55 protein-coding genes (2 of these 55 cut by a window edge) are annotated in these 55,553 nt (G+C 62.4%); 31 read left to right on the top strand and 24 right to left on the bottom strand.

The window, feature by feature from the left end; genetic code table 11:
• On the bottom strand, nt 1-270 hold the 5' portion of the coding sequence (locus K5607_RS14945) for a methyl-accepting chemotaxis protein (RefSeq protein WP_221047485.1). Its footprint begins 1,305 nt before the window's first position; 270 of the gene's 1,575 nt are visible here — the first part of the coding sequence; the start codon lies at nt 268-270; the stop codon falls past the left edge of the window.
• A gap of 330 nt (nt 271-600) precedes the next feature.
• Here K5607_RS14945 and amoC (K5607_RS14940) point away from each other — a divergent pair, with 330 nt between their 5' ends.
• The 8 genes from amoC (K5607_RS14940) to K5607_RS14905 all read left to right on the top strand — a co-directional run bounded on the left by amoC (K5607_RS14940) (nt 601) and on the right by K5607_RS14905 (nt 9,056).
• Nucleotides 601-1,380 carry a bacterial ammonia monooxygenase, subunit AmoC gene (amoC, locus tag K5607_RS14940; RefSeq protein WP_221047484.1) on the top strand — a complete coding sequence of 260 codons (780 nt, stop codon included), beginning with the start codon at nt 601-603 and terminating at the stop codon, nt 1,378-1,380.
• Nucleotides 1,381-1,569: 189 nt separating this feature from the next.
• The gene (gene amoA, locus K5607_RS14935; protein WP_054774741.1) at nt 1,570-2,313 is read left to right on the top strand and encodes a bacterial ammonia monooxygenase, subunit AmoA; all 744 of its coding nucleotides are present in this window, start codon (nt 1,570-1,572) and stop codon (nt 2,311-2,313) included.
• Nucleotides 2,314-2,467: 154 nt separating this feature from the next.
• Nucleotides 2,468-3,697: a bacterial ammonia monooxygenase, subunit AmoB gene (amoB, locus tag K5607_RS14930; RefSeq protein WP_054774742.1), complete on the top strand. Its 1,230-nt coding sequence runs from the start codon at nt 2,468-2,470 to the stop codon at nt 3,695-3,697.
• 287 nt (nt 3,698-3,984) lie between these two features.
• Nucleotides 3,985-4,743 (top strand): bacterial ammonia monooxygenase, subunit AmoC, encoded by a 759-nt coding sequence (gene amoC / locus K5607_RS14925; RefSeq protein ID WP_221047483.1) that lies wholly within the window; start codon nt 3,985-3,987, stop codon nt 4,741-4,743.
• A 30-nt stretch (nt 4,744-4,773) separates the two neighbouring features.
• The gene (amoA, locus tag K5607_RS14920) at nt 4,774-5,517 is read left to right on the top strand and encodes a bacterial ammonia monooxygenase, subunit AmoA (protein WP_054774741.1); all 744 of its coding nucleotides are present in this window, start codon (nt 4,774-4,776) and stop codon (nt 5,515-5,517) included.
• Nucleotides 5,518-5,671: 154 nt separating this feature from the next.
• Entirely contained in the window at nt 5,672-6,901 is a 1,230-nt protein-coding gene (gene amoB / locus K5607_RS14915) for a bacterial ammonia monooxygenase, subunit AmoB (RefSeq protein ID WP_054774742.1), read from the top strand.
• Between the two features lie 502 nt (nt 6,902-7,403).
• Complete coding sequence (locus K5607_RS14910) at nt 7,404-8,279, top strand: MlaE family ABC transporter permease (protein ID WP_221047482.1); 876 nt, start codon at nt 7,404-7,406, stop codon at nt 8,277-8,279.
• Between the two features lie 3 nt (nt 8,280-8,282).
• Nucleotides 8,283-9,056 (top strand): ABC transporter ATP-binding protein, encoded by a 774-nt coding sequence (locus tag K5607_RS14905; protein ID WP_054773151.1) that lies wholly within the window; start codon nt 8,283-8,285, stop codon nt 9,054-9,056.
• Here the strand turns inward: K5607_RS14905 and K5607_RS14900 are convergent.
• From K5607_RS14900 to K5607_RS14885, 4 genes are read right to left on the bottom strand one after another with little or no spacing between them, the layout of a single operon-like run.
• Nucleotides 9,053-10,069, bottom strand: coding sequence for an HD-GYP domain-containing protein (locus tag K5607_RS14900; RefSeq protein ID WP_221047481.1), 1,017 nt, complete (start codon nt 10,067-10,069; stop codon nt 9,053-9,055). The genes K5607_RS14905 and K5607_RS14900 overlap by 4 nt on opposite strands.
• Nucleotides 10,070-10,080: 11 nt before the next feature.
• Nucleotides 10,081-12,054 (bottom strand): sensor histidine kinase, encoded by a 1,974-nt coding sequence (locus tag K5607_RS14895; RefSeq protein ID WP_221047480.1) that lies wholly within the window; start codon nt 12,052-12,054, stop codon nt 10,081-10,083.
• A complete protein-coding gene (locus K5607_RS14890) occupies nt 12,051-12,452 on the bottom strand; it encodes a type 2 periplasmic-binding domain-containing protein (RefSeq protein WP_054773147.1) in 402 nt (133 codons plus the stop codon). The genes K5607_RS14895 and K5607_RS14890 overlap by 4 nt, the downstream gene beginning before the upstream one ends.
• Before the next feature lie 28 nt (nt 12,453-12,480).
• Nucleotides 12,481-13,557, bottom strand: coding sequence for an OprO/OprP family phosphate-selective porin (locus tag K5607_RS14885; protein WP_221047479.1), 1,077 nt, complete (start codon nt 13,555-13,557; stop codon nt 12,481-12,483).
• Between the two features lie 132 nt (nt 13,558-13,689).
• On the opposite strand from K5607_RS14885, the gene K5607_RS14880 reads away from it, so the two are divergent.
• Nucleotides 13,690-14,667, top strand: coding sequence for an MlaD family protein (locus K5607_RS14880; RefSeq protein ID WP_054773144.1), 978 nt, complete (start codon nt 13,690-13,692; stop codon nt 14,665-14,667).
• Nucleotides 14,667-15,242 carry a PqiC family protein gene (locus K5607_RS14875; protein WP_082411423.1) on the top strand — a complete coding sequence of 192 codons (576 nt, stop codon included), beginning with the start codon at nt 14,667-14,669 and terminating at the stop codon, nt 15,240-15,242. Before K5607_RS14880 ends, K5607_RS14875 begins: the two co-directional genes overlap by 1 nt.
• Before the next feature lie 11 nt (nt 15,243-15,253).
• Here K5607_RS14875 and K5607_RS14870 read toward each other — a convergent pair whose 3' ends face one another.
• Nucleotides 15,254-16,363, bottom strand: a complete 1,110-nt coding sequence (locus tag K5607_RS14870) for an AI-2E family transporter (RefSeq protein ID WP_221047478.1) — start codon at nt 16,361-16,363, stop codon at nt 15,254-15,256.
• 226 nt (nt 16,364-16,589) lie between these two features.
• Here K5607_RS14870 and K5607_RS18195 point away from each other — a divergent pair, with 226 nt between their 5' ends.
• Nucleotides 16,590-16,721 (top strand): hypothetical protein, encoded by a 132-nt coding sequence (locus tag K5607_RS18195; RefSeq protein ID WP_255210669.1) that lies wholly within the window; start codon nt 16,590-16,592, stop codon nt 16,719-16,721.
• 272 nt (nt 16,722-16,993) lie between these two features.
• Here the strand turns inward: K5607_RS18195 and K5607_RS14865 are convergent, their stop codons facing one another.
• The 5 genes from K5607_RS14865 to K5607_RS14845 form a co-directional block, all read right to left on the bottom strand.
• A complete protein-coding gene (locus K5607_RS14865; protein ID WP_221047477.1) occupies nt 16,994-17,545 on the bottom strand; it encodes a hypothetical protein in 552 nt (183 codons plus the stop codon).
• 89 nt (nt 17,546-17,634) lie between these two features.
• On the bottom strand, nt 17,635-18,270 hold the full coding sequence (gene cheD, locus K5607_RS14860) for a chemoreceptor glutamine deamidase CheD (RefSeq protein ID WP_221047476.1): 636 nt from the start codon (nt 18,268-18,270) through the stop codon (nt 17,635-17,637).
• Nucleotides 18,271-18,300: 30 nt separating this feature from the next.
• The gene (locus tag K5607_RS14855) at nt 18,301-19,146 is read right to left on the bottom strand and encodes an HDOD domain-containing protein (protein WP_054773141.1); all 846 of its coding nucleotides are present in this window, start codon (nt 19,144-19,146) and stop codon (nt 18,301-18,303) included.
• 87 nt (nt 19,147-19,233) lie between these two features.
• Nucleotides 19,234-21,135 carry an ATP-binding cassette domain-containing protein gene (locus tag K5607_RS14850; protein ID WP_221047475.1) on the bottom strand — a complete coding sequence of 634 codons (1,902 nt, stop codon included), beginning with the start codon at nt 21,133-21,135 and terminating at the stop codon, nt 19,234-19,236.
• Between the two features lie 196 nt (nt 21,136-21,331).
• A complete protein-coding gene (locus K5607_RS14845; protein ID WP_221047474.1) occupies nt 21,332-21,856 on the bottom strand; it encodes a YcxB family protein in 525 nt (174 codons plus the stop codon).
• A gap of 138 nt (nt 21,857-21,994) precedes the next feature.
• Between K5607_RS14845 and bfr the strand changes: the two genes are divergently transcribed.
• Nucleotides 21,995-22,462 carry a bacterioferritin gene (bfr, locus tag K5607_RS14840; protein ID WP_054773697.1) on the top strand — a complete coding sequence of 156 codons (468 nt, stop codon included), beginning with the start codon at nt 21,995-21,997 and terminating at the stop codon, nt 22,460-22,462.
• 74 nt (nt 22,463-22,536) lie between these two features.
• The gene (locus tag K5607_RS14835) at nt 22,537-22,740 is read left to right on the top strand and encodes a (2Fe-2S)-binding protein (RefSeq protein ID WP_082411535.1); all 204 of its coding nucleotides are present in this window, start codon (nt 22,537-22,539) and stop codon (nt 22,738-22,740) included.
• Between the two features lie 16 nt (nt 22,741-22,756).
• Here the strand turns inward: K5607_RS14835 and K5607_RS14830 are convergent, their stop codons facing one another.
• The 8 genes from K5607_RS14830 to K5607_RS14795 all read right to left on the bottom strand — a co-directional run bounded on the left by K5607_RS14830 (nt 22,757) and on the right by K5607_RS14795 (nt 31,793).
• The gene (locus tag K5607_RS14830) at nt 22,757-24,145 is read right to left on the bottom strand and encodes an ATP-binding protein (RefSeq protein ID WP_221047473.1); all 1,389 of its coding nucleotides are present in this window, start codon (nt 24,143-24,145) and stop codon (nt 22,757-22,759) included.
• Nucleotides 24,142-24,813 (bottom strand): response regulator, encoded by a 672-nt coding sequence (locus K5607_RS14825; protein ID WP_054773700.1) that lies wholly within the window; start codon nt 24,811-24,813, stop codon nt 24,142-24,144. Before K5607_RS14825 ends, K5607_RS14830 begins: the two co-directional genes overlap by 4 nt.
• 12 nt (nt 24,814-24,825) lie before the next feature.
• Entirely contained in the window at nt 24,826-26,484 is a 1,659-nt protein-coding gene (locus K5607_RS14820) for an ArnT family glycosyltransferase (protein WP_156302488.1), read from the bottom strand.
• A gap of 37 nt (nt 26,485-26,521) precedes the next feature.
• Nucleotides 26,522-27,043 (bottom strand): Crp/Fnr family transcriptional regulator, encoded by a 522-nt coding sequence (locus K5607_RS14815; protein ID WP_054773702.1) that lies wholly within the window; start codon nt 27,041-27,043, stop codon nt 26,522-26,524.
• A 90-nt stretch (nt 27,044-27,133) separates the two neighbouring features.
• A complete protein-coding gene (locus K5607_RS14810; protein ID WP_221047472.1) occupies nt 27,134-27,952 on the bottom strand; it encodes a formylmethanofuran dehydrogenase subunit C in 819 nt (272 codons plus the stop codon).
• The gene (gene fhcD / locus K5607_RS14805) at nt 27,949-28,845 is read right to left on the bottom strand and encodes a formylmethanofuran--tetrahydromethanopterin N-formyltransferase (protein ID WP_221047471.1); all 897 of its coding nucleotides are present in this window, start codon (nt 28,843-28,845) and stop codon (nt 27,949-27,951) included. Before fhcD ends, K5607_RS14810 begins: the two co-directional genes overlap by 4 nt.
• Complete coding sequence (locus K5607_RS14800) at nt 28,842-30,509, bottom strand: formylmethanofuran dehydrogenase subunit A (RefSeq protein ID WP_221047470.1); 1,668 nt, start codon at nt 30,507-30,509, stop codon at nt 28,842-28,844. The genes fhcD and K5607_RS14800 overlap by 4 nt, the downstream gene beginning before the upstream one ends.
• 15 nt (nt 30,510-30,524) lie before the next feature.
• Nucleotides 30,525-31,793 carry a formylmethanofuran dehydrogenase subunit B gene (locus K5607_RS14795; RefSeq protein WP_221047469.1) on the bottom strand — a complete coding sequence of 423 codons (1,269 nt, stop codon included), beginning with the start codon at nt 31,791-31,793 and terminating at the stop codon, nt 30,525-30,527.
• Between the two features lie 151 nt (nt 31,794-31,944).
• Between K5607_RS14795 and K5607_RS14790 the strand changes: the two genes are divergently transcribed.
• The 12 genes from K5607_RS14790 to K5607_RS14735 all read left to right on the top strand — a co-directional run bounded on the left by K5607_RS14790 (nt 31,945) and on the right by K5607_RS14735 (nt 45,387).
• Entirely contained in the window at nt 31,945-33,021 is a 1,077-nt protein-coding gene (locus K5607_RS14790) for a beta-ribofuranosylaminobenzene 5'-phosphate synthase family protein (protein ID WP_246598881.1), read from the top strand.
• 336 nt (nt 33,022-33,357) lie between these two features.
• Complete coding sequence (locus tag K5607_RS14785; RefSeq protein WP_221047468.1) at nt 33,358-35,559, top strand: SLC26A/SulP transporter family protein; 2,202 nt, start codon at nt 33,358-33,360, stop codon at nt 35,557-35,559.
• A gap of 71 nt (nt 35,560-35,630) precedes the next feature.
• Nucleotides 35,631-36,188, top strand: coding sequence for a Uma2 family endonuclease (locus K5607_RS14780; RefSeq protein ID WP_221047467.1), 558 nt, complete (start codon nt 35,631-35,633; stop codon nt 36,186-36,188).
• A 24-nt stretch (nt 36,189-36,212) separates the two neighbouring features.
• Entirely contained in the window at nt 36,213-37,316 is a 1,104-nt protein-coding gene (locus K5607_RS14775) for an ATP-grasp domain-containing protein (RefSeq protein WP_221047466.1), read from the top strand.
• A 50-nt stretch (nt 37,317-37,366) separates the two neighbouring features.
• On the top strand, nt 37,367-38,365 hold the full coding sequence (gene mch, locus K5607_RS14770) for a methenyltetrahydromethanopterin cyclohydrolase (RefSeq protein ID WP_221047465.1): 999 nt from the start codon (nt 37,367-37,369) through the stop codon (nt 38,363-38,365).
• A complete protein-coding gene (locus K5607_RS14765) occupies nt 38,366-39,280 on the top strand; it encodes an ATP-grasp domain-containing protein (protein ID WP_221047464.1) in 915 nt (304 codons plus the stop codon).
• Nucleotides 39,277-40,137: a triphosphoribosyl-dephospho-CoA synthase gene (locus K5607_RS14760; RefSeq protein ID WP_246598880.1), complete on the top strand. Its 861-nt coding sequence runs from the start codon at nt 39,277-39,279 to the stop codon at nt 40,135-40,137. The genes K5607_RS14765 and K5607_RS14760 overlap by 4 nt, the downstream gene beginning before the upstream one ends.
• A 140-nt stretch (nt 40,138-40,277) precedes the next feature.
• Nucleotides 40,278-40,790: a formaldehyde-activating enzyme gene (fae, locus tag K5607_RS14755; RefSeq protein ID WP_221047463.1), complete on the top strand. Its 513-nt coding sequence runs from the start codon at nt 40,278-40,280 to the stop codon at nt 40,788-40,790.
• 242 nt (nt 40,791-41,032) lie between these two features.
• Nucleotides 41,033-43,234, top strand: a complete 2,202-nt coding sequence (gene rlmKL, locus K5607_RS14750; RefSeq protein WP_221047462.1) for a bifunctional 23S rRNA (guanine(2069)-N(7))-methyltransferase RlmK/23S rRNA (guanine(2445)-N(2))-methyltransferase RlmL — start codon at nt 41,033-41,035, stop codon at nt 43,232-43,234.
• Between the two features lie 60 nt (nt 43,235-43,294).
• Complete coding sequence (locus K5607_RS14745; protein WP_156302739.1) at nt 43,295-43,555, top strand: acylphosphatase; 261 nt, start codon at nt 43,295-43,297, stop codon at nt 43,553-43,555.
• Nucleotides 43,556-43,630: 75 nt separating this feature from the next.
• Nucleotides 43,631-44,500 (top strand): HDOD domain-containing protein, encoded by an 870-nt coding sequence (locus K5607_RS14740; protein ID WP_054774159.1) that lies wholly within the window; start codon nt 43,631-43,633, stop codon nt 44,498-44,500.
• Nucleotides 44,500-45,387: an MBL fold metallo-hydrolase gene (locus K5607_RS14735; protein ID WP_054774157.1), complete on the top strand. Its 888-nt coding sequence runs from the start codon at nt 44,500-44,502 to the stop codon at nt 45,385-45,387. Before K5607_RS14740 ends, K5607_RS14735 begins: the two co-directional genes overlap by 1 nt.
• Nucleotides 45,388-45,643: 256 nt before the next feature.
• Here K5607_RS14735 and K5607_RS14730 read toward each other — a convergent pair whose 3' ends face one another.
• The 3 genes from K5607_RS14730 to K5607_RS14720 are packed head-to-tail and all read right to left on the bottom strand — an operon-like array spanning nt 45,644 to nt 48,125.
• Complete coding sequence (locus K5607_RS14730) at nt 45,644-46,372, bottom strand: ABC transporter ATP-binding protein (protein WP_221047461.1); 729 nt, start codon at nt 46,370-46,372, stop codon at nt 45,644-45,646.
• Nucleotides 46,369-47,127 (bottom strand): ABC transporter permease, encoded by a 759-nt coding sequence (locus K5607_RS14725; protein ID WP_221047460.1) that lies wholly within the window; start codon nt 47,125-47,127, stop codon nt 46,369-46,371. Before K5607_RS14725 ends, K5607_RS14730 begins: the two co-directional genes overlap by 4 nt.
• Before the next feature lie 26 nt (nt 47,128-47,153).
• On the bottom strand, nt 47,154-48,125 hold the full coding sequence (locus K5607_RS14720) for an ABC transporter substrate-binding protein (RefSeq protein ID WP_221047459.1): 972 nt from the start codon (nt 48,123-48,125) through the stop codon (nt 47,154-47,156).
• A gap of 172 nt (nt 48,126-48,297) precedes the next feature.
• Between K5607_RS14720 and K5607_RS14715 the strand changes: the two genes are divergently transcribed.
• Together K5607_RS14715 and K5607_RS14710 are read left to right on the top strand one after the other, a co-directional pair.
• Nucleotides 48,298-48,642, top strand: a complete 345-nt coding sequence (locus K5607_RS14715; protein ID WP_054774204.1) for a histidine triad nucleotide-binding protein — start codon at nt 48,298-48,300, stop codon at nt 48,640-48,642.
• A 34-nt stretch (nt 48,643-48,676) separates the two neighbouring features.
• Nucleotides 48,677-50,749: a putative bifunctional diguanylate cyclase/phosphodiesterase gene (locus K5607_RS14710; RefSeq protein WP_221047458.1), complete on the top strand. Its 2,073-nt coding sequence runs from the start codon at nt 48,677-48,679 to the stop codon at nt 50,747-50,749.
• 69 nt (nt 50,750-50,818) lie between these two features.
• Here the strand turns inward: K5607_RS14710 and rsgA are convergent, their stop codons facing one another.
• Both rsgA and K5607_RS14700 read right to left on the bottom strand, forming a co-directional pair.
• The gene (rsgA, locus tag K5607_RS14705; RefSeq protein WP_221047457.1) at nt 50,819-51,724 is read right to left on the bottom strand and encodes a ribosome small subunit-dependent GTPase A; all 906 of its coding nucleotides are present in this window, start codon (nt 51,722-51,724) and stop codon (nt 50,819-50,821) included.
• A gap of 7 nt (nt 51,725-51,731) precedes the next feature.
• Nucleotides 51,732-52,973 carry a M48 family metallopeptidase gene (locus K5607_RS14700; RefSeq protein WP_221047456.1) on the bottom strand — a complete coding sequence of 414 codons (1,242 nt, stop codon included), beginning with the start codon at nt 52,971-52,973 and terminating at the stop codon, nt 51,732-51,734.
• 160 nt (nt 52,974-53,133) lie between these two features.
• On the opposite strand from K5607_RS14700, the gene orn reads away from it, so the two are divergent.
• The 4 genes from orn to K5607_RS14680 form a co-directional block, all read left to right on the top strand.
• Nucleotides 53,134-53,682 carry an oligoribonuclease gene (gene orn / locus K5607_RS14695; protein WP_054773951.1) on the top strand — a complete coding sequence of 183 codons (549 nt, stop codon included), beginning with the start codon at nt 53,134-53,136 and terminating at the stop codon, nt 53,680-53,682.
• 22 nt (nt 53,683-53,704) lie between these two features.
• A complete protein-coding gene (locus K5607_RS14690) occupies nt 53,705-54,079 on the top strand; it encodes a YajD family HNH nuclease (protein WP_221047455.1) in 375 nt (124 codons plus the stop codon).
• 100 nt (nt 54,080-54,179) lie between these two features.
• Nucleotides 54,180-54,449, top strand: a complete 270-nt coding sequence (locus tag K5607_RS14685; RefSeq protein ID WP_162232399.1) for a hypothetical protein — start codon at nt 54,180-54,182, stop codon at nt 54,447-54,449.
• A gap of 153 nt (nt 54,450-54,602) precedes the next feature.
• Nucleotides 54,603-55,553, top strand: partial view of a GspE/PulE family protein gene (locus tag K5607_RS14680; protein ID WP_221047454.1) — the 5' portion only. Its footprint extends 873 nt past the window's final position; 951 of the gene's 1,824 nt are visible here — the first part of the coding sequence; it begins with the start codon at nt 54,603-54,605; its stop codon lies off the right edge, out of view.

The following is a 55,553-nucleotide window of genomic DNA, read 5'->3' as shown; positions in this document are numbered from 1 at the left end:
GCCGTTTTTCGCGCGGTTTTTGACGATGCCCATCCAGGCGTGGTTGCTTTTTATGGTTGCCCACAGGTCGGCGAACGCCGCTTCGGGCATGTCGGGATGGCGGACGATGTTGTGATTTTTCCCGAGCAGCTCCTCTTTGCTGAACTGCGCGATTCTCACGAAGTCTTCATCGGCGTAGGTGATGATCCCCTTAAGATCGGTGGTCGAAATAATCTGTGTGTCGTCACTCAGTCTGATTTCGCGGTCTGTTACTGGGAGATTGATCTTCATCTGCCTGAATCTCTGTGAGTTTTTATTGTTGTCTTTGCTCTCGGCCAAACGGGGCCAATGGCCCCTAGTGTGGTGAAGAACCATCGGAAATACAAGCGTACGGGGCAAGACCGCCAAGCCGGGCCGCGCCGCTTTTTCGACCCACTAAAGCGCTATTGACAAGGGGAGGCGAAGTGATAGACTGCGGCCCTACCATAAAGGACGGGTCTCCTTGCTGTGTGCGCGTTGCGGGCAAAGCAGGAGTGGGAAAAGGGAAGAAAAAGTGAGATGGAGGCTCCCGATTTCGGGGGTCTAAGTCTCGATAAAGTCGTCATCTAAAGAGGTAATAACATGGCTGCAACGTCTCTTTCGGTTGCTGGCGCTCAGGACAAGCCCCTGTTGGACAAGGGCTGGCTGACGTTCGCATTTATGCTGTACACGGTGTTCTACTTTTGGGTTCGCTGGTACGAAGGTGTTTACGGCTGGTCCGCTGGCCTGGACGCATTCGCACCGGAATTCGAAACGTACTGGATGAACTTCCTGTACATCGAAATCGTGCTGGAAATCACCACGGCTTCCATCCTGTGGGGCTACCTGTGGAAGAGCCGCGACCGTAACCTGGCTGCTATCACCCCGCGTGAAGAGCTGCGCCGCAACATGACCCACCTGGTATGGCTGTTCGCCTACGCATGGGCCATCTACTGGGGTGCTTCCTACTTCACCGAACAGGACGGCACCTGGCACCAGACCGTGGTGCGCGACACCGACTTCACGCCGTCGCACATCATTGAGTTCTACCTGACCTACCCGATCTACATCATCACGGGTTTTGCTTCCTTCCTGTACGCGAAGACCCGTCTTCCGCACTGGAACAAGGGCATGTCCCTGCCGTACCTGATCACCGTGGTAGGTCCGTTCATGATTCTGCCGAACGTAGGTCTGAACGAATGGGGTCACACCTTCTGGTTCATGGAAGAGCTGTTCGTAGCTCCGCTGCACTACGGCTTCGTGATCTTCGGCTGGCTGGCTCTGGCTGTGATGGGCGTTGTGCTGCAGATCATGGACAGCCTGAACCCGCTGATCGGCCGCGAAGTTTGCTCCGCTATCGATTCCGGCGCTTGCAAGGTCTAATAGCGGACTCCTTCTCTGACCTGGCCTCCTCGGTTTTTATCGAGAAAAAGGCGACTTTGGTGACGACTTAGAGTGTGGCGGGAGCTAGCTCCCGCCACTCCCGAAGAAAACCACCATGGGTTAGAGATATGAAGCGGCCCTCGCGAAGATGGTCGTGGACAAAGACAATAAGATAATTGGAGGTAACTCATGAGCACACTTCAATCTGCAGTTCGGTCGCATGCCGAAGCGGTGCAGGTTTCGAGAACGATTGACTATTTGATATTGTTCATCGTTTTCTTCGTAGTGGTAGGTTCCTATCACATTCACGCCATGTTGACCATGGGTGACTGGGACTTCTGGGCTGACTGGAAAGACCGTCGTCTGTGGGTAACGGTAACCCCGATCGTGCTGGTCACGTTCCCGGCTGCTGTTCAGGTTTGGTTGTGGGAAAACTTCCGTCTGCCCTGGGGCGCGACGGTTTGCGTACTGGCTCTGGTGTTGGGTGAGTGGATCAACCGCTACTTCAACTTCTGGGGTTGGACCTACTTCCCGGTAAACTTCGTGTTCCCGGCAATTCTGACGCCTGGCGCGATTCTGTTGGACGTAGTGCTGTGCATGAGCGGCAGCTACCTGTTTACGGCGATCATTGGCGCCATGGGCTGGGGTTTGATTTTCTACCCGGGCAACTGGCCGATCATTGCACCGCTGCACGTGCCGGTGGAATACAACGGCATGCTGATGTCGATTGCCGACATCCAGGGTTACAACTACGTACGTACCGGTACGCCTGAGTACATCCGCATGGTGGAAAAAGGTACTCTGAGAACCTTTGGTAAGGACGTGGCGCCTGTGTCTGCATTCTTCTCGGCCTTTATGTCCATCTTGATTTACTTCATGTGGCATTTCGTGGGTCGTTGGTTTGCTAGCACCCGTTTCCTGCAACAGACCTAATTAAGTCGACGGGAAAACGAAAGGCGTGCGCCTGGAGCGCCAAGTGGTCAAAAGCGTGGTGTTCTGGGTGTGACGAGTGGTGTCTGTACGGCGTATAGCTGAGGCAGGCGCTTCTAGAACGACTGAAATATTCCTACCAAGAGGAAGAAGTAATATGAAAACAATAACGAAGTGGTCCGCAGTAGGGCTGCTGATCGCGCTGGCGGCAAGCGTTTATGCTCCGACGGCATCGGCCCACGGTGAAAAGTCGCAGGCAGCATTCATGCGTATGCGTACGATTCACTGGTACGACCTGAAGTGGTCGAAAGAAGCAGTGAACGTTAACGAAGAAGTGGAAATTACTGGTAAGTTCCACGTATTCGAAGGTTGGCCGGAAACCGTAGCGGATCCGGACGACGCGTTCCTGAACATCGGTATCCCCGGCCCGGTATTCATCCGTAAGGAATCCTACATCGGCGGTCAGCTGGTGCCGCGTTCCGTACGTTTGGAAGTGGGTTCCACCTACGACTTCCGCGTGGTTCTGAAGGCTCGTCGTCCTGGCGACTGGCACGTTCACACCATGTTGAACGTTGAAGGCGGTGGTCCGATCATCGGCCCCGGCAAGTGGATCACCATCAATGGCTCCATGGGCAGCTTCACCAACCCGGTGACGACCCTGACCGGCCAGACGGTTGACCTGGAAAACTACAACCTGGGCAACACCTACTTCTGGCACGCCTTCTGGTATGCCTTTGGTGTGGCTTGGATGTTGTACTGGTGCCGTCGCCCGGTATGGCTGCCGCGTTTCCTGATGGTTAAGGCTGGTCGCACCGACGAGCTGGTTACCGCAGGCGACAAGAAGGTATCCATGGGCTTTGGTGCAGCAACGATCCTGATCGTTGTATTCGCTATGAGCAGCGCGAACAACCAGTACCCGGTAACGATTCCGTTGCAGGCTGGTACGGTTCGTGGCATCAAGGCGATCGACATGCCGAAGGCTGTGGTTAAGGTTAAGGTTGAAGACGCTGTATACCGCGTACCGGGTCGTTCCATGAACATGACCCTGACCATGACCAACACCGGCAGCAGCCCTGTGCAGCTGGGTGAGTTCTACACCGCGTCCGTACGTTTCATGAACGCTTCCGTGTCCAAAGACGAAACCGGTTATCCGGAAGACTTGCTGGCTGAAGACGGTCTGAGCGTAAGCGACAACAGCCCGCTGGCTCCGGGTGAAACCCGTACCGTGAAGGTACAGGCTTCCGACGCCGCTTGGGAAGTGTATCGTTTGTCCGACATCATCTACGATCCGGATAGCCGTTTCGCCGGCATCCTGTTCTTCTATGATGCGTCTGGCACTCGTACGCAGACCACCATTGACGCACCGCTGATCCCGACCTTCATGTAAGAAGGCCGGCCCTGCGTAGCCTCGGCTACGCAGGGGTCAGCAAACGAGGCCCCGTCGGCTCATGCCGGCGGGGCCTTTTTATTTTGTCTGAGGCGTATTTCACAGTTTGAAGGTGTGTTGACAAGCAGGGGCGAGCTGTTATGCTGTCGCCTCACCTTAGGAGCAGGGTCCCTGCACTCGGCATACATGGCGTATACGGGCAGGGTTGGAAAAGGAAAAAAAGAGCCGATAAACGCCGTTCGCGGCGTTTAAAAAGCTCAAAAAAGTTGTCATTAGGAGGTAATAACATGGCTGCAACGTCTCTTTCGGTTGCTGGCGCTCAGGACAAGCCCCTGTTGGACAAGGGCTGGCTGACGTTCGCATTTATGCTGTACACGGTGTTCTACTTTTGGGTTCGCTGGTACGAAGGTGTTTACGGCTGGTCCGCTGGCCTGGACGCATTCGCACCGGAATTCGAAACGTACTGGATGAACTTCCTGTACATCGAAATCGTGCTGGAAATCACCACGGCTTCCATCCTGTGGGGCTACCTGTGGAAGAGCCGCGACCGTAACCTGGCTGCTATCACCCCGCGTGAAGAGCTGCGCCGCAACATGACCCACCTGGTATGGCTGTTCGCCTACGCATGGGCCATCTACTGGGGTGCTTCCTACTTCACCGAACAGGACGGCACCTGGCACCAGACCGTGGTGCGCGACACCGACTTCACGCCGTCGCACATCATTGAGTTCTACCTGACCTACCCGATCTACATCATCACGGGTTTTGCTTCCTTCCTGTACGCGAAGACCCGTCTTCCGCACTGGAACAAGGGCATGTCCCTGCCGTACCTGATCACCGTGGTAGGTCCGTTCATGATTCTGCCGAACGTAGGTCTGAACGAATGGGGTCACACCTTCTGGTTCATGGAAGAGCTGTTCGTAGCTCCGCTGCACTACGGCTTCGTGATCTTCGGCTGGCTGGCTCTGGCTGTGATGGGCGTTGTGCTGCAGATCATGGACAGCCTGACTCCGCTGATGGGCCGTGATCTGTGCCCTGACCTGTAAGAACGACAATAAGATAATTGGAGGTAACTCATGAGCACACTTCAATCTGCAGTTCGGTCGCATGCCGAAGCGGTGCAGGTTTCGAGAACGATTGACTATTTGATATTGTTCATCGTTTTCTTCGTAGTGGTAGGTTCCTATCACATTCACGCCATGTTGACCATGGGTGACTGGGACTTCTGGGCTGACTGGAAAGACCGTCGTCTGTGGGTAACGGTAACCCCGATCGTGCTGGTCACGTTCCCGGCTGCTGTTCAGGTTTGGTTGTGGGAAAACTTCCGTCTGCCCTGGGGCGCGACGGTTTGCGTACTGGCTCTGGTGTTGGGTGAGTGGATCAACCGCTACTTCAACTTCTGGGGTTGGACCTACTTCCCGGTAAACTTCGTGTTCCCGGCAATTCTGACGCCTGGCGCGATTCTGTTGGACGTAGTGCTGTGCATGAGCGGCAGCTACCTGTTTACGGCGATCATTGGCGCCATGGGCTGGGGTTTGATTTTCTACCCGGGCAACTGGCCGATCATTGCACCGCTGCACGTGCCGGTGGAATACAACGGCATGCTGATGTCGATTGCCGACATCCAGGGTTACAACTACGTACGTACCGGTACGCCTGAGTACATCCGCATGGTGGAAAAAGGTACTCTGAGAACCTTTGGTAAGGACGTGGCGCCTGTGTCTGCATTCTTCTCGGCCTTTATGTCCATCTTGATTTACTTCATGTGGCATTTCGTGGGTCGTTGGTTTGCTAGCACCCGTTTCCTGCAACAGACCTAATTAAGTCGACGGGAAAACGAAAGGCGTGCGCCTGGAGCGCCAAGTGGTCAAAAGCGTGGTGTTCTGGGTGTGACGAGTGGTGTCTGTACGGCGTATAGCTGAGGCAGGCGCTTCTAGAACGACTGAAATATTCCTACCAAGAGGAAGAAGTAATATGAAAACAATAACGAAGTGGTCCGCAGTAGGGCTGCTGATCGCGCTGGCGGCAAGCGTTTATGCTCCGACGGCATCGGCCCACGGTGAAAAGTCGCAGGCAGCATTCATGCGTATGCGTACGATTCACTGGTACGACCTGAAGTGGTCGAAAGAAGCAGTGAACGTTAACGAAGAAGTGGAAATTACTGGTAAGTTCCACGTATTCGAAGGTTGGCCGGAAACCGTAGCGGATCCGGACGACGCGTTCCTGAACATCGGTATCCCCGGCCCGGTATTCATCCGTAAGGAATCCTACATCGGCGGTCAGCTGGTGCCGCGTTCCGTACGTTTGGAAGTGGGTTCCACCTACGACTTCCGCGTGGTTCTGAAGGCTCGTCGTCCTGGCGACTGGCACGTTCACACCATGTTGAACGTTGAAGGCGGTGGTCCGATCATCGGCCCCGGCAAGTGGATCACCATCAATGGCTCCATGGGCAGCTTCACCAACCCGGTGACGACCCTGACCGGCCAGACGGTTGACCTGGAAAACTACAACCTGGGCAACACCTACTTCTGGCACGCCTTCTGGTATGCCTTTGGTGTGGCTTGGATGTTGTACTGGTGCCGTCGCCCGGTATGGCTGCCGCGTTTCCTGATGGTTAAGGCTGGTCGCACCGACGAGCTGGTTACCGCAGGCGACAAGAAGGTATCCATGGGCTTTGGTGCAGCAACGATCCTGATCGTTGTATTCGCTATGAGCAGCGCGAACAACCAGTACCCGGTAACGATTCCGTTGCAGGCTGGTACGGTTCGTGGCATCAAGGCGATCGACATGCCGAAGGCTGTGGTTAAGGTTAAGGTTGAAGACGCTGTATACCGCGTACCGGGTCGTTCCATGAACATGACCCTGACCATGACCAACACCGGCAGCAGCCCTGTGCAGCTGGGTGAGTTCTACACCGCGTCCGTACGTTTCATGAACGCTTCCGTGTCCAAAGACGAAACCGGTTATCCGGAAGACTTGCTGGCTGAAGACGGTCTGAGCGTAAGCGACAACAGCCCGCTGGCTCCGGGTGAAACCCGTACCGTGAAGGTACAGGCTTCCGACGCCGCTTGGGAAGTGTATCGTTTGTCCGACATCATCTACGATCCGGATAGCCGTTTCGCCGGCATCCTGTTCTTCTATGATGCGTCTGGCACTCGTACGCAGACCACCATTGACGCACCGCTGATCCCGACCTTCATGTAAGAAGGCCGGCCCTGCGTAGCCTCGGCTACGCAGGGGTCAGCAAACGAGGCCCCGTCGGCTCACGCCGCCGGGGCCTTTTTATTTCTGGGGTTTCTCGCTTGGATATACCCTGCCATATAATTCGATGCCTGGTCGATCGCGGGTCGGCGAGATATCGTATCGTGACTTCTAAGCTGTCCTTCCCTATTAGATGAATACTGACCTGTCGAAATCCGCTGCGCCGCGTCGCTTGAGTAGCGACGATGTCATGGGCTTGCCCCGGTTGTCTTGGTGCGCCGAGGGTCGGTGCTCCTTGAGGGTGTATTTGGCGGGAGAGTGGAGCCTATTCGCGGGGGTGCCGCCTTGTGGCGAATTGCTATCGGCTTTGGCGTCATTGGACGGGGCGGCGCACGTGGTTTTGGACGCAACGCGTCTCGGCCGGTGGGACAGCACGTTGCTCCTGGTGGTTCGCCGGATAACGGCGGTTTGCCGGCAACGGGCGCTGGTGATTGAGGGCGCAGAATTGCCCGAGTCGGCCAGCGCGTTGTTGAATCTTGCGGAAGGGCGGGGGAGCGATATCGGTGAAGGCAAAATCGAGCTTCCTGTCCCGCTGGTCGCCCGCATAGGCAGCGCGGCCTTGGATAGGATCGCCGAGTTTAAAGCCCAGTTGGCGTTTGTCGGTATGCTGGCCTGCGCCTTGGGCGCCTTTGTTCGAGGCAAGGCGCGCGGGCGTCCCGGCTCGTTAGCGCGCTTGTTGCAACAATGCGGACCGAATGCGGTTCCGATCATCACCTTGATCAGCTTTCTGGTGGGGATGATTTTGGCCTTTATCGGCGCGGTGCAATTGCGGCAGTTCGGCGCGCAGCTATACATCGCCGATTTGGTCGGACTGGGCATGGCGAAGGAAATGGGCGCCATGATGACCGCCGTTATTATGGCGGGCAGAACCGGCGCCGCTTATGCGGCTGAACTCGGCTCGATGCGGGTCAATGAAGAAACGGACGCCTTGCATACCTTGGGCATCGATCCCATGGAGTTTTTGGTGATTCCCCGAATATTGGCGCTGGTGTTGGCGATGCCGGTCTTGTGCATTTACGCGGATTTCATGGGGATTGTCGGAGGGGCGGTCGTAACGGCCGCGTTGTTCGATATTTCCATGTTGGAATATTTCAACGAAAGCCGTGTTTGGCTGCATATGTCGGATTTCAACGTGGGAATCGGCAAGTCGGTGGTGTTCGCCGTATTGGTGGGCGCGGCCGGGTGCATGCGCGGCCTGCGCTGTGGCACGAGTTCCAGCGACGTGGGGTATGCCGCGACAAGCGCGGTGGTCACTAGCATCGTCTGGGTCGTTGTGGCGGATGCGATTTTGACCTTGCTCATCACGACGCTGAATATCTGAGCCATGAGAAAGGCGCCGCCGGTTCATGTCAAAGACCTGTGTATCGGTTACGGAGATCGCGTCGTCCAGCGCGACCTGACGTTTAAGGTCGAAAGCGGCGAGATTTTTCTCATCATGGGCGGCAGCGGGTGCGGTAAAAGCACCCTGTTGAGGCACATGATCGGTCTCATGGAGCCGCTGGCCGGCGATGTTTATTACGGCGACGAAAGTTATTGGCGCGCCGGTGAGCCGCGGCGCAACGCGTTGAAGCGCACTTTCGGCGTGCTGTATCAACAGGGCGCGTTATGGAGCGCCATGACGGTGGGGGAGAATGTGGCGTTGCCGTTGGAGCAATACACGCCCCTCAGCAAGGCCGATATCCAAGACGTGGTCGCCTACAAGTTGGCGTTGGTGGGGCTGTCGGGTTATGAAGACCATTACCCAGCGCAACTGAGCGGAGGGATGAAAAAACGGGCGGCATTGGCACGGGCTATGGCGCTCGACCCCGACATACTGTTTTTCGACGAACCCTCGGCGGGATTGGATCCGGTCAACGCGCGCTTGTTGGACGAATTGATATTGCGTTTGCGCGATAGCCTGGGTGCCAGCTTTATCGTGGTTACCCACGAGTTGGAGTCCATATTCGCCATTGGCGATAACGGCATATTCCTCGACGGGGAGACGCAGACGGCCATCGCCATGGGGGCGCCGAAAACCTTGAAAGAGCAATGCACCGATCCGAAAGTTCGCGCCTTTTTGATGCGGCGATTGCCGGCCGACGAGCGTAGCGTCCGCTAGCTGGGCTCGACGCCCGCTTGGGGACCATGGAAGCGCTGCATGATGTCGCTGATGGTGCCGTTTTCCATTAAACGCATGAGGGCGGCGACGGCCTTGGGGTCGAAGTGGGTGCCGGCTTGGCTTTGAATATGTTCGAGCACCTGTTCCAGCGGCCATGGGGTTTTGTAGGGCCGTTTCGAAGTGAGCGCGTCGAACACGTCCGCTAACTTTGCGATGCGGGCCGCCAGCGGAATGGCCTCGCCAACCAAGCCTTCCGGGTATCCGCTGCCGTCGAAATTCTCGTGGTGCGAGATCGCGATGACCCGGGCTACTTCGAAAAACGGATCGTCGCCGAGAATTTTCACGCCGTGCAGCGCGTGTTCACGCATGACGGACCACTCGGAGTCGTCCAGCTTGGCGGGTTTTTTAAGGATGGCGTCGGGTATGTAAAGCTTACCTATATCGTGCAGGATGCTCATGATGCCCATGTGCTCCGCCTCTTCGGGGGCGACCCCCAGTTCCAGCGCCAGGGCTTCAGTGTAGTGTTGCACCCTTTGCACGTGGAAGCCGGTATCTTCGTCCTTGCCTTCGCAGGCCACCGACAGCATCGTTATGGCGTTGAGGTAGGCCTTTTTTAAGGACTCGTTGGCGTGAGCCAGCTTGCGCGTCAGTTCCAAGCTCTCCAGCGCGCGGACCACGGTGAGGCGCAGGTCTTCCGGTTCCCACGGTTTGGCGATGTACTTGTAGATCTGCGCGTCGTTGACGCAACGTACCAGGGATTCCATGTCCGCGTACCCGGTGAGCAGGATGCGGATGGCTTCGGGCTGGTTGGCGAGGGCGTGCTGGAGCACGACGTCGCCGCCCAGGTCAGGCATACGTTGATCGGATATGATGAGGTCGACCGGCGTGCTGTTGATTAGCTCCAGCGCTTCTGTGCCGGAGTTGGCGACCAGGGTTTTATAGCCGCGCCGAAACGTCCGTTGCATGCTGTCGAGGATGTCCCGTTCGTCGTCTACAAAAAGCAGCGTATACATGATGGGTGCTCTTACGCCCTTTGGGTTAGGGGTAGGGTAATGGTGAAACAGGTGCCTTGGCCGACGGCGCTGTCCACGGCTATGGCGCCGTGGTGTTTTTCGATGATGCCATAGGTGATGGATAGCCCTAAACCCGTGCCTTCGCCGATTTTTTTCGTAGTGAAGAAAGGGTCGAAAATTTTGTTCAGGTTTTCCTGCGAAATGCCCGAGCCGCTGTCGCGGACTTTCACAACCGCGTTTTCGCCCTCGAGCGCCGTGTCCAGCGTAATCGTTCCCGCGCCTTCGATGGCCTGAATGGCATTGCCCAGCAGGTTCATGAATACTTGATTGATCTGCCCGGCATAACAGCTGACCGGCCGGTTCAAGCTGTAATGGCGGACGATTTCGATGCGGTTCTTGGTTTGGTGGTGCAGTAGGGCCAGGGTGCTGTCCAGGCCGTCCTCCAACAAAACATCTTTCAGTTCCGCCTCGTCCAGGCGGGAGAAATTGCGTAGTGAACCGACGATTTCCTTAACCCGGTTCGCGGCGTTTTTGCCGCTGGCTACCAAGTTGCCGGCGTCTTTTCGGACGAAATCGAAGTCGATTTCGTCCAGTTTGTCTTGCAGCGCGCGTTTATGCTCCTCGGATAGCGGCAGTTGCTGGATGTGCTCCACCAGGGCGATCAGGTCGCGCACATATTCGTCCAAGATGGGTAAATTGGCGTAAATGGAGCCGATCGGGTTGTTCAGCTCGTGGGCGACACCGGCGACCAGCTGGCCGAGGGAGGCCATCTTTTCCTGTTGCACCAGTTGGGTTTGCGCCGACTTCAGCTGCTCAATGGTGGATTGCAATTCGTCATTGGTGGCTTGTAGTTTCTCCGTGCGGTCGGCGACTTTCTGCTCCAGCGTGCGATTGAGTTGCGCCAGCGCTTGTAGGCTGGCCTGCAGCTTGGCGGTCATGGCGTTGAACGCCTCGCTCAAGACCCCCAGTTCATCGTCGCTGTCCACCTTTACCCGTTGCGATAAGTCGGAGGAGGCGGTGATGTGGGCCACCGCGCTGGTCAGGGAGGTGATTGGGCGCACCAGGCGCCGGGTTAGCCACAGTATCAACAGCGTAATGGGAACGGCGATGGCTAGCCCTAACAGCAGCATTTGCACAGCGGCTTCCCGTATGGGTTCCAGGGCCTGCTGCTTTTCCGTGAGGGCCAGCAATGTCCAGTTAAGGCCGGCCACCGCTCGCTTGCCGGCGCTGTCGGCGGCGCCGGCAAGGAACGTCTGTCCGCCCAGGCTGATTTCTTCCTGGGCGCCGAACAGTGTGGGAATGGTCGCGCCGTCCAGCGGCGGCAACTCGCGGGCTACGAATAGCGCCTGGCTCGTTTGCGGGGAGAGCAACAGCAGCAGCGTTGAGCGGTTTTCCAGCTCTTGCTCGATGGCGCTCCAGGGGTAGGCGATGACCAGCGTTCCCAGGCGCAACGCTGGGTTGAAGCTGGCGTGGATGACGCGGCCGAAAGCCACGCCGGAGCCTTTGGTCAACGGGTTATCGTGCTTGTCGACGAAAAACGCCTCCGGGCTGTCCACCTGCCATGCCGGAGGCATATCCGCCGCCTCGGGCTCTTCTTCCTGACGGCTGGAGGCCACCAGTTTTCCCTTGTCGTCGAAAGCGTAGATATGGCCCGGCAGGCCATACTGCTTTTTCAGCTCCGCCAACGTGCGGCGGATGCGTCCGTCGATATCGCCGGTGATGATGTCGTTCATCACTTCCAGCGAGGCCCAGGCTTGTACGTCGATGAGTTGGCGAGCGAACTCCGCCTGCAACTTTTCCAGGCGGTCGTTGGCGGTTTGGCCCAGGTTGGCCTGGATGGCGCTGGCTAAATGGTTGCGTATGCTGCCGAACACGGTGCCGGCGACGCTGAGGAAGGTGAGCAGGAAGATGCCGGCCAGCACCAAAAGAAATCGTCGCCCCAGCGAATGCCGCACCGGCGGCAATCCGGCGGCTTCGTTTGTCACGGCAGTTTACCCAGCACTTTGACGCCGTCGCCTACGGGGGTGTCCGCGCTGACATAGCCGACGGCGCCCGGCACCTTCTGCACGAAAGCCAGCACCGCTTGGTCGGACTCCTGCACCAGGGGCGGGTTTTTGCCCTTGAAGTGCATCTGCTGCCAATGGTTGGCCAGGGCGTTGGCCGTTTGCTGCAGGACCGCCGTGGTGAACAGGCTGCGCACGGGACTGCTGGCTTCGCGGTTGACCGGGACGACCATGGCGCCGTCAGGCCATAGGCTTTGCCGCAACAGATAAATGCGCGTCAGGTCTTCGGTCGACAGGTTGGACACCGCCAGGGACGGATGGGCGACGATGAGCACATGGGTGTCGTCGGCCGCGGCCGATCCGCCCAGCAGGGCAGCCAACCCGATTGAGGCGCTGAGCAGCGCGCGTCTAAAAAAGGACTGCCATGGACGCATAAAGGCCTCGGCTCAAGTCCAGCTGGGCGCCGCTGGTTTCCAAATATTCCACCTTCCACGACACCGCCGGCACGGGGCGGTAGACGACGCCCACCAGCCAGTTGTCGCTGGGTTTTTGCTGATAGCGCGACTGAAAGGCCTCGCCGCGCGCAACCAGGTTCCAATGTTCGTCCAAACCGTAAATGGCTTGCACGTAACCGCCCCATTCGTTGCGTTGGGGGTGCTGTTGATTCGGTTTAAGCACGGACGCGCGGGACGCGTCCGGCTGGCCTACCCAGTTATGGGTCCATTGGGTCTCGAGCGTCAGTGCCCCGAAGGATACGCGCCCATCCACGCTGGCCAGCCATTGCTGTTCGGTGGTGTCGCTGTCTTCCGCGTGCTGCATGGACAGCCCCAGGCGTTTCTGCAGATCGCTGGTGAAAGCGACGTTGATGCCGCCCACGTTTTGATATTGAACTTGGTTAACCCTGCGGGGCTCGCGCATAAAATCGTCGCCCGGTTGATAGTACACCTGCACGTCGGGGAGGTTGCCCTCGGGATCGTTGTACAGCAGCGACACGCCGGACGCGAATTCGGCGAAGTTGTAATAGGTGGTTAACGGACGGGTGGTGGTCCAAACCAGCGGAGCGGCGTGGATTTGGTTCCATTCGCCTACCGGGGAAAGCATTTTACCGGCGCGGAACGTCCATTCCGGCGATATCAGGAAGTCGTTGTAAGCGCGTTCCAGCACGACGCGGGGCGTACCCTTTTCAAAAAAGCCGCCGTTTTCCGTGAACAGGGGCGCTGAAGCCAGCTCGAATTCGACGAAAGGGTTGAGCCAGCGGTTGAAGCGTCCCGAAAGGAATACGCTGAGATCGTCCAGCGTGAGGGCCGACGTACCCTTGTTGGGAAACTCCGCTACCAAATTGGAATAGCCGGAAATATTAAGGGAGCCGACGTTATAGCCCTCGCCCAAGTGGTAGTCGCCGGCAAGGCTGGGCGAGGCGAACGCCACGGCTGCCGCGGCGATCGGCAGCGACCACGCGGCAAAGCGCAAGCTAGGCAGCCGCACGAAACACCTCTTCCGTGACTTTCCGGTGGTTTCCTATATGCATCGCTTGGGTGGCTGGGCGTATCATGTTCTTATAATTTACCGTATAACCTTTTGGATTGTCATGGGATTTAATCAAGCCATGTTGTTGCCATGAGCAAGCAAGTCAGTCCGGTTTTGATCGGAGCATTCGTATTGGGCGCGGTAGCCGTGCTGGTGCTCGGCGTTTTGGTGTTCGGCGGCCAGCAGTGGTTCGCTCCCCGCAATCGCGTCATTGTCTATTTCGACAGCTCGGTGAACGGCCTCAGCATCGGCGCGCCGGTAAAGCTCAAGGGCGTGACCATCGGCAAGGTGAGCGACGTGCTGGTGGAATACGACAAGGCCAACAACAAAGTGTTGACGCCGGTAGTGATGGAAGTGGACCTGGATAGGGTCACGGACGTGGGGCGCTCCGGCCGCCATCGCGAGGTGTCCGATGTGCAGTCCCTCATCCAGCGCGGTTTGCGCGCCCAGTTGCAGATGGGCAGCTTCGTCACCGGCCAGCTGTATGTCGATGTGAATTTCTACCCCAACACCACCGCCAGCCTGGTGGGTCACGCGGAAGACGGCTTGCCGGAAATTCCCGCCATCCGCTCCAGCCAGGAAGAAATCCAGCAGACCATCGAAGAGGCGGTGCGCGAGGTGCGCAAGCTGCCTATCGCCGATTTGTTCAACGCCCTGTTGTTGACAACCCAGCAGCTACAGCGCCTCACTTCCTCGTCGGAACTGACCACCACTTTGCAGTCCTTGAACGGCACGTTGCAGGATACCCAGCGGCTGGTGAATCACGTGGATGCCCGCTTGGGGCCGCTGTCGGACCATGCGCAGGAGACGATGGCCGATACCCGTGTCGTCGCCAAGCAACTGAGCGAGCGCTTGCCGGGCATCCTGCAGAGCCTGGAGCAAACCCTGGCTTCGGCGCAGCACAGCATGGCGTCCCTGGAGCACCTATCCGGCCGCAATGCGCCTCTGGAAAACAGCCTGACGGAATTGTCCGCCGCCGCCCGTTCCTTGCGCGGCCTGGCGGAATACCTGGAGCGCAATCCCAATGCGCTGCTGTACGGCAAGGATTTACGTTCGGGAGCCCGTTGATGCGACACGCAAGCTTGATGACTTTGGCCATCGCCGCCGTTCTCGCCGGCTGCGCCGGCCGCAATCCGCCCACGCATTACTATTTGCTGCAAGCGCTGGCGGCCAGGGATGCCGTTGTGGCGAGCGTGCCGGTGTTGGGGGTCGGGCCGGTGACTTTGCGGCGTTATTTGAATCGGGACGCCATCGTTACCGGCGCCGGCGGCGGCGAGTTGTTGTTGGCGGATTTCGAGCATTGGGCCGAGCCGTTGCAGGACAACGTCGCTCAGGTATTGGCGGACAACCTGGGCCGTCTGGCCGGCGCGAGCCAGGTATTGGCCTATCCTTGGCCCCACACGCGGCCGGTGGACGTGCAAGTGGAAGTGGACATCGGCCAGTTCCACGCCGAGGCGGACGGCACGGTGGTTTTGCAGGCGCGCTGGAGTTTGTACCGTGGCGATGTTCTGCTGCGCGCCGGGCGTTCCGACATTCGTTTGCCCGGCGCGTCCGGCGACTATCGCGTCATCGCGACTCGCCAAAGCGAGGCGCTGGCCGCCATGAGCCGGGAAATCGCCGCCGCTCTGCCCGCCGCGCGCTAAAGCCGGCGGGATCAGGTCGGCCCGTCGTCTTCCTCGCGCAGCTCCTTCGGCGGACGCGCTTCTCGGCGGATTTCCGCATACCAGGCGCTGCCCAGGTACAGCTCGTGGGCGTGGCGCAGCAGCACCATCACCACGGATGCCGCCGGCAAGGCCAATAGCACGCCGAGGAAGCCGAACAACTGGCCGCCGGCCAGGGCGGAGAAGATTACCGCCACCGGATGCAGGCCGATCTTGTTGCCCACCAGGCGCGGCGTCAGCACCGTGCCTTCCAGCACGTGGCCGATGCCGAATACGATCAGCACCGGCATCAAATGGCTTGCATCCTGGAACTGCACCAAGGCCGCCAGGCAGCCGGAGCCGATGCCGACGATGGCGCCCATGTAAGGGATGAAGCCCACCAGCCCCGCCATCATGCCCACCAACAGGGCCACGTCCAGCCCGACGATCCACAGCGCGATGCTGTAGTAGGAGCTCATCGCCAGCATCACCAGGAGCTGGCCGCGCAGGAAGGCGCCCAGCACCTCGTCCGCCTCCTCGGCCAAACTTTCCGCCGTTTCAGCGACGCGGCGCGGCAGCAACTCGTGCACGTGGCGCACCAACTGGTCCCAGTCGCGCAGCAAGTAAAACGACACCACCGGCACCAGCAGCAGATTCATCAGCCAGTGAATGACCGCCATACCCGATTGCGACAGGGATTGCAGTACCGCGGTTGCCACGCCGCCGGCTTGTTGCCAGTGCTGGCTGAGCATGGTGGTGAGTTGGTTGAGGTCCAGCATGCGGCGCTGGATGCCGAAGTGCTGGCGCAGCCAGGGCACCAGTTTTTGGTTGAACCAGCTGGCGTAGTTGGGCAAGTGGTCGATCAGCCCCTCGATCTGGCTTTCCAGCAAGGGCACCACCAGCAGCACCAGCAAGGCAATGGCGATGATCATGGCGCCGAACACGCCCACCACTGCGTTGGCTCGGCTATGGCCGCGCGCCTCCAGGCGATCGACCAAGGGATCTCCCAGATAGGCCAGCAGCGCCGCCAGGGCGAAAGGCATCAGAATGGGCGCCAGCAGATAGACCAGCCAGCCGGCGCCGGTGACGCCGGCCAGCACCAACCATTTTTGCGAATCCGTCATGGGGAGTTCCGGTAGAGATGATCCGCCAAAGCATAGGCTAAGGGTCGGCGACAAGGCAATCGGCTAAGCCCATCGCCGCGGATTCGGGGGGTGGTTTGTTTTTGGGAAACAATCAGTGAATCGTGCAGGGGATTGTGCTGGACCGGCGAGTCATTATATTGGGTGTCGACGGCGGATAGAGAAACCTGCCGCCGCGTTTTTTCCCGTCCAATCGAAGGAGAAAGCCATGTTGACCATCGTCGAAGTCGCGCTGTTGACGACCTTTGCCATGACGGCGGCATTTTCCGTGGGCTTTTGCATGGGCCACCACCGCAAGTTGTCGGACAACGAAAACGGCACGGAACCCTTGTCTCACTAAGCGGTTCCGGTAGCCGCCCATGAAACATCGCCAACGCACCCCCCAAAACAAGGATGACGCCCGCCCGCTTGCGGCCGCGACGCGTATCGGCCGCAAGCGTATCCGCTTTCCCTCCTCGCCGTTCCCTGTCGCGGCCGTTCGGCCCATACCCTAGCCGCCGGACCGGCCTTTGCCCGTTGTCCCACCGCTGCGGCCCGCTGGACAAGCCCGTCCCCTGACGCGAAAAGGCCATGGCGCCGCTCGACGCCATGGCCTTTTTCCGGAAGCTCGGCTTAGGGCGCGCGTAATGCCTTGAACTGCTCGATCATGGCTTCCGGCTTCTTGTCCGCGGCTTTTTTGGTCAGCACGTACACCATGGTTTCGCCGTGGGGGCCACCGCCGATTTCCGTATAGCGGAACGGGGTTTCGACACCGGTGCGGAAGGCCTTGAAGTTCTTGGCGTCGTCGAACACGTAAATGCGCTTGCCGTCGTTCACCTCGGCGTAGAAAGCTTCCTCGATGCCGTCCGCCTTGCCGTCGTACAGGCCCACGCCGCCGAGTTCCGCTTCTTTGCGCTCCTTGTCCATGGCACGCAGGCCGAACACGACGGTTTCCTTGTTGGGGCCGGCGCCGATGCGGGTCAGGCGGAAGGGCGTTTCTCCGCTGGACAAGAATTCCTTGAAGGTCGAAGCGTCGTCGAACACGTAAATACGCTTGTCCTGGTGGACTTCGTAATAGTCGTTGACGTTGTAGGCGGGCGCGGCTTCCTCCGCCTGGATGGGCAGGGATGCGATGACGCCGACCGACAGAGCCAGCGCGGCGAAGCTACGGCGAAAAGAATCCATGGGCGTTCCTCGTGACGGTGGTCGAAAACAACCGACGATGCTAACGGGCTAATTTGACGGTTTGATGACAGCGGGACGCGGGGCGGGCGCTAGAACAGCTCCACATCCCCGGAAACCGGTTTGGCCTTGATGGTCTCGATGTACTGGGTTTCCTGCTGAACGATGGTGTTGTTGTGGAGGGAGCGCAGCCGCTTGACTCGCACCAGGCCGGTGGCTGGGAAATAGACCACGATGCGGGGGAAGCTGTTGCCCACGTCTTCGGAGACGATTCTCAGGCCTTCGGTTTTGAGGTAGTCGCGCACGAAGGTGATGTTTTTCAGGCCTACGTCGGACATGTTTTCCAGTATGCGCCCGCCGCCGAAAATTTTGACTTCGAGCCGTTCGCGGGCGCCGCCGTTGGCCAGAATGACGTTGATCAGGTGCTCCATGGCGAAGTTGCCGTAACGCGTGGCGGCCGAGCCCCAGGCGTGGCCTTCCGCCATTTCCTGGCTGAAGGGCAGCATGAAGTGGTTCATGCCGCCGATGCCCAGCAAGGGATCGCGGATGCAGGCGGAAATGCACGAGCCCAGCGTGGTGTAGACGCCTTCCTGGCTGCGGGTGACGTAGAACTCGCCGGGCAGGATGCGCGCGGCATAGGCGGCGTATTTCGCGTTCCAGGAACGCTTGATGTGTTCGAAGCCGGGCAGCGTTTTGGGCGGCGGTGGCGGCGGCGTGGTTAACGACATGGTTGCCTGCATTGGAATGGATGCCCGCGATCAGAACAGTTTTGCGATTTCGACGATTTCCGCCTGGATGAAGCGGACTACCGGTTCCAGGGACGCCGGCGTGAGTCCGGTGACTTCCCAGGCGTAGGGATCGATGGGCGGCACGTCGTCCGGTTCGAGCGTGTCCAGCTCCGCCATCAGGGCGGCGACGTTGGCGATGTGCACCAGCGCGGTTTCCCGGGGATGGCTGTTGCAGGCCGCGAGATTGTGGTGGCAGGCGATGCATTCGATCAGTACGCTGGGCAAATGCCATAGCTTGGCCAGCTCGCCGCCCACGTCGGTGTGGTCCAGGCCGAGCACCTGCTTTTCCGCTTCATGGATGGGCATTTCGTCCTGGCTGTCCAGCACCAGCAGCAGCGTCTCCTTGGCTTGTTCCGGCAAGCGGTTGAAGATGATCAACTCGCCGATATCGTGCAGCAGGCCGGCGGTGAACAGCGTGTCCGGGTCGCAGCGGCGGGCTTCCTTGGCCAGTTGCCGGGCGGCCAGAGCGCAGAATTGGCTGTGGCGCCAGAAGTTCTCCATGGAGACCAGCTCGTTGAGCAGGCCGCCGAAGCTTTTGGCGACGGATATGGATAGCGCCAGGTTGCGTATTTGCGCAATGCCGATGATCGATATGGCTTTGGGGACGCTGTCCACCGAGGACGGGGCACTGTACAGCGCGCTGTTGGCGACTTGCAGCAGCCGGGCGGTAAAGGAGGCGTCTTGGCTGACCACCTTGGCGATGTCGGCGGTGGACGACTTGGGGTCGTTGACCAAACGATCGATCTTCAGGTAAATGTCCGGCAGGGTGATCAATCCGCCTACATCGGATACCAGCTCACTGGCTAGCTGCTTCATGGGAGACTCCTTGGCTTCCCTTGAAATATAGCTCTTGTGGGGGATGGCGTGTGGCGGGACTGCGCCGCCAGGGTGGGGCGGGCGGTTTTAGTCCAACGACTGCAGTGCCGCTTCCAGGGCTTCGCTGGCGTTGAGCCACTCCTCTTCGGCTTCGTCCCGCTGGGCCTCCAGCGTTTTTTGGCGTTGCACGGTTTGCAGCAGGCGTTCCTTGTTTTCCGCCTCGTAAATGGCGGGGTCGGCCAGGGCTTGCTGCAGCTGGGCGATTTCCGTGTTCAAGGTTTCCAGGCGCTTTTCCGCCCGGTTGACGGAGTTTTGCAGGGGACGGGTTTGCTCGCGGCGGGCCGCGTCCTGGCGGCGTTGATCCTTGCGGCTGGGCGCGGCCGCCGCCGGCGCGGAGTTTTCCGCGGGCGTCTCGGCATTGCGGCGGCGCGCCAGCCACTGGCGGTAGTCTTCCAGATCGCCGCCGTAGGGGCCGGCCGCGCCGTCGGCCACCAGCCAGAATTGGTCGCAGACGCTGCGCAGCAGGTGGCGGTCGTGGGACACCACCACCAGGGCGCCGGCGTAGTCTTGCAAAGCCACCGCCAGGGCGTCGCGGGTGTCCAGGTCCAAGTGGTTGGTGGGTTCGTCCAGCAGCAGCAGGTTGGGTTTCTGGTAGACCAGCAGCGCCAGGACCAGGCGGGCTTTTTCGCCGCCGGACATGCCGCCCACTTCCCGCAGGGCGTCGTCGCCGCAAAATCCGAAACTGCCGAGGAAGCCGCGCAAGTCACGCTCCTGGGCGCGCGGCGCCAGGCGTTGCAAATGCAGCAGCGGGCTGGCGTCGGCGGACAGCTGTTCCAATTGGTGTTGGGCGAAATAGCCGATTTTCAGGTCCTGGGCGGCGACGCGCTTGCCGGCGGCGGGTTCCAAGCTGCCGGCGAGCAGTTTCACCAGGGTGGATTTGCCGGCGCCGTTGGGGCCGAGCAGGCCCAGGCGTTCGCCCGGACCCAGCGTTAACTTGACCTTGTCCAGTATGCGCTTATCGCCGTAGCCGGCGCTGGCTTCGTCCAGGCTGAGCAACGGCGCGGGGATTTTGTCCGGTTGCGGAAACTCGAATTCGAAAGCGCTGTCCGCGTGGGCGGCGGCGATCAGCTCCATTTTTTCCAGCGCCTTGAGCCGGCTTTGCGCCTGGGTGGCTTTGCTGGCCTTGGCGCCGAAGCGGTCGACGAAGGCGCGCATATGCGCCACCTGCCGCTGTTGCTTTTCGTACAACGATTGCTGTTGCGCCAGGGTTTCCGCGCGGTATTTCTCGAACGCGGTGTAGTTGCCGGTATAGAGGGTGACGCGGCCGTTCTCCAGGCGCAGGATCTGGTTGGCCACATCGTCCAGGAAGTCGCGGTCGTGGGAAATCAGCAGCAAGGTACCGGAATAGGCCGCCAGCCAGTCCTGTAGCCAGATGACCGCGTCCAAATCCAAATGGTTGGTGGGCTCGTCCAGCAGCAGCAGGTCGGAGCGGCACATGAGCGCTTGGGCCAGGTTGAGCCGCATGCGCCAGCCGCCGGAGAATTGCTGGACCGAGGCTTCTTCCTGGCCCGGCAAAAAGCCCAGCCCGCGCAGCAGCCTGGCGGCCCGCGCCCTGGCGGCATAGCCGCCGATGGCGTCCAGGCGGGCGTGCAGTTCGGCTTGCTTGAGGCCGTCGTGGTCTTGTTCGGCTTGGGCGAGTTGGGCTTCCAGCTGGCGCAGCTCGGCGTCGCCGTCCATGACGTAGTCGATGGCGCTGCGTTCCAGTGCCGGGGTTTCCTGGGCGACATGGGCGATGGCCAGTTGGGCGGGCACGTCCACTTGGCCGGCGTCGGTGTGCAGCTCGCCGCGCACCAGGGCGAACAGGCTGGATTTGCCGGCGCCGTTGGCGCCGGTGATGCCTACTTTGGCGCCGCGGTGGATGGTGAAGCTGGCTTGTTCGAAGAGAACTCGGGGGCCGCGCCGCAGGGCGGCTTCGATGAAGCTGATCATGGCGCGTGCATTATAAAAATCGCAGCATCCTTGCTCGCCCTCTCCCAGTGGGACAAATTCGCCTGGAGCGAATTTGCACTAGCCCGCAGGGTACCGGACAGGATGGTCCGGTATGGTTGGGTTGGGGTGAGGGAAGCGCTCATGGCGCGGGCGCTTAGCATGTTTACGGAAGCGTTTGCGCCATGTGCGCTGGGGGTTATTCGGCGGCGGAGATGCGCTCGTCCGCTAAGCGCACGAACTCGTGCAAGTCGCCCTGGCTGACGGTGTCGCGGGGAACGACCAGCGCGGTGTTGAGGGAGAGGAAGATGAAGGCGTATTTGGCGGTGAGCTCCACTCGCAACAGCTCGCTCCAGGCTACGTTGGAGGCGTTGCCGTTGGGGCCCACTTCCACCAGATGGGAGGGCTCGATGCGCAGGGTGTAGCGGCCCATGACGCTGACTTTTTCCTCTTCCGTGTACAAGCGGTTCAACTGGCGCCGCGTGCTCCAGCGGAAGTAGCGGGGCGCCAACGCCGCCCAGGCGACGGCCAAGGCCATGAATATGATGGCCGTGGAGGATTCTTGGTAGTAGAACCACAGTACCAGCACCGCGATGGACAGCAGGCCGGGTATCGTCACCTGGTGGCGGCGCATGGCTTTCTGCATGGGTTTGGATTCTTGCAGCAAGTGCTCGTTGAAGGCGAACAGGTCCTGTTCGCGCACTTCGTATTGGATTTCAGTCATGGTGGGTTACCGTGTCACCGTCATTGTTGTTATGGTAATCTGCCGCAAGGCGTCGCTTGGCGGTGAGTTGCAGCGTCAAGCGGCATAGTATACGCAATTCCGGCCTTTCCGGCCGGGCATCGCACAGGGGGCGGCAGCATGAAAGGCGACGGCAAAGTGATCCAGCATCTCAACCGGTTGTTGGCAGGCGAGTTGGCCGCCATCGACCAGTATTTCATCCATTCCCGCATGTACCAGGAATGGGGCTTCAGCAAGCTCCACGCGCATGTGGAACACGAAATGCAGGAAGAACAGACTCACGCCAGTAGCCTGATTCAGCGCATTCTGTTCCTGGAAGGCACGCCGGACGTGGTGACCCGTGCGCCGGTCAACGTGGGCCGGGACGTGGAGCAAATGCTGCGCAACGATTTGGCGGTGGAATACCGGGTCATCGACGATTTGAAGGAAGTGATGGCTTATTGCGAGTCGGCGCGCGACTACGAAACCCGCGATATCCTGCAAGTGCTGCTGAAAGACACCGAGGAAGACCACACCCGCTGGCTGGAGATTCAGCTGGGCTTGATCGAGAAGATCGGTTTGCCCAACTATTTGCAATCGCAGATGTAAGTTCTCTCGCTTCTTATTGATAATGGTTTGCATTATATCGTAACATGGATGCGTGTCCCCCGAGGCAGGCATCCATGTACGTTTGTATCTGCAAGAAAGTTACCGATAGCCAGATTCGTCACGCGGTCCTAGACGGCAGGGTGTCCCATTTGCGGCACTTGCGGCAGGAGTGCGGCGCTTGCAGCGACTGCGGGCTTTGCTCCCGCGAGGCCGGCAAGATCATCCAGGAGGCGCTGAAAGAAACGGCGCTGCTCGACGCTTGCCTTCCGGCGGCTTAGGGATTCGGCCCGGGCGCTATGCGCCGTCCCTCGAGGCGAGGGAAGGAAACTCCACGACAACTTTCAATCCGCCCCATTCCGACGTTTGCAGATCGATGTCGGCGCCGTGGAGCCTTGTGATGCGCTCCACGATGGATAGGCCCAGGCCGCTGCCGGGCTGCTGATGGGCGGTCTCCAGGTGGCGGTAGAAACGCTGGAACACCTGTTCCCGCGCTTGTTCCGGGATGCCCGGTCCGCTGTCTTCCACCGTCAGCCGCACCCGTTGCGGCGCGTCTTCCGTTGCGATTGATACCCGCCCGCCTTTCGGCGTGTAGCGAATGGCGTTGTCCAGCAGATTGCGGACCAGCACCTCGAGCATTTGCTGGTGGCCTTTGATGCGGCATCGGCTTTGCAGTCGGTTGTCGAGCCGAATATTTTTATCTAACGCGGCGTTTTCGAGCTGGGCCACGGTGAACGCCGCCGCATCGTTGATATCCACAGGCTGCGGCGTGAGCCGTCCCGTTTCCGGGTCTAGGCGGGCCAGGGTGAGCAACTGGCCCACCAAATGGTCCATGCGATGGACGCCGTGCTTGATTTGATGCAGCGCTTTGTTGCGCACTTCGTCGTCCGTGGCCCGTATGGCCACGTCGGCTTGGGTTTTGATGCCGGCCAGGGGCGTGCGGAGTTCGTGCGCGGCGTCGGCGGTAAAGCGGCGCTCGTGGTCGAACACCAGAGCCAGGCGTTCCAGCAGGCTATTGAAGGCGTCGGCCAGGGGTTTCACCTCGTGCGGCACGTGATCGACGTGCAGCGGCGTGAGCAGGTTGTCTTCCCGCCGTTCCACCTCGTCCACCAAGTCCGCCAAGGGGCGTAGCACGCGGCCGATCACCAGCCAGATGAGCATCGCCAGCAGCGGAATGCCCACCAGGAACTGCCAAAACTGGTCGCGGGTGATGTCGTCGGTGATTTTTTCGCGCATGTCGGCGCTTTGGCCGATGTGCACGGTGAAACGGCCGGCTTCGTCGCTCAGCGTGTAGACGTGCCAGGTTTGGCCGTTGACTTGGGCCAGGCTGTAGCCGCTGCTGGTGTCGGCAAGCGGTTCCAGGGGTGCGTCGGCGGTGCGCAGCAGCAGCCGCTGGTGGCCCTGCCACAATTGGCGTGCCAGTTTTTTTTCGTATTTATGTTCGAGTTCGACCGCCTCGGCGCTCAGCACGATGTGTTCGGCTTCGGCCGAGTCCAGCGTGTCGGGGTTGAGTCCGCCGTTGGCCAAGGCCAGCAGAAAGTGCGCGGATTGGGCCATTTCCGCGTCGAACAGTTCGGCGAGTTCATTGCGCGCGTCGCGGTAGCTGATGGCCCCCGTCACCGCCCAGATCAGCGTGGCGGTGGGCAGCAGGGTGGCCAGCAGGACGCGGCGCAGGGAGTAGTTCACGGCTGTTCTTGCGGCGTGTCGATGATGTAGCCGACGCCGCGCAAGGTGCGGATCAGGTTGGTGTCCAGTTTTTTGCGCAGGTGATGCACGTGCACTTCGATGGCGTTGCTTTCGATCTCCGCGTTCCACGGGTAGAGCGCTTCCTCGATGCGGGCGCGGGAGACGGCGCGGCCGCGATTGTCCAGCAGGAACTTGAGCAGCTCGTATTCCCGCAAGGACAGTTCCACTTCGCGGCCTTTGTTGAAGACTTTGTGGGCCGCGGGGTCCAGTTCCACGTCGCCGTGGATCACGGTCGGGGTGCTGCGGCCCTGGCCCCGGCGCAGCAGGGCGCGCAGGCGGGCGCAGAGCTCGTCCAGCTCGAACGGCTTTTGCAGGTAGTCGTCGGCGCCGCTGTCCAGTCCCTCGACGCGGTCGGTTACGGTGTCTCGGGCGGTGAGGATCAATACCGGCGTGGCTATTTGGGAGCGCCGCATGTCGCGCAACACATCCAGGCCCGATTTGCCGGGCAAGTTGAGGTCCAACACCGCCAGTTCATAGGTATGAGTCTGCAAGGCCAGGCTCGCGGCGGGGCCGTCGCTGACCCAATCCACGGCGTAGCCTTCTTGGCTGAGGGCGGTTTTCAGCCCGTCTCCCAGCAATTGATCGTCTTCCACCAATAAAAGGCGCATGGATGTCTTACCTCAAGGTGAGTCGGTTGGACGTGGGGGTTGTAACAGTAAAAAGGTTTTGGGTTCTTCCGTGCCGTCCGGCATGGCCGCCAACCGTTCCTGCCGCCAGGCCGCCGGGAGTTCCGCGACTCGGCCGTTGTCGACGATGACCAGCGTTGGCCGGCGGGCGCGGGCCAGAGTTTCGCTCAGCTCTTCCAGGCTGTCTACCCTCGTCACCTGGCGCTGTAGGTAAAAAATGCAGGCCATGGGGCTATCCCCCAGGCTTACGATTTGCGTGTCGGCATCCAGGTGAGGGGCGACAGCGGTGAGGGCCTGTCTGACATCGAACCGTTCCGGCCCCCACAGCGCGGGCGAGTCGCCGAGCAAGGCCAGCATGGCGGCCAGGGCCAGGGAAGACCCCGCCAATCCACTCCACCCGTTTTCCGGCCGACGCAGGCGCACGATCAACGCCGCCAGCCAGGCAACTGCCACCGCTAGCGCGGCAAGCAGCGCCGGCCAGTTTCCTTCATCGCAGCAGCCGGGGCGGAAGAACAGGAACACGCTGGTTGCGGCTACCAACAGCCACAAGCCGGTAACGGCATTCGCCAACCAGCGGCGCCGGCCGGCGTCGTCGGCCAGTTTCACCAGCGCTTCGGCCAAGGGGAGGCATAAGGCCGGCAGCAGGGGCAGCATATAAAACCAGCGGCGCTGCGATCCGAAGCCTAATATCACGGCGGATACCGCGATCAGCGTCAGTAGCCACAGGCTTTCGCGGCTCAGCAGCCGTTGCCGCCAGGCCAGCCCCAAGGCGAGGGGCAACAGCAGCGACCAGGGCAGCAGCAATTGCAGGATGCGGATGAAATGATAAGGGTTGAGTATCTGGCGCCAATCCAGCTTAAGCAAGGCGCCGCCCAGTTGGCTATGGGACAGGGTGTCGGCGCCGATGTGCCGGCGCAACCACCACCACCAGGGGGCGGCGATGGCGGCGGCCAACAGGATGCCGGTCAGAGGCCGCAGCAGCCGGCCGATGGCTCGCCAGGATTGGCGTTCGCGCCAATGCAGGAAACCGACGCTGCCGGCCAGCAGCATGGCCGGCACGTGTGGGCCCTTGGCCAGCGTGGCCAGGGCGAAGGCCAGCCACATGGCATAGGCGGCAGCTGCGCTGTTTTGGTTTCGTTGTTGGCGATGCCTGGCCTCGGCCAGGGCGGTGTAACCCGCCATGCAGCACAACGCATACAGCATTTCCGGCCGGGCGTCGTGGCTGTAACTGAAAAAGCCCAGGCTGGAAACCAACAGCAACGCGCCCAGCAGGCTCACCCGCCGGTCGCTGTACAAGCGCCGGCCGAGGGCGAGCGTCAACACGGCCAGGCCGGTGGCGGCAAGGACCGACACGGCGCGGGCGTGCCAATCCTCGATCGGCTGTTGGCCGGCCAGCCAAGCCATGGCGCCGGTCAGCCAGTAGTTGAGCGGCGGCTTGTTCAACCGCAACTGGCCGTTGAAATGGGGGATCAGCCAATCCCCCCGCTCCTGCATCTCCCTGGCGGTTTCCGCCACGTACACTTCGTGGCCGTTGAGCGGAAGTTGCGAGGTGCCGGCGGCGGCCACCCACAAGGCGATCAGCGCGATCGCGAGGTAGGCGTGGCGCGCCAAGAGGCCGGCTAGGTTGCCGCTAGGTTTCGGAGGGATGGGCACGGTAGCTTTTCCGGTTCCGCCAATCGGACCCGCCGTGCTAACCGAGATAACCGTCGTCGTGCAGGTAGTCGGCCAGTTTGGCGCTTACCTGTCTGAGGCGCTGGCTGAGCAGGCTGGCCATGTGGCCGTATAGCTTGAGGGCCAGGCGAGGCGTGTCGTTCACCAGGCGCTGGAATTCGTCTTTGGACATGATCAGCAGCACCGCGTCCGTCGCGGCCACGGCGGTGGCCGAGCGGGGTTGGCCGTCGATGAGGGCCATTTCTCCCAGCGTCATGCCGGCGCTGACGTGGGCGATGAGCTGGTCCCTCTGGGCCGAGTCCTTCTTCAGAACGTTGACCTTGCCCTCGATGAGCAGGCAAAGGTACAGCTCCCGCGCTCCCTCCTGGAGAATCACCGTCCCTTCGGAAATTTTGTAGGCGGCTAAGTAGGAGGCGAGGTTCTGCAGCTCCCGAAAGCTGAACACGCTGGCCCAGCGGGTCTTGTCCAGCATCGCGGCGCGTTCGTTGATGCTGGTGCCTAGCGGTTGGGCCGAACTCAGGAGGTGATAGGCGGTGTTCATGGTGCGTGAGTGTCCAGTATTAAGGCGGAGGTCGGCCGCATCGGTTCGGGGCGATTCTAGCAGCAATGCCGCGGCGGCTTTGAGAACTTGTTAGCCCAATGCCACCAGCACTTCTCCCTTGCCCATGGCCGCCATATCGCCGGCATAACGGCGCACCCGCTTGAGGCTGCCGGCCAGGCCGCCGAAGCAGCTGTCGGTTCCTTGGAAGCTTTTCAGCAGCAGCGGCAAAAAGCCCAGGGTATGGCTGCCGCAGTCGTTGAACGTGGGCGGCAGGGTCGCCGGCGCCTTCAGCAGCAGCAGGGTGCCGCGGTTCATGGCGTAGCCCAGGTGGTCGCCCACGGCTCCCGCCACGGCGATGGTGCCGGCGGTCATGCGCGATCCCAGGTAGGCGCCGCTGTTGCCCTCGATGAGGATGGCGCCGCGCCGCATGTGGTCGCCGACCCGGTCGGCGGCGTTGCCTTTCACCACCACGATGCCGCCGGCCATGCCTTTCTTGTTGCCGGGCAGGGCCGCGCCGAGGAAGTCGCCGGCGTTGCCGCGGATGAGAATTTCGCCTTTCTTCATTTCGCAGGCGGCGTAGGCGCCGACGTTGCCGGACACTTCGATATTGCCGCCCTTCAACTGCAAGCCCAGATAGGCGCCGGCATCGCCGTCCACTTTGATGCTGCCGGAAGTCATGCCTTTGCCGATGTAGTCCAGCTTGGCGCAGGACTTGGCGAAGCGGACTTGGCCGGCGTCGTCGCCTTCGATGGCGAAGACTTCATCGGCGCGCAGCGTGCGGTTGCCGCACTGCAGCGCCAAGGCCGCGATATCGGCGGCGGATTTTCCCGCCAGATTGTCCGGCGTCAGCGGCGCCACGTCCACGCGCTGCTGCGGTGCGATCTTGAGGGTGAAAGTCAGGGCGCTCATGCCATGATCTCCTGCAAATGAAAGAGGAACGGCCCCAGCTTGCCGCCGTAGTTGCCGGCGCTGATGCGGCGAATGCCGTTGGCGGCGCCCAGGCTGCAGGCCGCTTCGATGCCGACGCGCATGGCTTTGTCGATGTCCTCCTTGGTGAGGCCGTCAATGACGATTTCCATCACCGACTCGATTTCCGGCGACAGCTCGGACTTCGTTTGGCCTTTCAGCGTCGGGCAGAACGCGTCGTTGGTGGAGGCCGACAGCGCTTTGTATTTGGAGCCTACCTTGGAGCCGGAACGCACCACGCCGCCGGGGAAGGGCATGATGACGTTGGGCACTTTCCTCATGGCCTCGATGGCCACTTCGCAGGCCGCCAGGGCCTGGGGTTGGGATTCGGCCAGGATCAGGAAATTGCCGCCGCCCACGGCCGGCACCATGCCGGTGGTGGCTTCGGTGAGGAATTCGCCGTCCATTACCGGCACGCGCCAATAACGCTTGCCGTTGATACGCTTGGCGATCTGGAAGCCGTCGCCGAAAAAGCGCAGGTTCTTGCCCAGGGGAATCTGGTCGCCTTCCTCGATGCCGGCGAACAGGGCCGAGGTGGGCGAGGTGAGCACGCACTGGCCGGCGCGGGTTTCCAGCTGCTTGGCCAAGCCCTTGCCGCCCATGGCGAAAATCATGGCGGAGACGCCGGGACGGCCGTCCGGGGTTTCCGACGGGTCCAGCTCCCGCTCGATGCCGGCCTCGCAGCCGCAGGCGATCACCGAGGTGGCGAAGCCGGTCATGGCCTGGGCCGAAATGTGCGCCCACTTATGGTTCTGCGCGGTAATGATGACCCGCGTCGCCTTCATGGGGAAGGCTTCGGCGAAGGTCGCGTCGATAGTCACGCCGTTGATGATCATGCGCGGTCCCCTTTCTGGCACGGATGGACGAGGATCTTGCTGCGGCCGTCGTCCTCAATTTCGTTGTCGCGGATGATGAAGTTGTCCAGCTTCATGGTGTGGTAGCGGTCGAAATAGGGTTTCAGCTCGCTTTCGATCTTGGCTCGGTCGAATTCCGGCTTCACCGTGTGCAGATTGCCCCATACGACTTTGACGATTTCGCCGTTTTTCACCACCAGTTCGCCGTCCTTGAACACGTAGTCGGGCTTTTCGAACATTTTTTCCTTGTCTTCCTGTTCCGTGTAGACGGTGATGTCCGCCGCCGCGTCCATGCCCAGGTGGCCGCGATCCTTCAAGCCCAGCAACTGGGCGGCGCCGGCGCGGGTCATGATGGCGATTTCGTACAGGGAGTATTCCCGGTCGATGCAGCCCAGGGTGCTCAGCTTGGCGGCGTCCGGATTGATCTGCGCCAGCATGTCGTTGCGGAACGACTTGTTCATCAACAGCTTGATGAGGTGCGGGTAGGCATAGAACGGCGCGCCGTTGGGGTGGTCGGTGGTGAGGAAGATGCGCCAGGGATCTTCCACCAGCAGGAACGTTTCCAAACCAATCGCCCATTGCAGGGCGTTGACGAAGTTCTGGTCCTTGTATTTGAACGGCACCACGCCGCAGCCGGCGTCGCACTCGATGTCCATGCACACCCATTTGTTGGGATGGGCCATGCCGCTGTTGCGGTGCTGGGCCATGCTGTCGCCCGACGCCGTGACAGTCTGGCCGAACAGCACCTGGCCCACGTCCACGGTGATGTTCTTGTTCTTGTTGATGGCTTCGGCGATCTGCGCCGCGCCGGAGGAGAACTTGCGGTCGCCTTCCGTGCCGTAGCTGTGGAACTGGATGTGGGTGAGGTGCATGGGTAGCCCCTCGATGCCGCTGATAGTGTTCAGCGTGGTGTCCATATTGCCCGGCACGCCCAGGTTGCAGCCGTGCACGTGTAAGGGGTGCGGCACGCCCAGTTCGTGCACCGCGCGGGCCAGGGTTTGCAGGATTTGCCGCGGGGTGACGCCGTAGTGGCTGTTCTGCTCGTCCAGGTCCAGGTTGCGCTGGTTGAACTTGAAGGCGCTGATGCCGCCCGGATTCACCACCTTGATGCCGATGGCCTGCGCCGAGTGGATGGTCCAGGCCACGTAGTTGTTGATTTCCGCCTGGGATTTGCCGTCGCGCATCATGCGCAGCAGGAAGTCGTCCGAGCCCAGCATGGCGTAGCCGCCCACGTCCAGCAGCGGCACGTCGGCCATTTCGTGGTGGGCTTGGCGGGCGTTGATGGGCAGCACCGCCGGCTCGAAGCCGGCCGTGTAGCCCATTTCCGCATAGCGGTAGCCGGTGGTCAGCGTCGACGGCACGGCATGGCCGCAGCCGCCGTGCATCAGGCCTTCCCGCGGGGCGGGGTCCTTGCGGTGGTCTTCCGGCAAGAGGTTGCGGGCGATGGTCACTTTGCCGCCGCCGATGTGGGTGTGCATGTCGATGGCGCCGGCCATGACCACTTTGCCGGTCAGGTCGTATTCCTGGTCGGGCTTGTCGCTGCTGGGCGGCACGATGCGGCCGTCGCGGATGAAGATGTTGCGTACCTGGCCGTTGACGCCGTGGGCCGGGTCGTAGACGGTGCCGCCGGTGAGTTTGATCAGCATGTCTCAATCTCTCTCTTATAAAGCCGCTTCGATGGCTTTCAGAACATCGCTGGCGCTGGGCAGGCCGGCGTCGCGCAGTTTGTACAGGGGCATGGCCACCACGTTGTCGCAGCGGTACATATGGCCGCCATGGTCAATGCCGGGGCAGCCCACCGGGATGAACACGTCCGGCTCTTTGCCGAATTGCATGCCGCTGCGGCCGATCGCCACGGTGGGGATGGCGGAAGCCGGCGGCGGCGTGAGGGCGATGCTGTTGACCCACACCAGCAGGTCCGCTTCGCCGTTGCCCAACAGCTGCGCGCTGGAGTAATGGTAGGCGTCGTGTTCCGGGTAGCCGCGCAAATAGCCGACGCGGGTGGGATAGCCGGAAATCCAGCTGGCCACCTGGCCGGCGGTGCGGTCGCCGTCCTGGCCGCCCACCGGCAGGGCGGCGGCGCGCACGGTTTTATTCAGGGTGACGACGAATTGGCAGACCTGCTGGATAGCCAGTTCCGCGTGGGGAAAGTTCAACTGGCCAGCGGCCCAGGTGACCACGCTGTAGGAGGCTTGCCGCATGCGTTCCACCAGGGCTTGCAACTCCGCCACCGGTATGCCGCCGACGGTTTCGGCCTGCAGGCGGTTGCCGCGGGCCAGGGCGGCCAGGGCGGCGGCCACGTCGGGCAGGGCCTCGGGCGGGCAGGGGATGACTTTCGGTTCGCGGCCGTCGGGCGAAACCGCCGCCTTGCCGGCTGGAGCCGGGCCGATGAAGACGATTTCCCGTTTTTTCGTGTCCTGGCCGAACAGGGTTTCCGGCGTCCAGATGAAGCGCTCGAAGAAACGCGGGAAGTTGGCCTCGATGTCGCTGCCGAAGCACACCAGCACTTCCACGCGGTTTTTCAGCTCGCCCAGAGTGGTGGCCAGCCAGCCGGAATCCTGCAGCACGGCCAGGTTGCGCATGCCGCCTTCGGCGCGCATCTGGTCGAACACGCCGCGCGATTTGTCGATCAAGGACATGGCCGCGCGGGTGCCGTTGACGTCGGTGCCGAAACCGCTGAACAAGGGCAGTTTGGCGTCCTTCAGCAGCGCCGCCGCCTTGGCGACCGCGTCCTCCAGGCTGGCGGGCTGGCCGCCGATGCGAGGGGACTTGTCGGTGACGGCGGCCTCGAAGCCGGAGATGGTGACGGCGTCGCCGTTTTCCAGCACCTTTAAACGGTCGCCTTGCACCTCAATTTTCAAATCGTCCGAGGCGATGCCGCAAAACGGGCTCGGTACGTTTTCGTAAACCTTGTTCGCGCTGTCGCTCATGCCAGTCCTCGGAACGCTTGCTGGGGGGATGTGTCTTGGCCGGCGGACCAGCCGCTGCGGCGCCAATCAGCCAATTGTAAGGCCAATCCGCCCGGGCTTGAAACCTTGAATGTCGCGGCGGACGGGGCGGTTGCGTTGGATGGGCGGGCCAATGGGGCTACAATGCCCGCCGTTGCCGCCGCCGGGCGGATTTTTTATTTGCCGGGAAGCCATGGCCAGCGATATTTCACTCCGTCACAGCGATCTCCCACGACGCGTGGTCGTCACCGCGCCGGCGCGGCTGCACATGGGGTTTATCGACCTGGACGGCTCGCTCGGCCGGCGTTTCGGCAGCGTCGGCGCGCCGTTGAACGAAATCGCCACGGTGGTGGCGGTCCAGCCGGCGGAGTCCTTGCAGGCGCAAGGGCCGGATTGCGAGCGGGCCGCGCTGTATGCGGAGCAGCTCTGCGCCGCTTTGCGGGTTCCCAGCCGCTTTCGCCTCGTCGTGGAGCAGGCGGTTCCCGGCCACGCCGGGCTGGGTTCGGGCACGCAGTTGGCGCTGGCGGTGGCCGCGGCGGTGGACGGCTTGTACGGCCTGGGGTTGAGCGTGGCCGACATGGTGCGCCTCACCGGCCGCGGCGCCCGTTCCGGCATCGGCATCGCGGCTTTCCAGCAGGGCGGCTTCATTGTCGACGGCGGGCGCGGGGCGGACACGCTGATTCCGCCGGTGATCGCGCGGTTGCCCATGCCGGCCGACTGGCGTTTTATTTTGGCTTTCGACGAAAGCGGCGTGGGCTTGCACGGCGCTTCCGAGAAAGCGGCTTTCAAAGCGCTGCCTCCCTTTCCCTCGACCGCCTCGGCGCATTTGTGCCATTTGTTGATGATGCGCGGTCTGCCCGCCCTGGTGGAAAACGATATAACGGCCTTCGGTTCGGTCATCGCCGAGTTGCAGCGCACCGTCGGCGACCATTTCGCGCCGGCCCAGGGCGGACGCTACACCAGCCCGGCGGTGGCCGAGGTCATGGCCTGGCTGGAGTCCCAAGGCGCCGTGGGCATGGGACAGAGCTCCTGGGGGCCGACCGGTTTCTGCTTGGCGGATGGTCCCGGTCCGGCGCGCGCCCTGCTGGAAGGGGCGCAACAGCGTTTTGCCGGCCGGCCCGGGCTGCGGCTGATGCTGGCCTCCTGCCGCAATCGCGGAGCGGAGGTGGTGGTCGACCGCTGCGTTGGGACCGACGCGCTGGCGGTTTGAGTCGGGCGCGATTGCGCTCACTGCGGCGAATTTGCCGATCCGGTCGGATTTTGCCGTTTCCTTTTTCCCGATAGCCGCGGGATTGGCTACCCTCATTACTATGGCGGGCGTGGAAAACGCCGTTTTCCCAAGCCCGCGCGCGCCGTGCGTGGAGGCGCGGCCTGGGCCGCCGGCCCTAAGCCGTCGATGGCGGAGAGGGCGGCGGCCGTCTTCTCCGATTCCGGGTTGAAAAAGCGCCCGGGACGGCCTTTTCGACCGCTTGCATAGAGGCGCCGCCGTGTGCCGTGACCGCCGCGATGAATTCGCGGCGTCGTGAACGTCCGGGAGATTTCCGTCATGCCTTTGCCCAAACTCGACAATCCCGCCGGCGATTTCTGGGGCGGACTGGCCGCGATGCTGGTGGCGCTGCCTTCGGCCGTGGCTTTCGGCGTGACCATCTATACCCCCTTGGGTGCGTCCCACGCCGCCCAAGGCGCATTGGGCGGCATCCTTGGCGTGATGGCTTTGGGCTTGGTGGCGCCGGCCCTGGGCGGCACCAACCGGCTCATAAGTGCCCCCTGCGCGCCGGCGGCCGCGGTGTTGTCGGCGTTTATCCTGGAGTTCTTGAACGGCGGCGGCGGCTTGGAGCCGGCGCTGCTTCTGCTGTCGATGCTGGGGCTGTTGGCCGGTCTGTTGCAGATTGCGTTCGGTCTGGTGCGTTTGGGACGCTTGATCGAATACATGCCTTATCCGGTGGTGAGCGGCTATTTGTCCGGGGTGGGCCTCTACATCATCGGAGGCCAGGTACCCAAGTTTCTCGGCGTGCCGAAAGACATGCATTTCTGGCAGGCGCTCGCCACGCCGGCGGCTTGGCAGTGGCAGGGCATGGCCGTGGGCGCCGCCACTATCGTCGTGATGCTCGGCGCGCCGCGCCTGACCAAGCGCGTTCCGGCCGCCATTTTAGGGCTGCTGGCGGGGGTGATCACGTATTTCGGCTTGGCCCAGGCCGATCCGGCGCTGCTGTCTCTGGCCGGCAACGCCCTGGTGGTGGGGCCTTTGAGCGGCGGCAGCGGCGGCGGCTTTACCGAGGCCATCGCCGGCCGGTGGCAGGCTATGGGCGGGTTGGGGCTGGAGCCGCTCAAGCAAATCGCGGTGCCGGCCCTTACCTTGGCCGTGCTGTTGTCCATCGACACGCTGAAAACCTGCGTGGTGCTGGACGCCCTGACCCGCTCGCGCCACAACTCCAACCGCGAACTGATCGGCCAAGGCCTGGGCAACATCGCTTCGGCGCTGATCGGCGGCATTCCCGGTTCCGGCACCATGGGGGCGACCCTGGTCAATATTTCCAGCGGGGCGGCCAGTCGCCTGTCCGGCGTGGTCGAAGGCGTGTTGGCGCTGCTGGCCTTCTTGGCGCTGGGGTCGTTGATCGCTTGGGTGCCGGTGGCGGCGCTGGCGGCGATTTTGATGGTCATCGGCGTGCGCATGATCGACAAGCACAGCTTCCACTTCCTTAAACAGCGTTCCACGGTGCTGGATTTCGCCGTCATCGCCGCCGTGGTGGGCACCGCGTTGACGGTGAGCTTGATCGCCGCGTCCGGCGTCGGCATTGTGTTGGCGGTGCTGTTGTTCATCCGCGAGCAGATCGGCGGCGCCGTGGTGCGGCGCAAGACTTTCGGCCACCAGATGTTTTCCAAGCGCGTGCGCACCCAGGAGGAGATGCAAATCCTCACCGAGCGCGGCGACCAGGCGGCCATCCTGGAGTTGCAGGGCAGCCTGTTTTTCGGCACGGCCAACCAGCTCTACGTCGCCCTGGAGCCGGAGCTCAAAAGCCGCGCCTACGTCATTTTGGACATGCGCCGCGTGCAAACCGTGGACGTCACCGCCGCCCATATGCTGGAACAAGTGGAAGACATGTTGGCCGAGCGAGGCGGGTACCTGATTTTCAGCCAAATTCCCAGTCATCTGCCCAGCGGCAAGGACATCCAGCAATATTTCGACCAGGTCGGCTTGGTGCGTCCGGAAAGCTCGGTGCGCGTGTTCGGGGAGCTGGACGAGGCGCTGGAGTGGGTGGAAGACCGTATCATCGCCGAGGCGGCTTTGAATTTATCGGAAGAGACGCCCCTGTCGTTGCGGGACATCGAGTTGTTTCAGGGGCGCAAGGAGGAAACCTTGGCCGACTTGGAGCGCTGCATGGCGCAGCGTTCATACAAGGCCGGCGAGCGGGTGTTCGCGCGGGGCGACGCCGGCGACGAAATATACCTGATCCGGCGCGGCGCGGTACGCATTCTGCTGCCCATCGACGACAAGCAAAGCCATCATTTGGGGACCTTCGGCCGCGGCGCGTTTTTCGGCGAAATGGCTTTTCTCGACGGGGACCCGCGTTCCGCCGATGCCGTCGCATTCAGCGACGTGGAGTGTTACGTGCTGTCGCGCCAAACGTTCGACGCGTTCGCCGACGGCCATAAGCGCGCCGCGCTGGCGTTGATGGAAGGCCTCGCCAGCGTGTTGTCCAGCCGCTTGCGCTACACCAACGCGGAATTGCGCGTGCTGGAGTCTTGAGCGGGGGCGGCCTTCGCGCCCGCCGCCGTTTCCCGTTAGAATCGGGCGATTGCCGCCATGGAGGTAGAACCATGTCCCGCCCCGCCGAGCGCACCGCCACTTACGAAGACTTATGCCAGGTGCCGGATCATCTGCTGGCGCAGATCATCCACGGCCAGTTGATTACCCTGCCCAGGCCAGCTCCCAAACACGCGCGGGCTTCGTCCATGGTCGGCGGCAAACTGGTGCCCGCATACGACGAAGGTCGTGGCGGCCCCGGCGGCTGGTGGATACTGGACGAACCTGAACTGCACCTGGGCTTGCACGTCCTGGTGCCCGACCTGGCCGGCTGGCGGCGGGAACGGCTGCCGGCCTTGCCGGACACGTCTTATTTCGACCTGGCGCCCGATTGGGTGTGTGAGGTGCTTTCCCCCTCCACTGCCCGCATGGATCGCGCCGACAAACTGCCCATCTATGCCGCCCATGGTGTCGGCCACGCCTGGCTCATCGACCCGGATGCGCAAACCCTGGAAGTGTTTGCCCTGGTCGACGGGCGCTGGCGGTTGGAATGCGTTCACCAGAAAGACGACGAAGTCCGCGCGCCGCCGTTCGAGGCGCTGGGGTTTGGCTTGGGGGCGCTGTGGGGGTGAGCCGCTGGTTCGACACGGCGACGGATGCCTGAGCACGGCGCCTCGGTCGTTATTCTCGCCCAATCCGGCCGTATGCTGGCCCAGTCGGCGGCGCGGGCCGGTTGGCGGACCCGGGTGCTGGATTTATACGGCGACGAGGACACCCGCGCTTGCAGCGAGCGCTGCGCCCTGGTGGACGACGGGGGCGGTTTCGACCATGGGCGAGTGCTGGACGAGCTGCGGCGGGCGGCGGCGGAGGGTGCTCGGGGCCTGGTCTACGGCAGCGGCTTGGAGTGCGCGCCGGATTGGTTGGACGAAATCGCCGGTCTGCTGCCGGTGTGGGGCAACAGCCCCGATGTGTTGCGTTGGCTCAAGTCGCCGCCGCGATTTTTCGCCCTGCTGGACGAGTTGGGCATTCCCTACCCGGAAAGCTGTTTTCAGCCGCCGGATTGCCCGGACGGCTGGCTGCTCAAGCCCGGTTGCGGGGAGGGCGGCAAGGGTGTAGCCTTTTGCGCCGCCTCGGCTGTACAGGATGGGGCGTATTATCAGCGCCATATTGCCGGCACGCCCATGTCGGCTTTATTTTTGGCCGACGGAAACCATGTTCGGTTGGTCGGTTTCAACGCGTTGTGGACCACGGGCGCAGCCGGCCAGCCGTTCGGTTTTGCCGGGGCGAGCAACCGGCCGGATTTGCCGCCGGTCTGGCGCGGCCGGGTGGCGGATTGGACGGGGCGGCTGGCGCGTCGCGTGGGGCTCAAGGGGTTGGGCAGCCTGGATTTCGTCTACGACGGCGATCGGTGTTGGGCGCTGGAGGTCAATCCCCGGCCTAGCGCGACGCTGGCCTTGTACGACGCGGATTTTCCCGACGGTTTGCTGGCCGCCCATGTGCGCGCCTGCGGCGGTGCGTTGCCGGAGAGCGTGCCGCTGTCGATGGCGCGCGCCATGCGCATCGTCTATGCGCCGCGCCGCTTGAAGGTACCGGCCGGCGTGGTGTGGCCGTCCTGGTGCGCCGATTTGCCGGCGGCGGAAAGCGAGATTGCGGCGGGAGAGCCGCTATGCAGCGTCGCCGTGGAAGGCGGCGTACAGGATTTGCCGCGTTTGTCGCGGGAGCGGGAACGGATGGCCTTGGAACTGTGCCGGCCTCTGTGACGGCGTGGATTGATGCGGATAACTATTTAAAGAGTGAGTTGGGGAAACCGATGAGTCAGCATAAGATCAGTGTGAACGCCGCCGTGCGGCCTTTGGTGCGTACTTTGGTGGAGCAGGCGGACAAGCTGCGCGTCAAGGTGGGCAAGTTGCCCAACGGCGCCACCGTGGTGGACGCCGGCATCGAGGCGCCGGGCGGCCTGGAGGCCGGCCGCATCATCGGCGAAATCTGCATGGGCGGCCTGGGCACGGTCAGCCTGTCTTTCGGCACCAACTCCGCCCGCTGGCCTTATCAGGTGAACGTGCACAGCACCAACCCGGTCATCAGCTGCCTGGGCTCCCAATACGCCGGCTGGAGCCTGTCCCACGGCGAAGGCAAGGGCGCGTTCTACGCCCTGGGTTCCGGCCCCGCCCGCGCCATGGCCGTCAAAGTGAAGGACGGCGTGGAAACCTCGGTGGAAGAGCTCTACAAGGAGTTGGACTACCGCGACCGATGCGACGAAACGGCCATCGTGCTGGAAGTGGACCGGATGCCGCCGGTGGAACTGGTGGACAAGGTGGCCAAGGCTTGCCAGCTGGACCCGTCCAAGGTGACGGTGATCTTGACGCCCACCAGCAGCCTGGCCGGCGGCGTGCAGGTGGTGTCGCGGGTGCTGGAGGTCGCGTTGCACAAGGCCCACAGCCTGCATTTCCCGCTGGAAAACATCATCGACGGCTGCGGCAGCGCGCCGGTGCCGCCGCCTCATCCCAATTTCGTCAAGGCCATGGGCCGCACCAACGACGCCATCCTGTTCGCCGGCCAGGTGCATTTGTTCGTCAAGGGCAGCTCCGAGCAGGCCAAGATGCTGGCCAACGAACTGCCCAGCTCCACTTCCCGCGACTACGGCAAGCCTTTCGCCGAAGTGTTCAAAGAGTACAACTACGACTTCTTCAAAGTGGACGCCATGCTGTTCAGCCCGGCGCGGGTCACCGTGACGGCGGTGGACAGCGGTCTGAGCTTCCACGCCGGCCAGTTGGACGAAACGTTGCTGGAGCGGTCCTTCGGGGAGTAAATGGCCCGCTTCGCCATCGTCACCGACGATCCCGGTTGGCACGGCGCGCAACTGAAGCGCGCTTTGGCCGGCCGGGGCCATGTCGGGGAGTTCGTTTCCCTCACCGCCTGCCGCCTGAATCTGGAAAGCGAGCATTGTTTGCCGGTCGTCGTTTCCGGTTTCGAGGGACGCTTGCCGGACGGCGTGTTCGTGCGCGGCGTGCCCGGCGGCACGCTGGAAGAGGTCATCTTTTACCTCAACGTATTGCACGGGCTGCGCGAACTGGGCGTCAAGGTCTACAACGACGCCCGCGCGGTGGAGCGCACGGTGGACAAGGGCATGACCAGTTTCCTGCTGCGCCGCGCCGGTGTGCCGACCCCGCCCACCTGGGTGCTGCGCGACCGCGAACACGCGCTGGCGGTGGTGGAAAAGGAGCTGCGCGCCGGTAACCAGTTGGTGACCAAACCCTTGTTCGGTTCCCAGGGCGAAGGCTTGCAACGCCTGGAAAGCCTCGACGATTTGTTCAATCTGGCGGCCAGCAACGGCGTTTATTACCTGCAACGCTTCGTCGACTGCGGCGACGAGGCCTATCACGACTGGCGCGTCTTCGTCATACGCGGCCGCGCGGTGGCTGCCATGCGCCGTTACGGCCAAACCTGGCTCAACAACGTGGCCCAGGGGGGGCGCTGCGAGGCGGCGGCGTTGGACGGCCGGTTGCGCGACCTGGCCGAGGCGGCGGTGGCGGCGCTGGACATGGATTATGCCGGGGTGGACGTGATCCGCGACGCCAACGGCGGCTTCAGCGTCATCGAAGTCAACAGCGTGCCGGCCTGGAAAGGCTTGCAGAGCGTGTGCGAGATCAACGTGGCCGAAGCGCTGGCGGAGGATTTCCTGGTTCGCTGCGATTTGCCGGTGCTCGACGAGGCCGCGTCGTGAGCCGGCGGGATTTGCGCCAGGCGGTGCAGCAGGCCTATCTCGAAGCCTGCGAGCTGGAGCTGCAGGCCTTCAAGCCGGGCAACGTGAGCGTGTATTCCGAAGGCCACGGCATGACGGTGGAGCATTTCCGCCGCAGCGCCGCCGCCAGTGCTGCTCCCCTCGCAGATCCTTCGCTGTCCCTGGGGGAGAAAATACGGGAGGCCACTCGAGCCACTTGGGCGGTGGTGGATTGCAACACGAACCTGGGCATCTTGCTGCTATGCGCCCCCTTGATCCAAGCGGTCCAGCAGCCGCGTGGCGCCGACCTGCGCCAGTCCCTGTCCGTGGTGTTGCAAAACACCACGCGGGAAGACGCCGAGGCGGTATACGAGGCCATCCGTTTAGCCTCGCCGGGCGGCTTGGGCGAAGCCCCCCAGCAGGATGTGCGCGACGCGCCGCAAGTGACCTTGCTGGAGGCCATGGCCCTGGCGGCGCAGCGGGACCGCATCGCCTATCAGTACGTCAACGGCTACCCAGATATTTTTGACTTTGCCATACCCAGGTATCATACTTCGCGGCGGCCAGGCAAGGACGAGGCATGGCTTGCCGTGGATATCTTCGCCGGATTGTTACGGCGGATTCCCGACAGCCATATCGAGCGCAAGTATGGTGATCGTTATTCCAGGATGGTGGCGGAGCGGATGGCTCTTGTCGAAGAGAGTTTGTCCAAAGACGGGCCTGACCGTTGTTTGGAGCTACTGCGGGAAGTGGATGCCGAATTCAAGGCCGTGGGGGTGAATCCGGGCACAACGGCCGATTTAACGGTAGCGGGCCTATTGGCCGTGCGCTTATGCGCGCTGTTCGATAACTATAATTAAAATGCCACGCGGGTATAATTACCAGCCTGAGCAGTGGCATTGAGCGGGGCGCTGGTTGGCCCCGATCCGATGTTAGGGAGATCATGGCAATGTCGTTGATTCAAAAATTTTTTTCGTTTTTTACACCAGAGGAGATAGCAATGGGTAAAGTGAACAAACTGTTGGTCGGTGAAGCACTGTGCGGCGGCGGCAACGAAATCGCCCACATCGACCTGATCCTGGGGCCGCGCGGCAGCGCCGCTGAAAGCGCCTTCGCCAACTGCGTCACCAACAATAAGGACGGCTTCTCGTCCCTGCTGGCCGTGGTAGCTCCGAACCTGATGTGCAAGCCGAACACCGTGATGTTCAACAAAGTGACCATCAAGAACGGCAAGCAAGCCGTCCAGATGTTCGGACCGGCGCAGCGCGGCGTGGCTATGGCAGTGATGGATTGCGTGGAAGACGGCACCATCCCGGCCGACGAAGCCGACGATTTGTTCATCTGCGTGGGCGTGTTCATCCACTGGTTGGCCGAAGACGACGCTAAGATCCAGGACTACAACTACGAAGCCACCAAGCTGGCCATCAAGCGCGCCGTAGCCGGCGAGCCGAAGGCAGCCGACGTAGTGGCTCAGAAGGGTTCGGTAGAACATCCGTTCGCCGCCCACAAGTAAGCTGCTTCATCGCCGCCCCGCGGGTCGGGGCGGCGTGCGGTTTATCGCGAAAGCGCCCCTCGTGGGCGCTTTCGCTTTTGTGCGCCAGGGAGGCGCGCAGATTTCGAGGGGCAGGCCGCGGTTTTCCGCGCGCCGCGCCGGCCTTGACGAATTTTGACGGCTGCCCTTAGCCCAAGCGGCGAGGGCGGTCCTGGGGAACGGCGGACGCTTCCGCTTTTTGCTCGATTTAGAAGGTATCAGCCATGCTTGAGTGTTACGCGTCCTGCCCGTCCGCTTTGGAAGGACTGCTGGAGAAGGAGCTCCGCTCGTTCGGCGCGTCGGAATGCCGCGTCGACCATCGCGGCGTCTGGTTCAAGGGCGGGCAGGAAGTGGCGTATCGGGCTTGCCTGTGGTCGCGTTTGGCCAGCCGCGTGGTGGTGCTCATCGCCGACATCCCGGCGCAGAACGAAGCGGAACTCTATAACGGGGTGCTGGATACCGCTTGGGAGCAGCACATGGATGTGGCGGGCACTTTCGCCGTGGATCTGAGCGGCTCCAGCGCGGGCTTGAATCACAGCCGCTTCGCCGCGTTGCGGGTGAAGGACGCCATCGCCGACCGGTTTCGCCGCCAGGGCGGCCTGCGGCCCAGCGTGGATACCGAACGGCCGGACGTCATGGTGTCCGCCCATTTGCATAAAGGCCGGGCCTGGCTGGGCATCGACCTGGCCGGCGCCGGTCTGCACCGGCGCGGCTACCGCGAAGACGGCGGCGCCGCGCCGCTCAAGGAAAACGTCGCGGCAGCCGTGCTGATGTGGGCCGGTTGGCCGCAGGTGGCGGCGGATGGCGGTGCGTTCGTCGATCCCATGTGCGGCTCCGGCACCTTGGTGATCGAAGCGGCGCTGATGGCCGCCGACATTGCGCCCGGCTTGCTGCGCGACTATTTCGGTTTGCTTGGATGGCGCCGGCACGATGTCGCGTTGTGGGCTCGCCTGCGCACCGAGGCGGAAGAGCGCCGGCGCGCAGGCTTGGAGCGCATGCCCGGCATTTACGGCTACGACCAGGAGCGGCGGGCGGTCGCCGCCGCCAGCGCCAACGTCCAGCGGGCGGGTGTGGCGAAATACGTGCATATCGAGCGGCGAGCCATGGCCGATTCCCGTCGCCAGGGCGATTACGGCTTGGTCGCATTGAATCCGCCTTACGGCGAACGCTTGGGCGCCGAGGACGACCTGGCGGCGCTGTACGAGCAATTGGGCGCGGTGATGCGGGGCCAGTTCGAGGGGTGGCGCGGCGCGGTCATGACCGGCGATGCCGAGCTGGGGTTCCGGCTGGGGATTCGTTCCGAGAAGCCCCGCACCTTATTCAACGGGCCCATCGAATGCCGCTTGCTGACTTTCGCCATCGCGCCCGAGCGTTATTTCACGCCGCGCGACGCCGCCTCGGATACGCCGGCGCGGCGGGCCGTGGCCGACGCCTTGCGCCGGGCGCGTCAGCGCCGTGAGAGCGGCTCCACGGCGGCGGAGGGTTTCGCCAACCGCTTGCGCAAGAACCTCAAACATCTGGGGCGTTGGGCACGCCAGTCCGACATCCTGTGCTACCGCGTATACGACGCCGATTTGCCCGAATATGCCGTCGCCGTCGATTTGTACCAGGGCGAGGATACCCGCTGGGCGCACGTGCAGGAATACGCCGCGCCCAAGGACATCGACCCGGCCAAGGCGGACGAGCGTTTGGGCGACGCCCTGGCGGCCGTGTCCGAGGTGTTGGAAATACCGGCGGACCGGCTTTATCTCAAGGTGAGGCAAAAGCAGAAAGGCGCCGAGCAATACGATAAGCTGGCCGACAGCGGGCGTTTCCACGAGGTGCGGGAAGGCCCTTGCCGTCTGTGGGTGAACTTCGAGGACTATCTGGATACCGGCCTGTTCCTGGATCATCGCATCACCCGCCACATGCTGGGCGAGTTGGCCGGCGGCAAGCGCTTTCTGAATTTGTTCTGCTACACCGGCAGCGCCACGGTGCATGCGGCGCTGGGCGGCGCCATTCATACCACTTCGGTGGACATGTCGCGCACTTATCTGGATTGGGCCGGCCGCAATCTGGCGTTGAACGGTCTGGTCGGTTATCAGCACGAACTGGTGCAGGCGGATTGCTTGGCCTGGCTGGATCAGGCGGCTCGCGCCGGCGGCGCCGGCTACGACTTGATTTTCGTCGACCCGCCGACCTTCTCCAATTCCAAGCGGATGGAAGGCGTATTCGACGTGCAGCGCGACCATGGGGTGCTCATCGACGGCGCCATGCGCTTGCTGACGCCGGGGGGGCTATTGGTGTTTTCCACCAATCGGCGCAAGTTCCTGTTGGATGAGCGCTTGTCGGACCAATACCGCGTGGAGGACATCACCCGCCAAACCATTCCCATGGATTTCCAGCGCAATCCGCGCATACATGTGTGCTGGAAAATCCGCCGCTGAGGGTTTGGGTTACCATAGCGGCGAGCCGCCGCGGGAGACGAGAGTGTGAAACGAGCGCATATGTATATTAAGGGCCGAGTGCAGGGCGTCAGCTTTCGCGCCGCTGCCCGCGCCCACGCCCAATCCCTCGGCGTCGGCGGTTACGCGAAGAACTTGCCCGGCGGCGAGGTGGAGGTCTTGGCGGAGGGCGAGGCCGCGGCGGTGGACGCGTTTGTGGCGTGGTGCCATCAAGGGCCGGGGCTGGCGAGCGTGCAGGAGGTTAGCTTGACGGAGGAAGAAGTGCCGTTCGGCGAATACGATCATTTCGCCATACGTTACTGACCCATCCTGCGTCAGCGGGTAGAATGCAACAATGGCGCTCGGTCGCCCAAATCAATAAAAAACTGGCGTGTGGATATGGGGCAGATTACGGCGGAATTGGACAAGAAGCTGCTGGCGGCCGTGGAGCAAATGCCGGCTTTCCCGCGCAGCGTGCAGCGTATCCTGGAGTTGACCCGCGATTTGGCTTGCTCGCCCAAGGAGTTGGTGCAGGTTATCGAAACGGATCCGGTGATGACGATCAAGGTATTGAAGGTCATCAATTCGTCCTATTACAGCTTCCCCAAAAAAATCACGTCCGTTAGCCAGTGCGTGGTGTATTTGGGATTCAATACGGTCAAAAATCTTGCCCTGGGCATCGCCGCCATCGGTATTTTGCCCAAGCATAACGGCGCCGATTTCGATGTCGAGCAATACCTGCTGCATTCTTTGTCCACCGCCAGTTTGGCCAAGCTGTTATGCGGCCGGGTGGGGCATGCGGGCCTGGAGCCCATGGATTGCTATATCGCCGGCTTGCTGCACGATTTCGGTAAGGTTGTGTTCGCCCAGTTCATGCCGGAAGAGTTCAGCGCGGCCTTGGCGCTCAGCCGGCAGGAGAATATTCCCCTGCATTTGGCCGAGCAGCGCATGATCGGCGCCGACCACACCGTGGTGGGCTCCATGCTGGCCGAGCACTGGCAGTTCGCCCAGCCCCTGGTGCAGTGCATTCGGCATCACCATTCCACCAACGTCGATACCGGCGTGATGCACGCCTGCTTGTTCCTGGCCAACCAGATCAGCAAGCAAATGCGCTACGGCGACAGCGGCAATGCCTGCATCGAAACGCCGTCCGCCGAGCAACTGCGCTATTTCGGCGCCACGTCGCTGGAGGAGGTGATTCCCAGCGAGAGCGAGATGGAGAAAGTGCTGCTGGAGGCGAAAACTTTCGCCCAACTGGAGAACGCCTGATGAAGGTCAGATTCTGGGGTGTGCGCGGTTCCATCCCTTCGCCCGGTCCGCGCACGGCCAAATACGGCGGCAACACCACCTGCATCGAGGTGCGCACCGGCGCCGGTGACTTGATTATCCTGGACGGCGGAACCGGCATTTTCGCTTTGGCGCAATCCCTGATGAGCCAAATGCCGGTGACCGCCCACATATTCCTGACCCACAGCCACTGGGACCATATCCAGGGACTGCCGTTTTTCACCCCCATCTTCATTCCCGGCAACCGCGTGCGGCTGCACGGCGCGTTCGATCCCGTGACCGGCCAGGGCGTGGAACAGGTGATGCGGGTGCAGTTGCAGTACAGCTATTTCCCCGTGCGCGAAGTCGAGTTGAAAGCCGATTTGGAATACGTCACCTTGGCGTTCGGCGAAAGCGTGACGGTGGGCAGCGCGGTGGTCACGCCGGTGTTGCTCAACCACCCGGTGATCAATTTGGGCTATCGGGTCGATTGCGACGGCAAGTCGGTTTTCTTTACCGGGGACCATGAGCCGCACTACAACCTGTACGAGCCCGACGAAGACGGCTACGCCGAATACCAGGCGCTCATCGACGAGCAACGCGATGCCATATACGCCGCCATCGCCGGGGTGGACGTGCTGATTACCGATTCTTCCTATACCGTGGAAGAGTATCCCGCGAAAAAGGGCTGGGGCCACGGCACGTTCGATTCTTCCATCCAGATAGCCCAGGCTGTGCGAGCCAAGCGGTTGTACTGCACCCACCACGAGCCGACGCGTAGCGACGACGACTTGGAGAGCGTGTTCGCCGACGCCGTGGCCCGTTATCCCCGCAAGCCGGGAGATCCAGAATATTTCCTGGCGCGCGAGGGGCTGGAGATCGCGCTGTAATCCTGGGGAAAAAAGACCGGCGACGGGAGGGCAGGCCTGGTCGCGGGCCCTTCCTGTGAGGTGAGGATGGGGCCGCGGCGAGGTTCCGCGCCGGTGCTCAAGAGGCTCCGAAGAGGTTATGCGCGATATATAAGGCAAGTGCTGTGCCATTCCGGCTACAGCAGGTGGGACGCGGTTTCTTGCCGTCGACGGGGCGCCGGGCGCCCGATTTCCTGGGGCAAATGCCGCACCGTTGCGGCAAGCGACACAGCTCGTTTTAAAGCAAATGGCCGATTTCCGGCCGCTCCGTCGTCAGGCGTTGACGGAACGCCTCCACCGCTTTTTCTTGGTCCCGCGCGGCGCGCGGAATGTCCACCGCCACCTCGGCGACGACCCGGGTGGGCGAGGGGGTGAGGAATATCAAGCGATCCGCCAGGCTAATGGCTTCCCGCAGGTCGTGGGTGACGAACAGCACCGTATGGGGGCGTACCCCCCAGACTTCCAGCAGCAACTGACGTACCCGGCGCGCCGTGGGCGGGTCGAGGGAGACGAACGGTTCGTCCATCAGCAACAAGTCGGGCTCGACGGCGAAGGCGCGGGCAATGGCCGCGCGCCGGCTCATGCCCAGGGACAAGCGTTGCGGATAAACGTGCTGGGCCGCTTCCAGCCCCAGGATGCGCAACAGCTCGTCCACGTCGGCTCCGCCGTCGCCGGGCAGGGCCAAGTCGATGTTCTCCCTGACCGTGCGCCAGGGCAACAGGCGCGGATTTTGGAAGACATAGCCGATGACCGGCGCAGCGCCTTGCCGGTGGCCGATGTCGATGGCGCCCTGATAGTCGCGATCCAGCCCCGCCACCAAGTTGAGCAGAGTGGTCTTGCCGCAACCGGAGGGGCCCACCAGGCAGACGAACTCCCCAGGAGCCAACGACAGGTGCAAGTCCTCGATGGCCGCCGGAGCGCCGGGCTTATAGGCTTTGCGCTGAATATGGATGTCGACCTGGGTCATCGTCGCCATTGTCCGGCAAGGCGGTCCAGGGGACGCAACAGGCCCGCTTCCACCGCTTGGATCACGACGACGAAGGCCAATGTGTAGGCTAGGATGCCGGCCACGTCGAACATCTGGAAAAACAGCTGCAGCTGGTAGCCCATGCCGTCGCTGCGCCCCAGCAGTTCCACCACCAGAATGATTTTCCAGGTCAGCGCCAGCCCGCTGCGGGACGCCGCCAGCAGGAAAGGCGCCAACTGCGGCCAGACGACGTGACGCAGGGTCTTCCAGCGGCCGAAGCGATAACTTTGCGCCATTTCCAACAAGTCCCGATCCAAGCTGCGCGCGCCCTCCCGCAGCGTCACCGCCACGTTGGGCAGTTTGTTGACCACCACGGCGGCCATGGCGGCGCTTTCGGTCAGCCCGAACCAAACGTAGCAGAGGATGATGGTGACGAGGGCGGGGATGTTGAGAAACACCACCAGCCAATGGTCGAAAAAGCGGTCGAGCAGCGGCCGTCGGCCCAGCAGTATGCCCAGCGCGGCGCCCAACGTCATGGCCACGGCGAAACTGGCTCCCAGCCGCGCCAGGGTGATGCCCAGGTGATGCGGCAAGCGTCCGGAGGCCAGTTCCCGCGCCAGCACCTGCGCGACGGCGGCGGGCGTAGGCAGCGCCTGGCTGCCGGCCAGTTGCGCGGCGGTTTGCCAGAGCGCCAGCAGGGCGAGCAGCGACAGCAGCGGCAAGGCGGCGATGAGCCTGGGGCGTAAGTCAGGCATTGCTTAGCGGCTTGGCTGGGCGGGCTTCACCGGTCGGCGGCGTGGGGCCAGAACGTACCGGGGGCGAGCGTTTCCGATTGGCCGGCGGCTTCCGCGCCGCCGGCTTGCTTGAGCAGCCGGTAGAGCGTTTCGGCCGCTTTTTGCTCGTCCGCGCCCCAGTGCCGCACCTGTCCGGCGCAATAGTTGCGCCGCAAGCTGGCCAACGCCGCAGGGTCTTCCTCCTGGGTCAGGGACTTTACTTTTTCCCAGGCGGGGTCCGATTCGCACAGCAGGCGTTTGGCTTCCTGCGTGGCGGCCAAAAACCCTTTCAGGGCAGCTGGGCGCTGCGTGCCGAGAGTTTCCCGAAACACGTACCCGAGGCTGGGGAGAACGGCTTTGATGCCCAGCTGATGCATCAAATCCTGGCCGTTGAGCAGCGGCCGATAGCCCTTGCCTTCCAGTTTGGCGGCGTAATGCCAGTAATCCAGCAGCGCGTCCAGCTTGCCCTGTTGCAGTTGCTCGTTGAGGAGCGGCGGGGCGCCGAACACCACGGTGGCGGCTTTTTCCAAATCCTGCCCGTATTTTTCCTGGTACAAGGCGCGCAACAGCAGCCAGTTCTTGTCCAGGCCGCCGCCGGCAACGCCTAGGCGCTTGCCGGCCAAATCGGACAGATCCTTGATGGGAGAGGCCGGCGGAACGATCAACACGCCGTGGCTGGCGGAGTAGGGCGCGAAGCTGAAGTCGGCTCCGTTTTCTCTTTGCCGCGATACCCAAATCCAGTCGCTGACGATCAAATCCACGCTGTTGGAAAGCAAGGCCACCGAGCCCGCCTGAGGGCTGGCGAGGGTCTGGGTTTCCAGTTCGATGCCGTTGGCTTTGTCCAGCCCCGCGTCCTGAATGGTGGCCAGCTCCCAATTGAGGGTGCCGAAAGCCAAGGCGCCGATGCGCAGGGGTTCGGCGGCGTGGGCGGTGGTCGAGGCGGCTAACAGAAACAGCAGGTAATGCAGGGTGCGCGTCATGGTGTGGGGAGGCCTGATGCGGAGTGTGAGGGATTTGGCTAATTGTAACGACAGCGGCGCTTGGGGGATAGCGCGCGGCCAGTTGGCACTCGCCAAGCGTGGTTGCGATTGCTATTCTTTCGCGACAACGGCATCCGTTCCAACTTATAACAACTACAGAGGAAGCATCCGCATGGCCGAGTGTATTTTTTGCAAAATGGCGGCAGGGGAGATTAAACCCGCCATTGTGCATGAAACCGACCAGGTTCTTGCCTTTCGCGACATCAATCCCCGCGCTCCCGTGCACGTTTTGGTGATTCCCAAGAAGCACATCGCCACCCTCAACGATCTGGACGCCGGCGATACCCAGTTGGCCGGCGAGTTGCTCCAAACCGCGAAAATCGTTGCCGAAATGGAAGGGTTGTCGCAAAACGGCTATCGCACGGTCATCAATTGCAACGCCCACGGCGGCCAGGAAGTCTTCCATCTGCACATCCACGTGTTGGGCGGGCGCGCCATGAAGTGGCCTCCGGGCTGAGGGCCGGAGCGGTCGTTTAATGTTGGATTCTTTGATGAGTTGGCTGAGCTCGGCGGAGTTCATGCCGCACGGTTTCTGCTACCAGTGGCGATCGGACTTGTTGTCGCTGCACGTGGTCAGCGACCTGCTGATTGTCCTGTCCTATTACTCCATTCCTTTCGCCTTGCTGGTGTTCGTGCGCCGACGCACGGATTTAGCCTATCGCTGGGTGCTGCATCTGTTCGGGCTGTTCATTTTCCTGTGCGGCACAACGCATTTGATGTCGATCCTCACCGTCTGGATGCCGGCCTACTGGCTGGCCGGCGCGATCAAAGTCGCCACGGCGGCGGTGTCCCTGGTGACGGCGGTATTGATCTGGCCTTTATTGCCTAAATTGCTGGCCCTGCCCAGTCCGCGGCAGTTGCTGGAAGCCAATCGGGAACTGGCCAAGACGTTGGCGGCCCACGAAGCCGTGGAGCAGCAGTTGCGCAAGCTGTCGCTGGCTTTGGAATACAGCTCCAGCATGGTGGTGATCACCGATATCCACGGCAATATCGAGTATTGCAATCCGGCGTTTTGCCGGGTGACGGGGTATAGCGCCGAGGAATTGATCGGTCAAAAACCCAGTATTCTGAAATCCGGCTTTACCGACGATACCGTCTACCGGGATCTGTGGGCGGCCATTGCCGGCGGCGGCGAATGGCAGGGCGAGTTGCTGGACCGTAAAAAGAACGGCGAGTTGTACTGGGCGTTGGAGTACATCGCTCCCATCAAGGACGAACAAGGGCGTGTGAGCCAATACGTGGCCGTTTCCCACGACATCAGCGAGCTGAAAAATTCGGAAGAAACCATAAAGCGCCTGGCTTTTTACGATCCCTTGACGGATTTGCCCAACCGCGCACTGTTCCGCGAGCGGCTGGATCAAGCCATGGTGTGGGCGCGGCGCGAAAGCGGACCTTTCGCGCTGTTGTACCTGGATCTGGATCGCTTCAAGAATATCAACGACACCCTGGGCCATATGGCGGGGGACCGGCTGCTGGTGGCCGTGGGGCAGCGCATACGCCACTTGCTGCGGGAGATCGATACGGTGGCGCGGCTGGGCGGCGACGAGTTCGCGGTCATCCTGCCCAACGTCGGCCGCCCGGAAGAAGTGGGCGGCGTTGCGGAGAAGATCGTCAGCGCTTTGAATCAGCCGTTTCAGGTGGACGGTTATGAACTGTTCGTCAGCGGCAGCATTGGCGTCGCCGTGTATCCCAGCGATGCGACGGACATGGACCGCTTGATCATGTTGGCGGATTCCGCCCTGTACCATGCCAAGGATGGCGGTGGCAACCGCTTCGAGTTTTACAGCGAGCTGTCCAACGCCGTGACCTTGGAACGGCTGGCCTTGGAAATGGATCTGCGCTACGCCTTGGATAGGGGCGAGTTGATGGTCTACTACCAGCCCAAAGTGGACTTGCGCAGCGGCGACATGGTGGGCTCGGAGGCCTTGCTGCGCTGGCGCCACCCGGTTCACGGCTTGGTGGCGCCGGACCAGTTCATCCCCATCGCCGAGGAAACCGGCCTTATCGTCGCCATCGGCGAGTGGGTGCTGCGGACGGTGTGCCGGCAGATTCGCCGCTGGTGCGACCAAGGGCGTCGATTCAGCGTGGCCATCAACCTGTCCGCCCGCCAGTTCCGCGAGCGGGAGCTGGCCGCGGTCATCAGCGCCGCGCTGGCGGATGAAGGCTTGGCGCCGGAACTGTTGGAGCTGGAAATCACCGAGAGCATCGTCATGCACAATGCGGAGCAGGCGGCAGTGATCCTATCCGGCTTGAAGGAGCAAGGCTTGTCGGTTTCCATCGACGATTTCGGCACCGGTTATTCCTCGCTCAACTACCTCAAGCGTTTCCCTGTGGACGCCTTGAAAATCGACCGTTCGTTCGTGCGCGACATCGCCACGGACAACGACGATGCCCGCATCGTCGCCGCCGTGGTGGCCTTGGCCCACAGCCTGGGGCTGCGCGTCATCGCCGAAGGCGTGGAAACGGCCGAACAGGGCGAGTTCCTGCTGAGTGAGGGCTGCGATCAAGCCCAGGGCTATTTCTACGGCCGGCCGGTGCCGGCGGAAGAGTTGTTTAAAACTTGAGCCCGGGCCCGGTTTCCCAACGGTGCTTCGGGAACCGGGCTGTGCGCGGAATTCGGCGGCGCTCCCGCTTTAGCGGGAGTCGCCCGGTCGCAGGTTCGGCAGTTTTTCCAGCAGTTTCAAATAGCGCCGGTAGCGGCTATCGCTGACTTCCCCTTTTTCCACCGCCTCGCGCAGGGCGCAGCCCTGGTCTTTGATGTGGGCGCAGTCGTTGTAGCGGCAGCGGGGCAGGAAGGGTTGGAAGTCGCGGTAATTCTGGGCCAGGATGGCGGGGGTCATGTCCGCCATGCCGAATACGGCGACGCCGGGGCTGTCGATCAGGTCGCCGCCGGCTGCCAGATGGTAGAGCGTCGCCGCGGTGGTGGTGTGGCGGCCCAGGCCGCTGAGGGCGGAGATGTGGCCGACGCGGATGTCGTGCTCGGGCAATAGCGCGCGGCTGATGGAGGATTTGCCCACGCCGGACTGGCCGGCCAGCATGCTGGTTTTGCCCGCCAGCGCCGCTTGCAGTTCGCTCATGCCGGCGCCCTGTTTGACGCTGACGCGCAGCAGCGGGTAACCGATGGCGGCGTAGCCTTGCAACTGGCTTTCCACCTCCGCGTCGCCGTCGAACAGGTCGATTTTGTTGAACAGCAGGACGGCGCCGATGTCGCGGTGTTCGCACACGGCGAGGATTTGGTCGGCCAGCAGGAAGTCGGGCTCCGGTTCCGGCGCCATCACCACCAGGACTTGGTCCAGGTTGGCCGCCACCAAACGGGTTTTGCCGCCGTGGGCCGGGCGCAGCAACTCGCTGCGGCGCGGCAGCACTGCTACCACCCGGCCCTGGTCGTCGCCGCAGGGTTCCCACAGCACTTGGTCGCCCACCGCCACGCTGCCCAGCTGGCGCAGGGTGTGGCAGGCCAGCACGCGGCCGTCCGGGCCTTCCACCGCCAGCCCCTTGCCCAGGTGGGCGACCACCAGGCCTTGCCGCCGCTCGCTCATGGGGCGGTCAGGCGGTTTTGGCGTTCAGGTGGCCGATGCGGTCGGCGGCCGGCGGGTGGCTGTAGTGGAAGGCGGAGTAGACGGGGTCCGGCGTCAGGGTGCTGGCGTTGTCCCGGTACAGTTTGACCAGGGCGCTGACCAGGGCGGTGGACTTGGCGTGCTCGGCGGCGAAGTCGTCTGCTTCGAATTCGTTCTTGCGCTGGAACATCGCCATCAGCGGTTGCAGGAACAGCGTGAAGCTGGGGCTGACCAGCATGAACAGCATCAAGGCGGCGGCGTTGGACGGCTGCGACACCCCCAGGCCGTGGTAAAACCAGTCGTTGCCGGCCAGCCAGCCCAGCAGGGCGAAGCCGGCCAGGGTCGTGGTGGCGCTCACGCCCAGCATTTTCACCACGTGCTTGCGCTTGAAGTGGCCCAGCTCGTGGGCCAGCACCGCTTCCACTTCGTCGTGGTTGAGGGTGGTGAGCAGGGTGTCGAAGAAGACGATGCGCTTGTTGTTGCCTATTCCGGTGAAATAAGCGTTGCCGTGGCCGGAGCGGCGCGAGCCGTCCATGACGAATATGCCCTTGCTGTGGAAGCCGCAGCGTTCCAGCAGGGCTTCGACGCGGCTGCGCAGGGCGTCGTCCGCCAGGGGCGTGAAACGGTTGAACAGCGGCGCGATGAAGGTGGGATAGGCCCAGGCCATCACCAGGGAGAAGCCCATCAGGATGGCCCAAGCCCACAGCCACCACAGGCCGGCGCCGTCCATCACCCACAGGATCAGCCACAGCAGCGGCCCGCCCAGGGCCAGGGTCAAGGCCCACTGCATGAGCAGGTCGGTGGCGAACTGGCGCGGCGTGTTGCGGTTGAAACCGTGGCGTTGTTCCAGCACGAACGTGCGGTACAGGTCGAAGGGCAGGTCCAGCAACTGCGCCGCCAAGAAGAAGGTGAGGATGGTGGCCATCCCTTGCAGCGTGGCGGACCAGCTGCTGGCGCTCCACAGGCCGGCGATCCAGTCGATGCCCCCGCCCAGGGTGAAGCCCAGGGTGACTAGCGCGCCGAAGGCTCTTTCCTTCTCGCCCAGGTTGCCCTTGTCCAGGGTGTAGTCGGCGGCTTTTTGGTGGGATTCCAGGGGAAAGCTGTCGCGGAAGGCGGCCGGCACCTCGCCCCGGTGGGCTTTGACGTGGGCCGCCTGGCGCCGCCATAGCCAGGTTTGCAGGCCGAGGGCGACGGTGAGGGCGGCGAGGAAAACGGTGGTCATGGTGTTCATGGAGCGGTCTTCAGTCTGGATATATTGCGCAACAGCTTAACCTAAGCCTTGGTTTTTTCCGACTACGCGGCGGCTTTCGGGAAGCCTTCGGCGGTTGGGCCGCGCGGCGGCGCTGCCTTTGCTAAAATGAATGCCAATTTGACTGAGACCCGATGCCGCCATGCCGCAAGACAAGGAAAACCTCATTTGGATCGACCTGGAAATGACCGGGCTCGATCCGCAAAAGGAATGCATCATCGAAATCGCCACGATCGTTACCGACAAGCACTTGAACGTGTTGGCCGAAGGTCCGGTGATCGCCGTCAGCCAGCCGGAAGCGGCGTTGGCCGGCATGGACGCGTGGAATCAAAAAACCCACGGCGAGTCGGGGTTGGTGAAGCGGGTGAAGGAAAGCACCATCGGCGTGGCCGAGGCCGAGCGGCTGACGCTGGAATTTCTCAAAGAGTGGGTGCCGGCCGGCGCTTCCCCCATGTGCGGCAACAGCATTTGCCAGGATCGGCGCTTTCTCGTCAGGGAGATGGTCGAGCTGGAGCGTTATTTCCACTATCGCCACCTGGACGTGTCCACGCTCAAGGAACTGGCCGCCCGCTGGGCGCCGCAGATCAAGGACGGTTTCAAGAAACGCAATACCCACCAGGCCCTGGACGACATCCGCGAGTCCATCGAGGAACTGCGTTACTACCGCGAGCATTTCATCCGTTTGCCTTGAGTCCGCCACACCGGAGATAAGCATGCCTTCCAGAGCCAAGCCTTCAGCCAACAGCAGCAAGCTGGACCAAGTCGTCGCCGAAGCCCGCCGAAACCGGGAGGAGCGGGAAAAAGGCTATCGGGAGCGGGCGCTGAAAATGTATCCCTGGGTCTGCGGCCGTTGCGCCCGCGAATTCACCCACGCCAACCTGCACGAGCTCACCGTCCATCACCGCAACCACGACCACGATTACAATCCACCCGACGGCAGCAATTGGGAGCTGTTGTGCCTGTATTGCCACGACAACGAGCATTCCCGCTACCTGGAAGCGGGCAACGGCGGTTTGGGCGGCAACGGCAAGTCCGCCATTACCCAGCAGCCTTTCGCCGATCTCAAGGCGCTGCTGAAGCGGGACTAAGTTCGCTTCATCGTTTCGCCCGGGCCGCGATAAGGCTATAGTGTTCGCGACTCCGGCCGTTCCGGCCGGCTCGTCCACCGCAACGCCAAAGGTGTCCATCATGAAAAAGCGGTTGCCGGCAATTCTCCTATCCATCGGCTTTCCCCTGGCCGCCTCGGCGGTGAGCCTGCAGCAGGCGCCTATCCAGCACCAAACCCTAGCGGCAGCGCACGAGCAAGCTGCGAAAGCCAGCCAGGAAGCGGCCAATCACCACAAGGCGGCGGCCGAGGCTTACCGGGCGGGGAAAGAGCAAGACGCCAAGCATCACGCCGCCGCCGCCCGGCGCGCGGCGAAACAAGCTTCGGAGCTGACGCGGGAAGCGGAGGAGTGATCCGCGGCGGGGCGAAGCCGCGGTTGATTTAGGTTTCGCCATCGCTGCATTCCTTGCCTTGCCGCCGTAGCGGGACCAGCCCTTCGGACACGAGTCGCTACCCCGTCCATTATGAATCCGCTAAATCCAATGACTGAGCGCCCAGTTGGGGCTTTGGACGCCCCCGTCGCCTCGGTGGAGGAGCTGGCTGCCGCGTTGACGCGCCAATCCCCCCAGCCCTATGCCAAGCTGAGCGGCGTTTTGTTGCGGGAAGGCTTGATAACGGAAGCGCAGTTACGGGCGGCGCTGGCGCTCCAAGTGCAGCAGCCCGGCTTGCGCATGGAGGACGTGCTGTTGCGGCAGGGCGTCATCAGCGCGATGGATTTGAATCGGGCGATCGCCATTCAGGTCGGGGTGCCGCGGGTGGATTTGCGCCGCTTCAAGGCTTCCGTGGATGCCCTGCGCTTGGTTCCCGAAAAGCTGGCTACGTCATTGAAGGCGATGCCGCTATGCGTGCTGAACTCGTCCCTGGTCGTCGCCGTGGCCAATCCCATGGACCCCGCGCCGCTGGAACAGCTGCGCTTTCACACCGGCATGACGCTGGAGCCGGTGCTGGCGCCGGAGGAGGAGGTGCTGTGGGCTATCGAGCGTTATTACAGCGGCAATATCGACTTGTTGGCGTCCATTTTGGACGACAGCCAATCGGAGGCGGACGACCTCGGTTACGAGTTGTCGGAGTCGGACAACGCCCTGGTCAAGTTCGTCAATCGCATGATCCTGGACGCCTATGAGCAGCGTGCGTCGGATATCCATATCGAGCCTTATTCGGGGCGGCGCAAGAGCCTCATCCGTTTCCGCAAAGACGGCACCTTGGTGAATTACGCCGAGTTGCCTTTCCACTACCGCAACGCCATCGTGGCCAGGGTCAAGGTGATGTGCGGCCTGGATATCGCCGAGCGCCGCAAGCCCCAGGACGGCAAGATCGACTTCAGCAAATTCGGCCCGGCCAAGCTGGAGCTGCGCGTGGTCACCGTGCCGACGGCGGGCGGCATGGAGGACGTGGTGATGCGCTTGTTGGCGGGCAGCGAGCGTTTGCCGTTGGACGATTTGTTGCTGACGCCGAGC

Source organism: Methylogaea oryzae, assembly GCF_019669985.1.
Taxonomy (GTDB): domain Bacteria; phylum Pseudomonadota; class Gammaproteobacteria; order Methylococcales; family Methylococcaceae; genus Methylogaea; species Methylogaea oryzae.
Note: the sequence above shows the minus strand (reverse complement) of the source record. Positions and strands in the feature narration are given on the sequence as shown.

What these genes read in the sequence shown, in the direction of transcription:
- fae (WP_221047463.1), top strand. Translation starts at nt 40,278, where the DNA reads ATGGGTAAAGTGAACAAACTGTTGGTCGGTGAAGCACTGTGCGGCGGC.
- K5607_RS14850 (WP_221047475.1), bottom strand. Translation starts at nt 21,135, where the DNA reads ATGATCAGCTTCATCGAAGCCGCCCTGCGGCGCGGCCCCCGAGTTCTC.
- K5607_RS14735 (WP_054774157.1), top strand. Translation starts at nt 44,500, where the DNA reads ATGAAGGTCAGATTCTGGGGTGTGCGCGGTTCCATCCCTTCGCCCGGT.
- K5607_RS14775 (WP_221047466.1), top strand. Translation starts at nt 36,213, where the DNA reads ATGCCTGAGCACGGCGCCTCGGTCGTTATTCTCGCCCAATCCGGCCGT.
- K5607_RS14845 (WP_221047474.1), bottom strand. Translation starts at nt 21,856, where the DNA reads ATGACTGAAATCCAATACGAAGTGCGCGAACAGGACCTGTTCGCCTTC.
- K5607_RS14785 (WP_221047468.1), top strand. Translation starts at nt 33,358, where the DNA reads ATGCCTTTGCCCAAACTCGACAATCCCGCCGGCGATTTCTGGGGCGGA.
- K5607_RS14725 (WP_221047460.1), bottom strand. Translation starts at nt 47,127, where the DNA reads ATGCCTGACTTACGCCCCAGGCTCATCGCCGCCTTGCCGCTGCTGTCG.
- K5607_RS14780 (WP_221047467.1), top strand. Translation starts at nt 35,631, where the DNA reads ATGTCCCGCCCCGCCGAGCGCACCGCCACTTACGAAGACTTATGCCAG.
- K5607_RS14870 (WP_221047478.1), bottom strand. Translation starts at nt 16,363, where the DNA reads ATGACGGATTCGCAAAAATGGTTGGTGCTGGCCGGCGTCACCGGCGCC.
- K5607_RS14865 (WP_221047477.1), bottom strand. Translation starts at nt 17,545, where the DNA reads ATGGATTCTTTTCGCCGTAGCTTCGCCGCGCTGGCTCTGTCGGTCGGC.
- K5607_RS18195 (WP_255210669.1), top strand. Translation starts at nt 16,590, where the DNA reads ATGTTGACCATCGTCGAAGTCGCGCTGTTGACGACCTTTGCCATGACG.
- orn (WP_054773951.1), top strand. Translation starts at nt 53,134, where the DNA reads ATGCCGCAAGACAAGGAAAACCTCATTTGGATCGACCTGGAAATGACC.
- K5607_RS14810 (WP_221047472.1), bottom strand. Translation starts at nt 27,952, where the DNA reads ATGAGCGCCCTGACTTTCACCCTCAAGATCGCACCGCAGCAGCGCGTG.
- fhcD (WP_221047471.1), bottom strand. Translation starts at nt 28,845, where the DNA reads ATGATCATCAACGGCGTGACTATCGACGCGACCTTCGCCGAAGCCTTC.
- K5607_RS14835 (WP_082411535.1), top strand. Translation starts at nt 22,537, where the DNA reads ATGTACGTTTGTATCTGCAAGAAAGTTACCGATAGCCAGATTCGTCAC.
- bfr (WP_054773697.1), top strand. Translation starts at nt 21,995, where the DNA reads ATGAAAGGCGACGGCAAAGTGATCCAGCATCTCAACCGGTTGTTGGCA.
- K5607_RS14855 (WP_054773141.1), bottom strand. Translation starts at nt 19,146, where the DNA reads ATGAAGCAGCTAGCCAGTGAGCTGGTATCCGATGTAGGCGGATTGATC.
- K5607_RS14765 (WP_221047464.1), top strand. Translation starts at nt 38,366, where the DNA reads ATGGCCCGCTTCGCCATCGTCACCGACGATCCCGGTTGGCACGGCGCG.
- K5607_RS14815 (WP_054773702.1), bottom strand. Translation starts at nt 27,043, where the DNA reads ATGAACACCGCCTATCACCTCCTGAGTTCGGCCCAACCGCTAGGCACC.
- K5607_RS14685 (WP_162232399.1), top strand. Translation starts at nt 54,180, where the DNA reads ATGAAAAAGCGGTTGCCGGCAATTCTCCTATCCATCGGCTTTCCCCTG.
- rlmKL (WP_221047462.1), top strand. Translation starts at nt 41,033, where the DNA reads ATGCTTGAGTGTTACGCGTCCTGCCCGTCCGCTTTGGAAGGACTGCTG.
- K5607_RS14880 (WP_054773144.1), top strand. Translation starts at nt 13,690, where the DNA reads ATGAGCAAGCAAGTCAGTCCGGTTTTGATCGGAGCATTCGTATTGGGC.
- K5607_RS14900 (WP_221047481.1), bottom strand. Translation starts at nt 10,069, where the DNA reads ATGTATACGCTGCTTTTTGTAGACGACGAACGGGACATCCTCGACAGC.
- K5607_RS14875 (WP_082411423.1), top strand. Translation starts at nt 14,667, where the DNA reads ATGCGACACGCAAGCTTGATGACTTTGGCCATCGCCGCCGTTCTCGCC.
- amoB (WP_054774742.1), top strand. Translation starts at nt 5,672, where the DNA reads ATGAAAACAATAACGAAGTGGTCCGCAGTAGGGCTGCTGATCGCGCTG.
- amoA (WP_054774741.1), top strand. Translation starts at nt 1,570, where the DNA reads ATGAGCACACTTCAATCTGCAGTTCGGTCGCATGCCGAAGCGGTGCAG.
- K5607_RS14800 (WP_221047470.1), bottom strand. Translation starts at nt 30,509, where the DNA reads ATGCTGATCAAACTCACCGGCGGCACCGTCTACGACCCGGCCCACGGC.
- rsgA (WP_221047457.1), bottom strand. Translation starts at nt 51,724, where the DNA reads ATGAGCGAGCGGCGGCAAGGCCTGGTGGTCGCCCACCTGGGCAAGGGG.
- K5607_RS14790 (WP_246598881.1), top strand. Translation starts at nt 31,945, where the DNA reads ATGGGGCTACAATGCCCGCCGTTGCCGCCGCCGGGCGGATTTTTTATT.
- K5607_RS14730 (WP_221047461.1), bottom strand. Translation starts at nt 46,372, where the DNA reads ATGACCCAGGTCGACATCCATATTCAGCGCAAAGCCTATAAGCCCGGC.
- amoC (WP_221047484.1), top strand. Translation starts at nt 601, where the DNA reads ATGGCTGCAACGTCTCTTTCGGTTGCTGGCGCTCAGGACAAGCCCCTG.
- amoC (WP_221047483.1), top strand. Translation starts at nt 3,985, where the DNA reads ATGGCTGCAACGTCTCTTTCGGTTGCTGGCGCTCAGGACAAGCCCCTG.
- amoA (WP_054774741.1), top strand. Translation starts at nt 4,774, where the DNA reads ATGAGCACACTTCAATCTGCAGTTCGGTCGCATGCCGAAGCGGTGCAG.
- K5607_RS14795 (WP_221047469.1), bottom strand. Translation starts at nt 31,793, where the DNA reads ATGAGCGACAGCGCGAACAAGGTTTACGAAAACGTACCGAGCCCGTTT.
- K5607_RS14720 (WP_221047459.1), bottom strand. Translation starts at nt 48,125, where the DNA reads ATGACGCGCACCCTGCATTACCTGCTGTTTCTGTTAGCCGCCTCGACC.
- K5607_RS14710 (WP_221047458.1), top strand. Translation starts at nt 48,677, where the DNA reads ATGAGTTGGCTGAGCTCGGCGGAGTTCATGCCGCACGGTTTCTGCTAC.
- K5607_RS14715 (WP_054774204.1), top strand. Translation starts at nt 48,298, where the DNA reads ATGGCCGAGTGTATTTTTTGCAAAATGGCGGCAGGGGAGATTAAACCC.
- cheD (WP_221047476.1), bottom strand. Translation starts at nt 18,270, where the DNA reads ATGTCGTTAACCACGCCGCCGCCACCGCCGCCCAAAACGCTGCCCGGC.
- K5607_RS14825 (WP_054773700.1), bottom strand. Translation starts at nt 24,813, where the DNA reads ATGCGCCTTTTATTGGTGGAAGACGATCAATTGCTGGGAGACGGGCTG.
- mch (WP_221047465.1), top strand. Translation starts at nt 37,367, where the DNA reads ATGAGTCAGCATAAGATCAGTGTGAACGCCGCCGTGCGGCCTTTGGTG.
- amoB (WP_054774742.1), top strand. Translation starts at nt 2,468, where the DNA reads ATGAAAACAATAACGAAGTGGTCCGCAGTAGGGCTGCTGATCGCGCTG.
- K5607_RS14700 (WP_221047456.1), bottom strand. Translation starts at nt 52,973, where the DNA reads ATGAACACCATGACCACCGTTTTCCTCGCCGCCCTCACCGTCGCCCTC.
- K5607_RS14745 (WP_156302739.1), top strand. Translation starts at nt 43,295, where the DNA reads ATGTATATTAAGGGCCGAGTGCAGGGCGTCAGCTTTCGCGCCGCTGCC.
- K5607_RS14690 (WP_221047455.1), top strand. Translation starts at nt 53,705, where the DNA reads ATGCCTTCCAGAGCCAAGCCTTCAGCCAACAGCAGCAAGCTGGACCAA.
- K5607_RS14905 (WP_054773151.1), top strand. Translation starts at nt 8,283, where the DNA reads ATGAGAAAGGCGCCGCCGGTTCATGTCAAAGACCTGTGTATCGGTTAC.
- K5607_RS14740 (WP_054774159.1), top strand. Translation starts at nt 43,631, where the DNA reads ATGGGGCAGATTACGGCGGAATTGGACAAGAAGCTGCTGGCGGCCGTG.